Raw genomic sequence first — 57,671 nt, 5'->3', positions numbered from 1 at the left:
AACATTCTTCTTTATAAGATTGAATCACGCCTACTGGTATATTCAAATATGCAGCTAATTGTTTAAATGCTTGGTCTAATTCAGTTGCTTTATTTTTATTGGAAAATTGATGTTTAGTCATAACGCTACGCTCCTCAAATTTTCACTACACTTAGTTAGATTAGAATACTGACACGCTGCCCATAGCTAAGCGAATAACACCTATGATTGCAAGTATGATAATCACAGCGAATAGAATATACTCTACTTTCGTTAAGCGTTTCTTATTATTACGTTGCACAAAACTATAGACGAATAAACCTGGAATATACAACAACATTGTTAATAATAAGTAGTCGATCCCTGCTGCATACACAAGCCAAATCGCATAAATTGAAGCAATAATACCAATCGTCCATTGTTTTACTGTCGCGTGTCCTTTATGGTCAATTGTATATTTCAATTGATAGAAGGCACTAAACATGTAGGGTATTAAAATCGCACTTGATGCTAAAGAGAACGCAAATTGATAAGCGCTGTCAGTAAAGAGCATACTGATTAAGAATATTTGCACTAAAATGTTTGTAATCAATAGTGCGTTTACCGGTGCTTTGTTTTTATTTTCCTTAGCAAACCACTTAGGAAATAGACCATCTTTCGCGACGATAAATGGTAACTCACCAGCAAGTAATGTCCAACCTAACCATGCACCAAGCACAGAGATAATTAAGCCAATATTCACTAGCACTGAGCCCCAGTGGCCTACAATATGTTCAAGCACTTGAGCCATTGAAGGGTTCGCTAATTTAGAAATCTGATCTTGTTGGATCACACCTTGCGCTAAGACAGTCATTAAGAAATAAATGACTAATACAGAGACAAGACCGATAACTGTTGCTGTACCAACGTCTTTCTTCGTCTTAGCACGACTAGAAAAGACGACGGCCCCTTCAATACCAGTGAAGACCCATACAGTTACAAGCATCGTACTTTTTACTTGAGACATTGTGTCGCCCCAACTAAAGACACCTACGCCACCACTTGTCATGCCATAAAATCCTGCTTTAAAAGTCTCAAAATTGAAGACCACTAGCATACAAACGATAACTAAAAAGATAGGAATTAACTTAGCGACAGTCACAATACTGTTAATAAACGCCGCTGTCTCTACACCCCTAAGGATGAGGAAGTGCACGCCCCATAGTAAAATCGATGCGACGATAATACTTGGTAGCGTGTTCCCTCCTTTAAAAATCGGGAAGAAGTTACCTACTGCAGACATCAATAATGTCGCATATGCTACGTTACCAAGAAAGGCTGCAAACCAGTAACCCCATGCACTTGAGAAACCGATAAAGTCACCAAATCCTGCTTGTGCATAGCTGTAAATCCCACCATCTAAATCAGGACGTTCATTTGTTAAATTCTGAAAGACAAAGGCTAAGGAAATCATGCCTATTGCCGTAATAATCCATCCGATGATAATCGCTAGTCCACCGGCTTGGCCTCCCATATCAGAAATAATATTGAAGGCCCCACCACCAATCATCGAACCGATAACTAAACCAATCAGTGACGTTTTACCTAATTTATTTTCACCTGATTCACTCATACAGATTCTCCTCACATTTAGGAAATTTAGTCGTCTCCCTAAATATCTTCTCTAAATAATGGTTGGCTCATGCATCTTGGGCCCCCACGTCCACGTACTAACTCACTACCTGTGATTTCGATAACTTTAATTCCTTTATCACGTAATAATTGGTTAGATACATAGTTACGATCGTACGTTACAACTACACCTGGGCGAATGCATAATGTGTTTGAGCCATCGTTCCATTGTTCACGTGCACCATCAATGACGTCTCCATTACCTGTAGGAATAAATTCAATGCTGTCGACACCCAACACTTCTGCTAATGTTTCACGTAATTTACTTGAATGCGTAATTTTAATATCATCTTTCGCTTCATCATATTCAATTGTATAAATGTTCATATTATTTTCTTCTTTAAAGATAGCTGAATGCACTGTAAATTTGTCATAATCAATCATTGTGAATACTGTATCTAAGTGCATAAATGAACGACTATTTGGAATTTCAATCGCAATAACTTTCTTGAATGTTGTAGACTCATCTTTGAAAATGTTACGAGCTAAACGTTCGATAGCTTGTGCTGAAGTACGTTCAGAAATACCAATCGCTAATGCCTCTTTAGATAAGATTAACTCATCGCCACCTTCAATATTGAATGGTGAATTACGATCTAACCATACAGGCACATCTGCATCTTTAAAACGTGGATGATGTTTTAAAATATATGTGATGAAAAGTGATTCTCTACGACGTGCTCTCCAATACATACGGTTAATTGTCATTCCTCTACCTACAGATGCTTGAGGGTCACGAGTGAAGTATAAGTTTGGCATAGGGTCTAAGTAGAATGGATATTTATCATCTAAATATTCCACTAAATGCGTTGTTTCTAATTCAATTTCTTCTTTACGTACCCCAGCCATTATTTTGTCGATTAATTCTTGATCTGAGAACGTTTCAAAATACTTTTTAATTTCTTCTTCATGGCCTAAAATCGTTTTTTGAGATTCTGCTAAAATATCGTCAATAAATTGTTCACGTACCGCTTTATCTGCAATAGCTTCAGCAGCAAGCTTTTCTAAATAAACGACTTCCACGCCTTCATCTCTAAGCGCTTGCGCGAATTTATCATGCTCTTCTTGCGCTACTTTTAAATAAGGAATATCATCGAATAACAAACCGCTTAAGTGATCTGGCACTAAATTTTCTAATTCTTTACCAGGTCGTTTTAACAATACTGTTTTTAATTTACCGATTTCACTGTTTACTTGAATTGGTCCTTGAGTCATATTCATTTCCTCCTTTATTTATCTACAGCTAAAGTATAAAGCGCTTACAAATATTTTTATGTGATTTATTTCACATACCAAATGTCTATTACCTCATACTTTTTGGTTATCCAATACACTTTTTTGATTGAATATACAGTTTTACACGTTATTTATGATTAACTGTGCATATTTCATTCATTTACCTATGACTATTTACCCTGCAAAAGTTTTTTATTCAATATTTTGCATTTATAATCATTCCCATTTTTAAAGATATTTTTTGAAAATGAAAATATTAGAAATACTCATTTATCAGCATTTCATAAATAATTATAAAGAAGATTAATTAACAATACTACTATATATATTATGCATTAATTCGCATATTTATGATTAAATAATTTATAATGCACATAGTGTGCCATATCAGGCGACCCAGTCAGAACCATGAGTGTATCATTACCGCCTACCGTACCTAGCACTTCTTTTAATTCCATTTGATCAATAAAATAATTGATACATTGTGCAAATCCTGGTGACGTCTTAATTAATAAATAACTGTCTTGGATAATAATCTTTTGAATTTCAGCCTCATAGTAATGCTGCAATTTAGCTTTCGCATCTGTTTCACGTGTGTTATCTAACTTTTTATAAAACGATTGTTGCCCTGCTACAGGCATCTTAAAGATTTTTAATTCCTTTAAATCACGTGCAATTGTCGTAACACTATATCGCACACCAAAATGTTGCTCGATATAAACTGCAATATCTTCTTTTTTCTTAAAACGATTTTGCTTCACAACAGTTGTGATGAGATCTAGACGTTTACTTTTTTTCATGGTTATAAACTCCTCTAATCCCTGAGATTGAAGACAAACTCTTTCAATCCCTATACTTTTTCGACAAGCCCTCACCTTTAGCATGGCTTATACTTGTCTATCACTTCTAAGTTATCATCATTTTGCATACAATTGTTTATCCATTTCATGAACAATTATTCCAAATCTAGATTTATATAACAATTAACAAATTTTACACAAATTAAACGAAAGTAATATTGTAATCAAATAGTAATACTTTTCCAAAAGACCTACTATTTAAATTATATAAAGGAGATTTGACTATGCATAAATTTACTAAAATTACTTTGTCATCTGTTATTGCACTTGGAACTGTATTAGGAGTTGGATATTCAACTGAAGCAATTCATTCAAACGAAGCACATGCCACACAAAAACAATTATCAAATACTCAAATCGAAAATATCGTTAGACAATACTTTAAACAAAGTCACATTGAAACAGACAACAGTTTTGGTATTAAAGTAGCTAAAAACACTTCTCTTTTTACTGATTTACCTAAAGGTTATGTTCCTGTCGTATACGGAGAAAGAGGGGCTAATAGTTCAGCAGCAGTTTATGTTAATAAGACAACTGGTAAAATCATCGATCGCAATACTCACAATGTTGGTAACTATGATAAAAAACGACAACTTTCTAATGGTGAAATAATGAGTGTTGCGAAACAATACTTCAATAGCCATAAAATAGAAATTGAAAATAGCATGGGTCTTAAAGTGGATAAAAATGTATCACGATACAGCGATTTACCTAAAGGTTACGTCCCTGTCGTATATGCAGAACAAGGTGGCAATGGTGCATCAGTCATCTATGTCAATAAAACAACTGGTAAAGTGATCGATCACAATACGCATAATGTAGGTCATTACGGTAATAAAAAATAACATTAAATATGTGATTTACACACAATATTTATAGCATCAAAAAAACAAATCTAATGGAGACTAAATACTTAGTTTTATAAATTTATTAAAATTATGTGAAATTAAATTTCACAATTCAAACAATAATCTTTTTATATAAATTGTGTTATACTACCCATAGGAGTAATATCCTCATTAACTCCTTCACAAAAAGTTATATTATGTAATAGCTATCGGTCATAAGTTTACTTCCCCTTTGTTAAACTTATGACCTTATTTTTGTCTTTTCACATAATAATTCATTATATTTTATGAAATATATAAAATTTATTTATATTATAAGAACCCTCTTCAATTATACGAACTTATGTTCTATAATGATGATGAGGTGATGAAAATGATGCCAGAAGAATACAAACATGAAACAGATTATCGAAAAATTCCTAGAGAATACTTAGACCCTAATATCCCCCAAGGGCGCGGTATGGTTAAGTGGGCCCCCTTTGCGACAATGCCTGAACAATATGAGCGTTTACGTGAATTTATCGAAGAACAGAATAAAATTACTATGCCCTCACTGTCAGAAGATCAATTTGATACATTAAACCGACAATTAACGCAGAAATACACACAACATCAACTCGCAATGATTAGTTATTGGAGGAATGGTTATATTCATTCAATCGCTGCCTATATACGTCGTATTGATATGTTAAATCAATGTATTACCATTAGTAATGAAAATGGCTCCCAAACCATGAAACTTGAATTTGCCATTATTTGTAACGTTGAATAATCACTAAAGAAAAAACGGGGGCGGGACAGAAATCAAAATAATTTCGTCGTATCCCCAACTTGCTTTGTTTGTAGACTTTCTTTTCGAAAGTCTCTATGTTGGGGCCTCGCCCGCCAGGCAAGGATAACTAGAATTGAAAAAAGCTTGATATAAGCGCATTTTCAATTCAGTTAGCTACTGCCAAAATGTGAAATGAGCTTGTGACACTTAACAATGTCCCATGCTCATTTTCTTTATTGTTAGCTATTCATTTTTTACTTTTCAAAATAATAATTATTTACTAGTTGTGAAACCAGCATAACTAATATCTGCCTCTACCACACGCCCATGATTTACAACAAATGTAGTAGCTAAGCCCTTTTGTACAGGTCTGTATTCAAACATACCACTTGTTTTATCATTCGTGTTTCCACTGACTTTCTTCAAATCTTTACCGTATGCTTTATTAAGTTGGTTTAATGTTAAGTCCCCTTTAACTGTAAATTGAACTTTATTTGCTTTCTTACCGTCTTTAGTTACACCCGTAAATTTTTGATTATACTTTTCAACCACTTTCGTATCTTTAGTTGGCGCAAGTGTAATTCCACTAAATTTCACATTGTCATGTTTAACAGCGTTTACAAAGTTTTTGTCAGTTAAAAATTTAGCATCTTTATCGATGTAACCATTATAAGAATAATGTGGTTTAACTGCAGCATGTGCCGTTTGTTGAACTGGTAACACCGTTGCACTAACGCCTAAAAGTGTTCCAAATGCTAGAGTTGTTGAAGCAATAGTTTTTACTATTTTATTCATGATAGTCCTTCTTTCTGTATTGGATTAATAATACCTCTTTATTATTACACAATGCTCATCCACACACACTGTACTTTAGATGTATTTATCATGAAATTTAGTAAACAAAATGTAATATTATAAAAATGGCTATATACTATCTATTTTATGAAATTTCATTATAATAAAATAAATGAAAGAAAAACGGAGGACCATATTTTGAAAAAAGTATTGGCAGGTATAGTGATCGTATTACTGATTGTTGCATTAGGTTTCTCAATATTTTTTGCAGCAACACATAAAAATTCAAATACCAAGCAAGACAACCCGACTGAAAAGCATGAGAAAAAAGAGAAGCATCAGAAAAAAGAAAGTACAACTGAAGAAAATACACAAGACCAAGATGATACAACAGATAATGGCGAAAATGCCCAATATGAACCAGCAACTCAAGATACACAACAAAATTATACAAATCAAAGTAACTCTGATAATACTGAAGCAAATAAAACACAAGAAACAACACAAACACAAGAACAAGCAAGCAACTCAAGAAAAAATAGCACAGAAAGCGCAACAACCGAGAAAAATACAAACCAACCTTCAACATCTCAACAACAAAGTACACAACAAAACAGTACACAGCAAAATAGCCAACAAAACACACAACAAAATAATTCAGCACAGACTAATTCAACACAAAACAGTAATAGCTCAACACAGAATAGCAACTCAAATAACAAAACCAATTAAAAATAACCGCCTAATACGTAGTCTTCACAACTACCCATTAGGCGGTTTAAATTTGTTATTAATTTAATTAAGAATACAACTAAGTGCAATAACGTTTAAGTAATTCTTAAGATGAATAACGAATGATGTTGCGCGACTCTTGGCGGAAAAGAAAGAGCTTAAGACTACAGGCTTAAGCCTTTCCCGCAAGAAAGCGTCGCAACAAAATGAGTAACATTCATCTAAGAACTGCTTTACAAGACCAAGGCTCGACCCAGCTCCCCTAGGCAAGCATCACGACAGAATGAGTAAATATCTATCTTAGAATTACTACAAGTTACTCAGTCACGTTACTTTCATCCACACGTTTAGAAACCTTACGCATGATAGGATCTAGGATAGGTTTTCCTAAGACACCCGCTATAAAGAAAGCAAGACCGAATAATGCTAATATAAGCAATTTCGTAATTAAAATTTCTGGTACGATACCACCTACTGTTTCACGTAATGAATCAATTACATGCGTAAATGGTAAGTAAGGCGAGATCGTTTGAAAGAATTTAGGCATTGTCACTACTGGGAATGTACCACCGCCCCCTGCAATTTGTAATACCAACATAATAATCGCAATTGCTTTACCTGGGTTACCAAGTAACGATACACATGTATAAACTATCGTATTAAAGACGATCGATCCAAACAGTGCTACCAGTATGAACAAGGTTGGTGATTCCACTTGTGCTTTCAAGATTAATAAATCACCTACTACTACAATGAAGGTTTGAAGTAAGCCCATTGATATAAAGAATGCGCCTTTACCTAAATAAATTTGGCGTTTAGTTAATTCGTCTCTCAAGCTTTCATGTTTATTATCAACGGATAATAAGCTCACTGATAACAATGCTCCTACCCATATTGATAATGATGTATAGAATGGCGTCATGCCTGAACCGTAGTCTTTAACTGGGAAGACGTCCACTTGTTTCTTATCAATTGGATTCGCAATCACATCTGCTTGTTTTTTCAAGTCATTTTTCAAAGCATCAATGACTTTATCTACTGCATCATCTTTATCTAATTTTTTGAAGATTTTATTTGCTTTATTTAAATCCTTTTCAATATCTGGCAATCTATTTTGCGTAAAGTTCGCTAAATTCGCCAATGCTTCTTTAGCACGTGGTTGATTTTTATCTAATAAATTAACTGCGTTGTCATATTTATTAAATAATGTAGGCAAGTTTGTATTTACTGTCGCTGTAGCGTTCGCTAATCGTTGTTCTAATTTAGGTAAATCGTTACGTACAAAGTCTGCCGCTTTCGCCACATCTTGTTTAACAGTTGGGAAGTAAGATTGAGCTGTTTGCATTGCTTTGATATAGCTTTGTTCTAATGTTGGCAACTCACTTTGAATTGTAGCTACTCGACCTTGGCCTTGTGTCACAATCTGTTGACCAGCTGTAATTACTTGATTAATCGTATTTAATTTAGATTGAACACCTGATAATGTATTTTGGCCTTTATTTAATTGTTTTGTAATGTCGTTAGATACCAATAATAAACGATTATTTAGATTATGTTTTAAAAAGCTGCGATATTGACCTAATCCTGTATTTAAACTTGGTAAGCCACGTAAGACATTAACCGCTTCCGCTTTACCTGAACTACCATTTTCTAATGCATCGATAAGTTGATTAATAGAGCGTACAGAACTATTGATACGATTGTTTGCAGACTCAATTTGTTGAATTTGATATGTTAGGTCCACATGTTCTTTATCCTCTAACTCTTTTAAAATATCTACGAGTCGTTGGTTGTTTTTTGTCTCATTTTCAAAACGCACTTTAATATTGCGTAACACGTCATTAAATTCAGTTGGTCGATTTGAACCAATAATCCCATAAGTAATATGTTTTAAGGATTTAACATTTGATTGTGTCGCTTTAGTCTGCGTATCCGCATTATCAGATATCGTTAACAATGCTTCAGCAAGTGCGCTGTTCATGGCTTTAACATCATCCTTAGAGACGATTTGATCATTATTTAAAGTACCCTTGCTACTATTATTACTCAATGGTTGCACTTTATAAGGAGGCATGCCTGATGTGCTTTGTTGACGCAAGGCATTATTCGCTTGACCATTGACATCTTGCGCACGGCTAGTCGCTTCTTGATAATCACCCACACGTTGTTGTGCCATAGTTAGATAATCTTGGGCGTCATTTAAACGAGTATTCGCTAAATCAAGACCTTGGCTCGCAATATCTACACCTCTATTGAGACGTGGGAATTGTGCTGGAATATCATTTGACGCTACATCAAGCACGCGTTCGATATTCGGCATGTATGCATTGAGTGCTAAAATGAGTTTCGCTTTCTCATTTAGTGATGGAATCGCTGCATTGACGTCATTTAATTTCTGTTGAGCATCTAAAACATCATCTTTATAATTGCCTAACGAACGGAAGCGATTCGCGTAGTTATCTAATTGATCTTGATGGTCATTAAGATACACGATACCATTTGCAATTTTATTCAGTTTTGGCAATGAGTTATGGGCAGCATAAACTGCATTTTTAATTTTATTAATAGTTGGAATTTCATCTTCAAGTTGAATGCCGACTTTATTCGCCTCTTGAAGAATAGCTTTGGTTACTGTGGAATTAAATTGTTTATTCGCTTCATCGACAATCACAGTTGAACCTGTATCTGTCATTTTTGGTGCGACAGCATTGATTTTTTGATTCACTTTATATTCTATATCTGCTTTTTGTGGTTTCTTTCTTAATGTGCCGGTGATTTGATGAGAGAATTCTTTTGGTATGTATATGCCGGCATAGTATTTACCCATTTTAATTTCATGGTCTGCCTTTTCCCGGCTAACAAATTGCCAGTCAAATTTCTTATTCTTTTTTAATGTATCGACAAGCGTATTACCGACATTAATTTTTTTGTCACGGACTTCATCACCTTGGTCTTCATTTACAACAGCCACTTTGACATGGTTGGTATTACTATATGGGTCCCACATCGCCCAAAGGTTGAACCAAGCGTAGAATGATGGCAAGATGGCTAAACCTAGGAGAATCACCCAGACAGCAGGCGTTTTCGCCACACGCTTTAAGTCCGTTTTATATAATTTTAGTGCGTTTTTCATTGTCACACTCCTACGAATGAAATATTAAGATTTGATATCAAATTTGAGTTAAGCGTTGTTTTTTTATTTATAGAGTTAGTATAATACTTTTATTGAGTAAAGTAATAATTAGTTGATAAGTATCAACCATATTTTTTTCTAACTAGCATTATAACAAATAAGAACCTATAGAGGAAGTACTGTAAAATATCAAGACTGAAAGAACACCCTTATCAATAGACAAGTCGAAATACACAACGACGGGACTTTACTTCTTGCTTTAAGACAATGTATGAGACGGCAAAGAGTGAACGGGTTTGTCTACAGTCTATTCGCATACTAATAGGAGGAAACAAAAGCTATGTCGAAGCAAAAATTAATCGTCTATTTATTAACTACTACCCTCGTCTTTCCAACCTTTACGTCTAGTCTTGCCCACGCTGAAGATACGACTGACGAAAGTAAAGCAGAAGCATCACGTACTCATAATGATGAAGATGTAGCCTCAACTGAAGAAACTAACACTCAAGAGAGTACAAGCGCAGAACATGAAGACGATGTTAACTCAACCGACTCACAAGAGGGTTCACAAAGTACGGAAGAAGACAAATCACAAGAAACGCCAACCTCGCATAAAGAAACTGCTCATAAAGAATCTGTGAATGAGAAAACATCTAAAAAAAATGAAACAACACGTTCAAATCGTCAACAAACGGATAAAGCATCATCTCATAATAATTCGTTTTATCATACGCCATTAGCGCCATTATTTGATATTCCGAACTTAACTGACAATCATTCTTCACATTTCCTAGACCCTAATGTATTTGATGATGGTTTCAGTTTAACGAATTTAATCGCTTCATTATTTAACTTTGATAGTGATATTTCTGATTATGAACATGTTGAGCATTCTAAAGATTCTGCTAACAATGCTTCTTCAGACAACAGTGCTAATACTAGCAATTCGAATCAAAAAGCATCCACATCTCAATCTAGCACAACTCACAGTGAGAATAGTACACAAGCTGAGGATGCTACATCTGAACAGTCAGGATCAACAGAAATGCCACAACAAGAAAAAGGGGCAGCTAATACACAATCAAATGCTAGTTCAAGCGAAAGTAAAGATGATGCAAGTATTAGTAAAGCATTAGATGCGATTGATGACTTAGTTACAGATACTACAGACAATCAAAGTGATAAAGATTCAACTCAAAGTAGCGATGAACCTAATACTAATGAAGAAAATAATGCTTCTAGTGAAGATAAATCATCTACTGAAGAGAATACTAGTGAGCAACCATCTTCACATGATACATCTCAATCTGATAGCGAGTCTAAAGGGGGCAGCTTTTCAGAATCAGTATTAGACTCAGTACTTGATAAATATAGCGAAGATGCCACTAAAACACATAAGGATTATGAGTCATCTAAAGAGAGCGGAAAAACATCTGTGAATAATGATAAAGATAAATCATCCGCATCTACTAACACGCAATTACCTACTAAAGAAGAACTTGCACATAAAACAGCACCAGTCCAATCATTTGAAGATGATATTAGAAAAAATAATACGCGTTCAACTGGTCTATTCCAACTGTTGCCACAACTGAATGGCGATAGTATGAATGATGGCGATATGACAGTAGTCGAAAGTAAAGATACACGTGAGTTCATTCGATCTATTGCTAAAGATGCGCATAAAATTGGGCAAGACCAAGACATTTACGCTTCAGTCATGATTGCTCAAGCGATCTTAGAGTCAAGTTCAGGTCAAAGTGCCCTAGCGCAAGCACCAAATTATAATTTATTCGGTATTAAAGGCGCTTATCAAGGACAAACTGTAAACTTTAATACGCTCGAAGCTGGTAGCGATAATTCTATGTTTAACATTATGGCTGGCTTCAGAAAATACCCTAACACTAAAGCGTCATTAGAAGATTACGCTAATTTAATTAAAAATGGTATTGAGGGCAATCCTACGATTTATAAAGAGACTTGGAAATCTGAAGCACCTAGCTACCGTTCAGCTACGAGTCATTTAAGCAGAACGTATGCGACGGATCCAAATTATGCGACAAAATTAAATAGCCTTATTCAACATTACAATTTAACAGCATTTGATAAGAAAACTATGCCAGATTTAGATAAATATGCTAAATCAACATCAAGTGGTCAAAATGCTTCAGGTAGTGAGTTCAAACCATTTGCGATAACTGATGGTGCTACGCCATACCCTCAAGGTCAATGTACTTGGTATGTCTATGAGCGTGTGCAACAGTTTGGTCAGCACGTAGGTAGTGACTGGGGCGATGCACATCACTGGGATAATCGTGCTGAACGTGATGGTTATCATGTCATAGGTAGTCCGAAAGCACATACGGTGGCCGTGTTTGAAGCTGGTCAAGCAGGTGCTAATTCAGTGTATGGTCATGTTGCTTTTGTTGAAAAGGTTAACGATGATGGTTCGATCGTTGTGTCTGAATCTAACGTTAAAGGATTGGGTATTGTATCATATCGTGTGATTGATGCGGATACTGCACAAGAATTGCATTATATTGAGCCGAAATAATTAGATTTTAGGGTGGTTCTAAAATGAATTCTCATTTTACTTAAGTTGAGTCATCCAGAAATTCTTAGATGAATGTTACTCATTTTGTTGCGACGCTTTCTTGCGGGAAAGGCTTAAGCCTGTAGTCTTATAAAGTCGTTCTTAGATAGATATCCACTCACTTAAGTTGAGACGCTTGCCTAGGGGGCTGGGTCGAGCCACGATCTCGACACTCATCCTGCTCCCTCAGGCGTCGCTCAACTACGTTTCGTTATCTATCTTAGAACGACTTACGCAAGTGCACTCGCGCTTGTGTTCAATATAAGAATAAAAAACACCAAGAGTCGCGCAACATCATTCGTTAGTCATCTTAGAACTACTCATCTAAGTACTTTAATATTTAGGTTCATTTATATTCAGTATAGAGATCAAACTATTAACTTACGTTATATATTTTAAAAGTATTTAAGTATGTGTGATTTTATATTTTCATACTAAAAAAGGTGGGGCACTCGAAGTGCGCCACCTTTTCATTTTCAAAAATTAAGAATAAATTAGTACTTGGGTGATGAGCATGCCACCACCAAAGATGAAGACAAAGGCTACGATTGGCCACACGAATTTCAACCAGTGTGAATATTTCATGTCTAACATTTGTAATGTTGCCATGATTAAGCCGGTTGGTGCTAAGAATAACATCGCATATTGTCCGAATTGGTAGGCTGTTACGATGACGAATCTTGGGATGCCGACTGTGTCTGCAAGTGGTGCGAAGATAGGCATCGCTAACACTGCTAGTCCTGATGATGATGGAATAATAAAGCCTAAGAAGAAGAATATAATTAATAAAATGACGATAAAGATTGGTCCGCTAACACCTTGCACAAGTGAAGATGAGAAGTTTAAGATTGTATCTGAAATCAAACCATCATTCATAATCATATTGATACCACGCGCTAAACCAATGATAAGTGATACCCCTACTAAGCTAGAAGCACCATTTACAAACGCATCAACTACTGCTTTTTCACCTATACCATTTTTACCTAACGCTACAATCAGCATGATAACAATTGTAAACGCTAAGAACATTGAAGCCATAAGTGGGAACCACCAACCTTGCGTCATAACGCCCCATACCATAATTGGGAATGGCAAGATAAATAAGATTAAGATGATTTTTTTACGTAAAGTAAAGACGCTTTCTTCACCGTCATTTTTAATAACTGACCATTGTTTTTCAAATTTCTCTTTATCTTCATACGTATAAGAACTTTTCGGATCTTTCTTAATGCGTTTCGCGTACCATGCTAAATAACCTACTGTGAAGATTGTCGCAATGATTAAGCCACCAATTCTCCAATATAGCCCATCGACAAACGTTGTGCCTGCCGCATTTGAAGCGATAACTACTGAGAACGGGTTCACTGTTGAAAATGTACTACCTACAGAACTTGCGAGGAAGATTGCACCTACGCATATGATTGAGTCGTAACCCATCGCTATAAAGATTGGCACGAGCACTGGGTAAAATGCGACCGCTTCTTCTTCAATTCCGCAGAGTGTACCACCTAAAACCATTAATACTGAAACCATAAAGACCAGCAAGAATTCATGCCCTTTCGTCTTTTTCGTTAGGGCCAAGAGTCCAGATTCAAATGAGCCACTGGTTTGTACAACCCCTATTAAGCCCCCTAATACTAGAATAAATACCATAACATCTACCGCTTCAATCGTTCCGTTAACCATACTTGATGTAATTTGGTCTGGACCTGCTGGATGTTGGTCTAAACGTTCATACGTTCCCGGAATTGAAATCGGTTTATTAATCGCACCAGATTTAAATTGATTAACATCAATTTTGACACCTAATTTATCTAATTGTTCTTGTGTACCATCAACAGTTTTTGTTTTATTATGCGCATCCACAATTTTGAATTCTTGCGCACCTGAATCATAAGATAATTTAGAATATGCCCCTGCAGGTATAATCCATGTCGCTATTACAGCAATGACTGTTAATATGAATAGAATGGTAAATGCACCTGGCATACTTAATTTGAATCGTTTGTTTCTTTTTTTAGTTTTTGTGTCTGAAACTTCATTAGTGTGTGTCATGCGTTTCAACCCCTTTGTATATATATTTATAGTTAAGACATGTGTCACACTTTCAACTTTGAAAAATATTATTTCAAATTTTAAACTTTGTGAAATTTTTATCAATGTCTTTTATCAACTTAAGTTTATGTCTAATGTAATTTACATTCAATATGAATACAAATTAAAGTATAAATATTCAAAATTACGTCATACTTCTTTCACATAACTTTACGAATAATCTTCTGAAAAAGTCTTGATATTTTTCTGTAATTATGTAAGCGCTTACTATACTGTTGTTGCCCTTTTCCAAAAAATAAAAAGAGTAGATAATTAAGCTATGGAATACTTTAAGTTATCTACTCATTGTTTTATTTAATTATCAGGATGATGTCGTTTACGACGTCCTAACCATACAAATAGGCCACCTGCTATAGCAAGTACTACGGTTATAGGCAACCATGATTTCTTAAGTGTTTCACCGGTCGCTGGCAATGAGAAGTTGCCCTCCTCGTCAAATAGACCACTTAATAATCCTCCACCATTATTTAAATCACCAAGTGATAAGCCTTGTACAGGATTTGGAATATCATCTATACCATCAAGCAAGCTGCCACCTGAATTTAAGTTGCCTAATAAACCACCTAATAGACTTGAATCTGAATTGAATAAATCTAAACCATTACCACTATGCGTATTGCCATTAATACGATCAAGTAATGTAGGACGATTTTTAATTGGAGCTAAAATATAATCTAATTTATTTTTAGATTGGTTCAATTGGTTTTGTAGTTGCAATAAATCGTTTGCCTTACCATTGAGCGCACTTTTAATTAAATCAAGTGTATCTGCTTTAGATGTTTGTATTTTTGAAATAACATCAGCTAATGCATGCGCTTTAGCTTGATTTAACTTCGTAGCTAAAATCGTTTCAATGGCCTGTTTTTGATTAGTTGTTTTATCTAAGACATCTCTTAAAATGTCATCAGCTGTATTAGATGCTTGAGCTTTAAGTTCTTGTTTCAAACGTTCAACAAGTTCAGAATTTGATAAATCCTCATTCATTAAACGTTTAGCAATTGATGATGCTTCATGATTGCCTAAACGTGTTGATAATAATGTCTTAATTAATTGTTCTTTATTCGGTGCTTGATCAAACATTGATTTTAAAATGTCATCACTTGATGCTGAAGTTAAACCATCAAGCTGTTGCATAATTTGATCTGTAATTTGTTTGTCTGATTTTCCAATTGTATTAATATGTTTTAAAATATCTTGTGTCTCATTCTTGCTGAACACACTGCCAATAATTTGTTTGACTGCTTCTTGTTTATCAGAAGTATTATTTAATTGTTCAAGAATAAGATTACGATTATCTTTGACTTTATTGCGTACTGAAGCAATATCTTTTTCAATATTTTGACGTTGTTGAACCGATAAATCTTGATTTTGATTTACCTGGCTACGCAATTGTCTTAATTGCTCAAGTTTACGATCAGTATAACGTTTAGTTGTGTCTTCATGTTGACGTTCTATTTTTGAAATTGTTTGATCAATTTTTTCTTTATCAGATAATTTATCTTTTAAAGCATCAAAATGTTTATTTATTGTAGAATCTGTAGCCACACTTTGGTCCCGATGGTATTGGTTATTATTTTTCCCCATATCTTCAATACCACTCAACAAACCTTGCTTAGCTTCTTTATTATCTTTTGTTTCTTCCGTTGCAGGTTCTTCAGTTGTTGTCTCCTCAGTTGAAGGTCGTGTTTGATGTGTCATTTGTTCTTCAGTATTATTTGCTTGTGTTGATTGTGACCCTTTATCTTTGTACATATTCACGTCATTTTTAACTTTGTTTAAGTCGTCTAGAATTGACGTATGGTGTTTGTCGGCACCATGATTTTCCTCAGTAGACGGCGTTTCCGCTTTATCTTGTTCTACAGAATTTGTATCTTCTTTAGGTTGTTGCTGCGTTGATGTCTCTTTACTAGTTTCAGTTGTAGTATTTTGTTGACTACTATCAACCTTTTTAGAAAGCGCATCTAAATCATTCATGATTTTATCCAATTCTATTGACGTACTATCTTTAGAGCTATCATTTTTAGGTGCATGATACTCGTCAGTAGAAGATGTTTCAGTAGAACGAGCTACTGATTTCTCTTCTGCCGTAACGATAGATTCTTCGCGTGCATCTTTTAAAATCTCATCAATTTCAGTTTGATCTTTCGCATCCTCTAAATCATCTTTATAACTTTTTATTTCAGCTCGGTCTAAATGTTTTAAATGATTGATTTCTGATTTCGCTTTTGAAATAGCAGATGCTAATTTAGATTGAACCGTCGTTGTCTCGTTTGAAGTTTCAGTTACCTCATCCTGTGTTTGCGCAAACGCATCTTTTGTAAAGCCATAACCAACTAATGAGCCACTTAATAATAACGCTGAACATGACACTTTTAAGTACGAACTTAATTTAGAAATTTGTGTATTATTCACTCATGTCACCCTTTATCATTAATATTCCCCTACATTATATAACAATTACTTATAAACTTATACTTCTTATTTTTGAAAATTAAGGGAACTCACCTATATTTTTGATATATAAAAATCTATAATTTGATACGTCTACTACTCACTTTTTTATTATCTGTCACTTTTACAGAATATTGATATGAATGAGTCAAATCAATTAATGATAAATATTTATCATGACCTGCACCAGTATCGATATCTAATATATTTTTCTTTTTATATAGTTCATCATTTTTCAAACCAAAACGATAGTTCGGTACATGACCATGGATTAAAAATTTGTGTTTAGGTACACTGCGATTCAACTCGTGATTATAATAACCCGTTGTATACTCTTTAATCTGTTTACTTAACGGCTTATTGGTATCAATGCCTGCATGTGCAAATATATAATCATCAATCAATTCGATGGTAGATAAACTATTTAAAAATTTGTGCCAACGTTTTATTTTCTTGTCTTTACTAGCTAACCAACGCATCTCGTGGTTCCCAGCCAAAGCAAGTGCACCTTTACGTTTCAAACGTTTCACTAATTTAAGCGTTCCAAATGAATCAGGTCCATTATTGACATAATCTCCCATCAATACAAGTTGATCCTTTTTATAATTATATTTTACTGCTCTTAAAAGAGTTACAAGCGCCTTCCGATGTCCATGAATATCAGAAACCACAAGTATCCTTTCAACCATTTCAATCTCTCCTTACACTCCAACCTTTTATACATTACATTTATTATAAAAACCACAGTTTAACTAACTTTAAACAAAATATTAACGTCCTCTCAAAATTTACACTTTACAATAATAAATAGTATAGAAAAAATTTATATATTTTGGGGACTAAATTTATGAACACGAAACAAATGCTCATTTTTAAACACTTTGTCGAGGCACAAAATGAAAATGCAGTAGCTGAAAAACTTGGGATAACTCAGCCCACTGTCACATTTCATTTAAAAAATTTGAACAAAGAATTTGGTTTACCTTTATATTTTAAAAAAGGTAAACATTTTAATTTAACAGAAGCTGGAGAACTGTTATATCGCAATGCCAATAAAATGTTAAATTTGATCCAAGAAACAACCGATATGATGGAAGACTTTAAACAATCTAAACGTGGAACATTGCGTATTGGCGCAAGTCATGCCCCAATTTACAGTATTTTACCTTCTGCTTTTAAAAATTATATGCACAATCATCCTGATATCGATATCGCATTAACAGTAGATACTGCACCATGTATTATCGAAAAAGTTAAAAATAGAAAAGTGGATATCGCTATTATTTCTGAAAAAGGATTTAATGAAGAAGAACTACAAGCCAAACGCTTACAAGAAAATCCTCTCGTCTTAGCTATGGATAAACGCCATCCACTTGCACAAAAAGAACAAATTTCCTTAGAAGATATACAAAAATATCGTTTCATTATCCATAGTAGCGGATCAACACGAGAAAGTATTGATGAATGGCGCAAAAATAATTTCGTTAATCTAGATATACATATGGAATCCAATAGCATTAGTAGTATTTTAACAACAATTAAAGATTCTAATTATCTCAGTCTTGTTAGTGATAGTGCGCTCTACCATCATCCAAATATTATTGGTAAATCTTTGCCTGATGGACCGTCACCTAGTTACATCTCATTGTTATATCGCAATGATAGACATCTCACATCAATAATACAAGACTTCGTAACGCTCATTTACAATACGAATGAAACATAAATATCAGTAGACTATTGATAATCTTGAATTAAATACTTTTATTAGGAGTAGAAATGAAATCTATTAAACAAATTAGATTTCATTTCTACTTTTTTAACCTTAATCAAAAATAACCAATATATTTATAGAATTTCTTTTTAGTAATTTTATGTAATGTTAATATTTTATAAATTATATTAATAAAATATCCTTAAAATTATAACAATTTTACAATATATTAATATTTCCCTATAAAAATAGTTCATTAGATAATATAATAAGTATGAAAGCGTTATTATAATAATTACGTATATTTTTAACATATGGATTAAGGAGGCTGGGTTGATGCTCATTCTTTCAATCATTTTATTACTTATCGGCATAGCATTAATCGCCACCAGTAGATTTGTTGCCTACAAACGTGATATCGATTTACGAGAAAAAATATACATTCCAGGTGTATTAATTTTTCTAATCGGCGCATTGTGCCTCATTGGCTTTTGGGTATACTAATTAGTCTTATACATAATTTACATTTTCAGGTACATAACATATGTTACCTGTTTTTTTATTTTCTATTTTATTATCCCACTTACTTATTTTCCAACATTTTTTACAAAATGTCGCTTTTTTCAACGGCATCAGATTTTTAATGGTACTCAGCACTCTTATATCTTGTTACATTAACCATTGTAATATGAATCTAAGTATCTTTTATAGATGAAGAAATTAATCAACAAAAGCTCACAATTGATTATTACATTATTCCAGACTTAGATCATCAAACATTAGATAAATAGGAGGAAATACATTGGCAAAGCTATTATACAGACTTGGAACATTTATAGCTAAAAACAAATGGCTTAGTGTCATTGGGTGGCTTGTCATTCTAGGCGTAATCATTACACCACTTGCACTTAACTCGCCTAAATTCGATGACGACATCACAATGAATGGCTTAAAGTCACTTGATACAAACGACAAAATCAGTAAAGAATTTCATCAAGATAGTGAAAAAGCCTCGATGAAAATCGTCTTCCATTCTAATAGAGAAGATGGATTGAAAGATAAAGATACAAAGAAAGATATTGAAGATGCACTAGATAATATCAAACAAAAAGATGATTATATTCAAAATATTTCAAGTCCCTATGACAGTGGACAAGTAAATAAAGATGGCGACACAGCTATCGCAAATATTAGTTATGTCGTTAAACAAACAAACATGCAAGACTCATCTAAGAAAACTATCGATAAAGAATTACAAGATGTGACAGACAACCACAATATTCAAATAGAAAAAACACAAGGTGGTTCCATGGGTAGCGAACCTGGTGGCACATCAGAAATAGTAGGTATCGTTGTAGCTTTTGTTATTCTACTTATTACCTTTGGTTCACTTATTGCAGCTGGTATGCCAATCGTTAGTGCAATTATAGGACTAGCATCAAGTGTCGGTATCATTGCTTTATTAACATTTGTCTTTGATATTCCAAACTTCACACTAACATTAGCTGTAATGATTGGTTTAGCAGTAGGAATTGACTACTCGTTATTCATTTTATTTAGATATAAAGAACTTAAACAACAAGGTATGAATACAATAGAAGCAATCGGTAAAGCTGTTGGAACTGCAGGTAGTGCTGTTATCTTTGCAGGCATTACCGTAATGATGGCCGTTTGTGGATTATCATTAGTAGGTATCGATTTCTTAGCCGTAATGGGATTTGCCTCAGCAATCAGTGTGTTATTCGCAGTGCTAACTGCATTAACTTTATTACCAGCATTGATTAGCATTTTCCATAAAAGTATTAAAATCAAGAAGAAATCAACTCAGAGTAAAGATCCTAAAAATCATCCATGGGCTAAATTTATCGTTGGTAAGCCTATCTTGGCAGTGATCATTAGTTTAATTATCTTAATACTAGCAGCGATTCCTGTGAGTGGTATGCGTTTAGGTATTCCAGACGATAGTATGAAACCAAACGATACTTCAGCACATAAAGCGTATGAACTTATCTCAGATAACTTTGGAGAAGGTTATAACGGACAAATCGTCATGCTAGTTAACACTAAAGATGGCGGTAGCAAAAAAGACATTCAACGCGATTTAAGCAACATGCGTGATGACTTAAAAGATCTTGATAACGTAGACACTGTGTCAAAAGCAAGACTTAATGATAATAACCATTATGCACTATTTACGATTATCCCTGAAAAAGGACCAAACGCGAAATCAACTGAAGACTTAGTGTACGATTTACGCGATTATCATAATCAAGCACAAGATAAATATCATTTCGACACTGAAATCTCAGGACAAAGTGTTATCAATATTGATATGTCAGAAAAACTTAATAACGCTATCCCAGTATTCGCAGGCGTTATCGTAGTCCTTGCATTCTTATTATTAATGGTAGTCTTCCGTTCAATCCTTGTACCACTTAAAGCAGTACTTGGCTTCATCCTATCATTAATGGCAACACTCGGTTTCACAACGCTTGTCGTACAAGATGGTTTCTTAGGTGGCCTATTCGGCGTAGAAAACACAGGTCCATTATTAGCATTCTTACCAGTCATCACAATCGGTCTCCTATTCGGATTAGCCATCGATTACGAACTCTTCTTAATGACACGTGTTCACGAAGAATACAGTAAAACTGGCGACAACGACCACTCAATTCGCGTAGGTATTAAAGAAAGTGGCCCAGTTATTGTAGCTGCTGCACTCATCATGTTCAGCGTCTTCATTGCCTTCGTCTTCCAAGACGACACAATGATTAAATCAATGGGTATCTCACTCGCATTCGGTGTCCTATTCGACGCATTTATCGTCCGTATGACACTGATTCCTGCACTAACAAAACTCTTCGGCAACGCATCATGGTACCTACCTAAATGGCTAGGCGCAGTTTTACCTAAGATCGACGTCGAAGGTAAAGCACTAGAAAGCGATGATCACCATCAAACTTCTTCTGCTTCTGAAAAAGGTCAACAAGAAACACGTTACAGAGAATTCGCTAGCCCAGACAAAGATACTCATCACAAGCAAGATGACACACGTAGCTACAGCAACAATGATTATAGCCAACATCATGAACACTACAACAATGAAGATTACAATCGTTCTGTAAGTTTAAATCATAATGATAATCGAGAAGACCATCATTACAAGACTCAATATGAAAATACACAATCACATTCAAACTTTGATACAACGACAAATCTCTATAAAGATTTAACAGATAACAATGTAGATCAAGATGTACTATTTAAAGCATTAATGTTATACGCTCGTGAAAATAACAAAGGTGTATACGATAGATACAACGATCAGCCAAATCATAATCGTCATGATGACGAACGCAGAAATTAAAAATTAAAAGGAGGAAACGTAACATGTTCAAACATCGTAGTTCGAAATTTCTAGGACTACTAGCTACAATTGCCTTAGCCATCGTGCTAAGTGCATGTGGCAATAGTGGTAGTGGATCATCAGACGATGGCAAAACAGCGCTGGGTAAAAAAGAAATTGAAATTCCTTACATCGCAAGCGATAACTCTACGCCACGTTCTTTAGTCATTGCTGAAGTATTAAAAAAAGCAGGTTATGATGTAACAACATCACCTGTTCCAGCAAGTGGCCCATTATATGCTGACGTTTCAGCAAATCATAATTCATTCCATGCGTCAGGTATCTTCCCAGATACAGACAAAAGCTATTATGATAAATATAAAGATAAAATCACATTATATGATGATAAAAACTTTATCGATGACGTTAAAGTAGGTCTAGCTGTACCTAAATATATACAAGATGTTGATTCAATCAGTGATTTAAAAGATAGCAAAGAATTCGGCAAATCAGTAGATTGGACGATTCAAGGTACAGACGCTAGAAATGGCGTAATGAAGCAAACAAAAGATGAACTTGATAAAAACGATTTAGAAAATTACAGCTTAAAAGAAAGTTCTGATCAAGAACAATTCAAGAAAATTCAAGGTGCCTTTAAACAACAACAACCGATTATCTTCACTGCAATGGAGCCGAATTGGTTCTCTAAAGAATTAGATATCAAAATGTTAAAAGATCCAGACAAAATTTACGGTAGTGATCACGAACATATCAACTTAGTATTTAACAACAACTTCAAAGAACAACATCCTGCTGCTTACAAGATTGCAACACGAATGGCAGATGACTGGAGTAAAAAAGATGAAGAAAAACTTGCTAAAAAAATCTTCGTCGACAATAAAAATCCAGAAGAAGTTGCGAAAGATTACGTAGATGATAATGACAATAAAGTGGATGATTGGTTAAAAGATATTGAAACTGAGTAATCCAGAGGGATTTTAAATATTAGGGAGAAAGAAATTTTATAAGGGGAATGCTTGTTTTATATAGCATGGCGAGGCTATCTACATCTCTATGATGTGGATAGTCTCTTTTATTTTCTCTACATAAATATAAACGGAGGCCATATAGAAATTACTTCTTTTAAATTAAAATTTGTCATGTGATTAAGTCATTGATTTCAATTATAATGCCCTACTTGTAAAGGGTTATCTTTGGAAATATAAAAGTTATTGTGATAAATTACTCTTATTACGTCAGGCTTTCTGGCTATATTAATAACATAGGAGAATCAGATTATGCCGACAGCTAATCAAAAACGAATGATTAAACACATCCATGAAACAGTATTTATACTATTAAATGATTATCATTTTGATGAAATTACCGTTCAAAAAATATGTGAAACTGCAGAAATCAACCGTAGTACGTTCTATCGTTACTTTCAAGATAAATACGATATACTCTACTCCTTGCCAGATTTCATCACTCAAAAAATTGTTAATGATGATGCAGGTATTTCCTCACCTGAATCATTTCAAGATTTTATCTATTATATTGGGCAACATAAAAAACTTTTCAAACACTTATTAGTTTCTTCTCGCCAAGTAGATGTCTTTCGAAATCTGACTAATGTCAGTCGAGAAATGATTCTTAATAACGCTAAAAATCAACATGATCCTCTAGCAATTAAAATCCAACAAAGTAAACATCCTGAAATTGTGGCTGATTTCTTTAGTAGTGGCGTCATCGAGGTTTTACGTCGTTGGGTGGAAAATGATTACGATTATAGTGTGGAAGAAGTATTCGAAACATTAAATCATTTATTAGAAATATCTTTAATTAATTGTAAAAATTAAAAGCATTCTCACACGATTTTGAGTGAGAATGCTCTTTTTATTACTTCCGTTTTGTAGATTTTATACTTTTATAAAGCATAAAACCAGCATTAATTACTATTAAGATGGCTATAATGAATAACACCCAAGTTGGCCAGTTCATGATATTATACATAACTAATAATATCATCAATATAAGATTCAATACGTTCAATGCCATCATTTGTTGATCCATTAAAAATCACCTCATTACTCCATTACCCTCATAAATTTAAAATAATGATTTCTTCACTTCTTGAGCTACTCTAGCTGGTGATTGTGGATTTTGTCCGGTTACAATACGATTATCCACTTGAACATATGGTGTAAAAGGCAATCTTCTAAATGAGTATTTAGCGCCACGTTTTTTAATTTCATTTTGTAAGTGAAAAGGCACTAAAGTGTCACGGTTGGCTAATACTTCTTCTATATTTGAGAAACCTGTAATGTGTTTATCTTCAATTAAGTAATTTCCATTTTCTGCTTTAGCGTTAAGAAGCGCAGCAATACCGTGACATACTGCTGAAACAATGCCTCCTTTACGGTATATCGTTTCGATGGCGTGCTGTATGGTACTATTTTCCGGGAAATCATACATAACGCCATGTCCGCCTGTGAAATAAATGGCGTCGTAATCTTCGGGCTTAGCTTCAGTTATAGGTTGGGCGTATTTCAATTTATTCATAAATTCGGCATCTTTATAGTAAGATTTCGTCTTTTTGTCTAACATTAAAGGAGATAGACTCATGGGGTCGATGGGTGTATTGCCTCCAGTGACGTTGAAAATATCTAGTGTTACGTCTTCATCTTTAATTTCATTATAAAAATGAACAAGTTCCCCTAACCATAGTCCTGTTGGCTTCTCATGTTCTCCGAAATAATCAGTACTTGTGTTTACAATCATTATTTTTTTCACGTTATTCACCGCCTTTTTTTAGTTATCCATTTTAATAATTATTTTGCCTTTAGCGTGTCCATTTGTGGAATATTCTAAAGCTTGTTGAGTGTCTTTGAAATCAAACACTTTATCGATAATTGGTTTGATTTTACCGTCTTCGATTAACTGTGCAATTTCTTTCAATTGGTCGCCACTTGGGTGCATAAATAGAAATTCATAATTTACGTTAAATTGCTTTGCACGTCGTCTTAATTTATAAGAAGCTGCGCGTAATAAAGCTTCTTTTCCAATATTTAAATGTAAATCACGAGCATTTTTATCTGTAGGAATACCTGAGACAGAGGCGATAGTGCCACCTGGTTTAAGAATTCCGAATGATTTTTGGAGATTATCGCCACCTAATGTATCAAATACACCGTCGAAATCATTTAATATTTTAGAGAAGTCTTGTTCACGATAATTTATAAATTGGTCGACTCCTAATAATTCAACTAATTCTTTTCCTCGGTCGCTACCTGTCGTTGCAACGTATAAGCCCATTGCTTTAGCAAGTTGAATAGCAAATGTACCTACGCCTCCTGAACCTGCTTGAATTAAGACCTTATCGCCTTCTTTAAGTTGCATCACTTCGTTCAATGCTTGATAAGAAGTTAAGCCAACTAATGGAATGCTCGCCGCTTCTTCAAACGTTAGTCCTTTAGGCATAGGCGCAGTTTCAGAAGCATCTATTGAGATATATTCTGCAAATGTGCCAATTTTAGTTTTACGTGGTCGTCCAAAGACTTTATCTCCAACTTGATAGTCTTTGACATTTGCGCCTACTTCAGTAATCACACCTGCAAAGTCATTTCCTAAAATTAATGGAAAATCGTATGATAGTAAAATCTTCAAACCGCCATCTCTAATTTTGAAATCGATTGGATTTACGCTTGCTGCTTTAATTTGTACTCTTACTTCGTTTGGATTCATAGAAGGTATTGGCATTCGTTCTTCAGATACAGGATGATTACCATATTGATGAATGACCATCGCACGCATATCCGTTTTCATAATTATTAATCTCCCCTCTCAGCTCATTTATTGTGTTCAATTATAGGGACACATCTATGTAAATACCAATTATATGTTTTCACCCTATTCTTTTTGAAAATGAGGTATTCTACCGCTTTCTATAAATTTATCTCTAATTCGAAACTTTTCTATTGACCTTTTCAAAAATAAGGAATACAATTCTAGTATAAAAATTATACCTAGGAGGTGAACGTAGTGAAAATTGAATTAGGATTAACATCATTTGGAGATAATGAAAAAATGATTATGACGGATGGTACACGTGAAGCCGTTTCAAATGCGCAACGTATTCGAGATATCGTTGAAGAAATAGAATTGGCAGATCAATTAGGGTTAGATGTGTATGGATTAGGTGAACATCACCGTAAAGATTACGCCGTGTCAGATCCAGTGACGGTGCTTGCAGCAGCTGCTGCTCGTACGACAAACATTAAATTGTCATCTGCAGTAACAGTGTTATCTTCAGATGATCCAGTGCGCGTGTATCAGCGTTTTTCAACCTTAGATGCCGTTTCAAATGGGCGCGCTGAAATTATGATTGGTCGAGGGTCATTTATCGAATCTTTCCCGTTATTCAGTTATAATTTAAATGAGTACGAAGAATTGTTTAATGAAAAGTTACAATTATTGCTAAAAATCAATAAACATGAAATAGTTAGTTGGGAAGGTAAATTACGTCCAAGTTTCGAAGCAACACCGATTTATCCACGCGTTGAACATGGCGAATTGCCTATTTCAATTGCCACAGGTGGTACGCCTGAATCCTCTTTAAGAGCAGGCGCATTTGGATTACCAATTACGTATGCGATTATTGGTGGCAATCCTAGACGATTTACACGCAATATTGAGATTTATAAATCTGTGGCTGCTTCTTACGGACATAATCCAGATAATTTACCAGTGGCAGTTCACTCATGGGGTTATGTCGCTGAAACAGATGAAGAAGCTAAACGCGATTTCTTCCCTCCTCTCAAAGCATATCACGACACTCTTGGTCGCGAACGTGGATGGCCGGAATTTGATCAGAATATGTTTGAACGAGAAATAGGACCAAATGGTGCTATTTACCTTGGTAGCCCTGAAACAGTTGCCGAAAAAATTATTGATACTGTGGAAACATTGGGACTTAGCCGCTTCATGATCCATACACCAGTAGGCTCTATGCCTCATGAGTATGTGATGAAGTCAATTCGCCTATTCGGTGAACGTGTGAAACCAATTGTTGATAAATATTTTGAAAACAAATAACAAATAAAAGGAGATTTTTATATTATGATTTTACGTTATGCTGCAAACTTAAAACTTGCGAAAGAATTATACACTGCTTCAAAACCTAAATTAAAAGGTGACCAAGAAATGAAAGAAACATTTACAAATGTATTCGGTTTACCTGAAAACTCTGTTAAATTAGCAGGTACTGTAGAAGCCACTGCTGCTGCATTATTTGCTGCAAGTTTTTTAAGTAAAAACTTATCTCGTTTAGGTTCAATCGCTACTTTTGGTGTATTAGGCGTAGCTGCTTACAAACACTTTGAAGCTGGTCACGGTAAAGAAGGCGCGCAACATGCATTAGACTTATTAGGTTTAGCTGCATTAAGCTTCGCTGATACTTTCGATTGTGACAATAAATAATATACTTGTCGACTAATTTAAAGTATGAAGACTGAAAGAAAACCCTTATCAATCGAGAAAACGAAATGCGTAACGACGGGAGTTTACTATCAGGTAAATGACCTAGGCACGCATAAGGTGACGAAGAGTGAAAGGGTTTGTCTACTGTCTTAGAGAGTAGGACATGTGGTAAAAATTACCATATTGCCCTACTCTCTTTATTTATACCTTATTCCCCGCTTTTTAAGAATTCCGGGATGGTTTGTGGTTTATCATGGACGAGTTGTTCGAAGTCATCTGATTCTTGATCGAGTAGGCCTCTTGCTGCAGCCTCGTACATGGATGCTAGCAATGCGCCAAACCCTTTCGGCTCGTCGTACATTTCTGAGAATTTCCCCAAAGAAACTGGATCGTATTTAATTTCTGTGTCGGCTGCGTCGGAAAGGATGTGTGCGAGTTCGGTCATTGAGTAGCTGTAGCCTGATAATAGGTAGCGTTGGCCGAATTTCTCAGGTTGTTGCAGGAGGGCGATGATGCCTCGTGCGATGTCGTTTCTTGAAATATAGTTGATGCGGCCTTCTCCTGCGGGGTAAATCAATTTATGCATTTCTGCTAATTCTGGCAGGTAAGGTTTGAGTGGGTCCATGTACATGGCCATTCGCACATACGTATAGTTGAGTTCGCTTGTCGCAAGCAATCGCTCTGCATAGCCAAAATATGGGCTCATATGGAACGGGTTGTTATGTTGGTCGGCATAGTAGCCTATGAACATGATGTGTTGGACTTTAGCTTTTTGTGCAGCGCTGACTAAGTTCTCGACTTCGGGAAGTCGTTTGAATGACGGGTGGATGATGCTTGGTATGAATACCACCGTATCGATGTTTTCGAAGGCTTTTACCATACTTTCTTCATTGAAATAATCTAATTCGTGAATTTTGATATGGTCATGCCAATGGTTTGGGACTTTGTCAGGATTACGGATTCCGATATGGAAATTTGGGATTTGTTCTTTAATGGCGTGTTCAGTGATGTGTGAACCGAGATGACCTGTTGCGCCTGTTAATAAAATATTCATCGCTATCGCTTCTTTCTATATATATTTATTCAGTAACTCAGGGTGGATGTGGCAATAAGTAATGTCTTCAGGATGTTTGTCTAAGCGATCTTGATGCTCATCCGCACTCTTAACGTAGTTATTAAGTGGTAAGACTTCGACGGCGATTCGCTCTTTATCTGGTCGTTGATTAATGAACACTCGTGCTTCTTCTAAGTGCTGAGGGTGTTCGCTATAAACGCCCGTGCGATATTTCGGGCCTTCATCTACACCTTGTTTATTGACGCTATAAGGGTCAATAATTTCAAAAAGATAATGCATTAAATCTGTAATTGAAATTTGGGTAGGGTCGAATGTCGTTTTTACACATTCTGCATAGCCATCATAATCACTATCAAGTTCGGTTGTCGTTCCATTTGCACGTCCCGCTTCCGTTGTCACAACGCCAGGCAATGTTTTAATGAACGCCTGTACGCCCCATAAACATCCCCCAGCAAGATATACTGTTTCCATAACTATCACCTCTTTTACTCATTTTAATTAAGTAGTGTTATTTCTAACATTACTATATCTTAATTCATTTGACTTAAAATAATGTTTATTTATTCAGAACTTATTCAGAATTGAATTATAAACTCCTAATTACAAAGTGAAATAAGGAGGCTAATAGAATGAATGGTACTATAATGACAGTATTATTGCTTTTAGCAATGGGAAGTTTGGCTATTGCATTTTTAACGGGAATTTATGAAACTCTGTCATGGTTAAGAGACAAAGAATATTCTCCTAGTTTTAAATTACCAATATTATTTTTTATTCTATATATTATTTTCTATATACCAACTTTTATTTTAATTAATTAGATTACAAGGTGATTTATATGAAAGGTTATCATATTTTAATCGTAGAAGATGACGATACTATTGCAAAAAACTTACAGCTCATTTTTAAACAAAATGGCGCAAATGTTACCGTTGATAAAAAAGGTGAACATGTATTTGAGGTTTTAAATAATATCCATCTCATAGTTATGGATATAATGCTCCCAACGACTGATGGGCTTTCAATTACTGATGAAATCCGTCAATTTTCTGACGTACCAATTATTTATTTATCCGCTAGAGTAGACATCGATTCTAAAATAGCAGGTCTAGGTAATGGCGATGATTACTTAACAAAACCTTTTGATCCAAGAGAACTTATTTCTAGAATTAATAATTTGTTAGAAAAACATTATCCAAATAATGAGACAAAGCTACATAATTATTTAATTAATATAAAAAGTAAAGAAATATCAGATTCTAACGGTAATAAACTACCTTTAACAAAAACTGAAACACGTCTGTTCTTTTATTTATTTGAAAATATTAATTTTATTTTAACCAAACAACAATTATTAAATTTTGTATGGCCTATTGAATCTGCTTCTGAAAATACACTTAACGCGTATATTAAAAAATTACGTACTAAATTAGAAGATGATGGTACTATTATAGAAACGATTTACGGCATTGGCTATCGATTAAATGGAGGTTAAAGTATGGGTTTACTAAGAAAATATTATCTGTTTATGGGGATTAGTTTGTTAGCGATACCTATTGTTTTCCTGATAATCAATATCTCCATCTTTTTATGTGTGTTATGTATAGAAATTATCTTGGGGCACAATATTAATATAAATTTCAAAACGAGTGGACTTACTATTATTTTTTATGCTCTCTTTTTTATAACTTTACTACTATTAGTTATAGTAGCTTCTCGTTATATATATAACATTGTGGCAAAACTCAATTTACTAGACGAAAAATTACAGACTATAGCCTATAATAAATCTTTACCTGAAAAATTAGATTTACCTTCTTCTAAAAATGATGAAATCGATCGATTAGGCCATTCTATTAATATTTTAATCGATAGACTGCGTGCAAGAGAAATTGAAATTGAGGAAAGTAAAACTCAAGAACAAAATTATATTAATCAATTATCTCATGATATTAATACACCTTTAACAGCGCTTAATTTAGAACTATATCAACTTGCATTACGCTATAAAATCGAGAACAAAGACATTGCTTTATCTTATGAGAAAATTAGTTACATTTCTAATTTGATTAAAGCATTACCAGCTAAAGATGACATAGCACATTTTTATACATTTAACCATCAAGTCAATATTTACAAGGTTATTCAAAAAACATTGGATAAATGGAGTTATTTATTAACAACTCAAAATATAAATGTGCACCTAAACTTTAATTCAGAGGAAATATACTGGCTAGGCGATCAATTATGGTATGAACGCTTATTTGACAATATTATATCTAATATTTATAAACATTCTAAAGCGACAAAAATCAATATTGCCCTAGCTTCAGACTTTGTAGAAATTAAAGATAATGGTGTGGGCTTTGCTAATCATGTTTCCGACTCAAAAGGATTAACAATTATAAAAGATATATGCAAAAATTTTTCATTAAATTTAAACATAGCAACCAATGAAAATGGCACATTAATTAGAATTTTGAATGGGAAGGAAGAATAAAAATGTTAAAAGTAGAGAATCTTTCAGTTTCCTTAAACAACACTCTAATTTTACAAAATATTTCTTATCATTTTGAAAATAATAAAGTATATGGTCTACTAGGCCCTAATGGCGCAGGCAAATCTACTTTTTTTAAAGCAATTTTAAATGTAATTAATTATTCTGGAAGTATTTCATTACCTTCTTATCACATTGGTCATTTAATTGAAGCGCCTGCTTTTTACGCTAATTTATCATGTTTTCAGAATCTCAAATTACATTCGAAATATTTGAATATTGCCTGCGATATAGATGAATACCTCTCAATAGTTCAACTTCAAGAGGCTAAATATAAGAAATATAAAAATTTATCAATGGGAATGAAACAAAGACTCGGAATTGCTAAAACACTTATCGGAAATTCAAATTTAATTTTACTCGATGAACCAACTAATGGACTGGATCCAAGTGGTATTAAAGATATTCGAAACATTATTTTAGATAGAGTGAAAAGTAATCATAGAACTTCAATTATTTCTAGTCATATTTTGCAAGAAGTAGTTACCTTTACTGATGTATTTATATTCATAAAAAATGGTAAGCTAGTTACTCATTTAAAGAATACTGGCAAATATTACAGTATTTTAGAGTTCAATCAAAAGATGAATATTGAAAATAATTATAAAAGCCGAGAATATTCTATCGTTAAATTCAACTCTTCATATTACGTTGTAGGAGACTATGAATGGTTAAAAAATTACGATAGTTCGATTACTAAAATGACCATTGAAGATATCTATTTATGGCTTATGGAACATGAAATAGAGGAGGCTTATTTAAAATGATTACTTTTATAAAAAACGAATTTGTTAAAATAAAAAGCGAGCGTTTTATACTAGTTGTTATCTTGTTAAGTTTAATTCCTTTTACTATGAACATAGCAAATTTCTTTCTAAATAATAGAAACTTATCCTTGGAAAATGGTTTTTACTTCAGATTTTATAATCAATATTTTATGCTAGGACCCATTGTTGTAGGTATTATAGCTACTTCTGTATTTTACATTGAATATAAAAATCATACTTTACTTAATTGGTTAACCTATTCTCGAAATAAATTCAGATTATTTTTATCAAAATTTTTGATTATAATATGTTATTGTTTTGTGATTTATCTTATCAATTTAGGCTTGATCCTAGCATTGTATTTAATAAACAATATAGATTTTATTGATTTAGTAAATATCTTCATTAGTTTTACACTTTTAAATTTATTACTCACAATCTTTTTAATACCTTTATCTATCTTCACATTAATTATGTTTAATCACTATATTATTTCAATCGTTATAACTATTGGTATAACGTTATTATCTATGATTTTAATCCCTGCGCCTTTTGCCTCTCTTATACCTACCACTTTAAGTTATAGGTTTAGCATAGGAATTATTAGTTCATCGATGTCATTAGATTCATTACCTAACACTTTAATTGGTATTACTATTTTAATTCTTTTATCAATTTCGATGACCTATTTATCTTTGCGTCAATTAAAAGTTAATTAAAATGTTTAAATGTCTCAATCAAAATAGCTTCTAAACCCGGAGATGCAAATACTTTATATAAGATTCCTCCGAGGTTTAGAAGCTTTTATTTCATATAACTGTAACTATTTTATTGCTTTATTTAATACTTTTTTAAATGTGCGTTTCTCTACTTCATTATTTTGTTGTTTTTGGTGCTCTAATCTTTCTTTAAAATGATTTTTGTTTGTTTCAATGTCTTTAAGTACCTTTACTAACTGAGTAAAGTCAGTTTGTGGCACTACATTATTTGTAGCGATATATTCTCGTCTATGGGCTGTTTCATCATATGCCAAGATTAACTGATTACTTAACATTGCACGCTCTATAGCATTTGAAATTTCGCCACCACGATTAATATCTAAATAAATATCACATGAATTGAATAACTCACTTGTCATCGCTTTAGTGATAGTTGGGTATAACGTCACATTTTTGTATTGGTTAAGTTGCATCAATTTCTCCGACATTTCTGTAATAGCACCTATATGAAATTCAAATTCTGGTAAGGTTTGAATTAATATTTCAATATTTGGAATATCATCAGAATTAGTTAAATTGAGTATATGTTTTGAGTATTTATTATTTTTCTGATAATCATACAGATATCCAGATTGTGCGATGGATGGATGATATTGTGGTTCATTATTTCCTACAATGCTTTGATATTCATTTTTATCTGGAATAATTACCATATTTTGTTGAGATGCATTATCTAACATTTGTTTCATATTTCCCGGGACGTTACCACCACTTTGTTCTTGCCAGAAAAGTACCGTTTTTTCAACAATATTAGAACGGTATGTAACAAAAAATGGTGTTGCTAATGAGTTAATGATGATTTTAGATAAATCTAACTTTAATTGTTTTAAAAAGAAAATAATAAAGTCATGTTTTGAAGCAAAGAAATGCGACTGCCCTTTCCAATCTAATACGATATCTTTTGTGACAAAATTCTCATATAATACTTCTTTACCATCGCGATTAATATATGTTTTGACAATTGGTTTCTTTTCTAAATCATATACAGTAGTCGCAAATTTAAAACCATCTTTCGTATAGTAATCGACAGAACGTAAATGATTATTTGGGTCAAACCATTCGACAAAACTAACAATACGCGTTTTAAAATGTTTACGGTAAAAAATGCGTCCTCTCACAATGCCATTATCAATCACTTCGGCATAATCATTACTTCCTTTAATCTCCCAAAATGGTGGCACTTGTACATCATTAAAAAACGCCGGTTTATCGTTATCTAAGCGTTGATAATCCGCAAAAAAGCGATACGGGGAAAGTACGTCATCAGGTAAAAAGCCATCGTCATCCATTACAATCGTCGTATGATTATAACCTGCAAGCTGAAGCGACTGCTTAAGTTTTTGTGAAGCTGCGTCAAAGCGTTCGAATAAATTAATCATGTAGCACCTCATCAATTAAGTTTTGCCATTTTCGCGTAATGTTCTCTGTCTTAAACGGAGTCGCAATTTCATAAGATTTGTCGTGTGCTTGTTTAGGACCATCATTGAAATACTGAATTATTTTTTTGGCGATGTTATCTGTAATTTTATCAATATTTTGTTTGTCTTGATTTATTGGGATAAGGTATCCATTTTTATCATCTCTGATAAATGTAGGATTACCGTAATTTACATCGAAACCAATCATGCCAAGACCTGAACCTACCGCTTCCATTAATGTTAGACCGAAACCTTCACTCGTTGATGCGGAAACAAACAATTCATACTTAGGGTAGATATCGTCTAATTTCGCATGTCCTTTTAATTGGATATAGTCTTGCGCGTTATGGTCAGCAATCAATTTTTCAATTTTTCCTCTTTCACTGCCATATCCATAAATATCAAATGTTAATTCGGGAACTTCTTTTTTCGCTTTAATGACCGCTTTAACTAACCAATCTACATGTTTTTCACTTGCTAATCTTGATGCCGTTAACATCGAATAAGGTTGTCGTTCTTGTTTTGGATAAGTTAATTGATGTAAGCTCCCTACCGGAATTGTGCATACACGCGGTTGGTGTGCAGTATATTGTTTAAATTGATTTGATAACGTTTGATTTTGTAAATCTGTAGCTGTGATATAAAAATCAATATGTGGTGCTTGTTTGAAGACATATTCGTAATAATTGTTCCATAAAATATGTGTGTCATCTGTGGTATTTTCACTAAAATGTTCTGCGTGTACTACTATGCCGACCTTACTTGGGCCTTTATTTTCCAAAATAGCCTGACCAACTTTCGTTGATCTATCAATAATCACTATATCTTGAGCAGTTAAATTTAATTTCTGCATGAAATAAGCTACAAATTGTTGTTTACTGTACAAACGCGCATCATCGAAAACATACACGCTTGAATCTCCATCAATATATTCTTTATAGGCAATAGACCCATCTTCATTATAGAACTGACGCATATATAACTTCGCGCGTTTTTCACTTGGCGCATAATATTCTGAAAAAGTTCGCACATAACTATAATAATCTTTACGAATTAACATATTGTTTACCACAAATTCAGCACGATCTACAATATTTTGTCCTTCCTCTTTCAAATAACAACTTACATATGAACGTTCATTACCTATATGTAAACGAACGACATTACCAGTCTGATTTCGAGTTGTGACAGGATTGCCTAAATCTTTGATTAAGTCGTCAATGGTATACGTTGTTGGCGCAATGGGAATATCGCTAAAATATTGATACAGCCAAATAATTTCATCATCTTTAAAGCCCATATTTGATGTCAAAGTTTGAATATTTTCAGATGAAATAAAGTCCAGAAAGATAAATTTCGCAGGCTGGTTCGTTTGCCTTAATAGCTTGGCGCGATAGGCTTGCGCATATTCTACGCCACTACTTGCCCAGCCAATGCCGAAATTAATATTATAAATTGTCATTGAAAGACACCTCATTTTAAGGAAAATGTATTACTAAATCTTGTTTTTTATCAAACGTTAAAATTATAAAAACTTATGAATTAATCAATTATTATAGAATACTTATCAATCATTTTAATTTATTGTTATTGAGTTGTTTGTTTAGTAATCATAACTTGAATATACAAAGCCAACCATAGTTCGTCTGGATAGTCATAATTATTTTCAAATGTTTTTAAATGATGTGTTTCTCCACGTTGGTTTGTTTTATTACTTTTTCCTAAATCAAAGAAACTACGTCGTGCTTCTAGTAATTTATTTCCATTTGGATCTTTAATAATGGTCTCATGGCTAAAAAATGGATTGTTAAAATCAAAATTTCGTTTTTTAGAATCTTTAAACTTATAAGGTAACTGTTGTATTGCTTTTTTTGAAAAAAGACTTTTCATGAATAATATACCTATTTTTTGGTCATTCCAATACACTTCAAAATGTGGACGAATATGCCACCATTTAATTCGTTTAACTGCAATATGATGATTATCAGAATTTAACTTTACCCCAAATAGTGGAAAGAACCCCGTTAGGCTAAGTGTTTTTTGAATTAAATTATTAAAAAAGCCATAATATGTAATATCTTTTTTCCCATAAACTGGTCTTTCTTGATTATTAAAAATGATGAGTGGGGTTTGATAAAAATATTCTCTATCTTTATATGACGAAGATGGCGTTTCTTTATATTGTTCAAAAAGTTGTTTTGTTTGTTTTTTTGATTTTTTTCGTAAATAAATAAACAGTATGATTAATATTGTAGCTCCTGCCCATAACACTATAAATAATATTAAATTTGACCAAGGTATCACTAGCCCATGAAAAATTGAATTAATACTTAAAAAAATAAAAAAACAGGTCAGTAATAGCCATACTGCAACTACTACTAATATATTCATAACTTTTCTCCTTTCAGCTATACTTCTTTTACTAAGTTATACCATTGAACGCCTGCATGTTGCGATTCAGATAATCCTTCATTTATATATCCGTATTTTTCATAAAATGGAACGAGTGTATCACGACAAGTAAGTGTTACGCCAAATCTTGCATGTTTTCTTGCGATATTTTCGAATTGATTAAGCAATTGTCCGCCTAAACCTTGATTTTGATACTTTTCAGAAACGACTAATCCTAAAACACTTAAATATCCCCCGATATTAGGATTAGGTCTAATCGTTTCAAATAAGTCGTCAGTGATATATTTTTGTGGAATGACAGGCCCATTAATATAGCCTGCAATTTCGCCTTCATGTTCAGCAACTATAAAAGTATCTGAAATTATTTCAATACGCTGTTCGATTGCTTCCGGTGTAGCCGCTTCTTGAGATGTAAACCCTTTGTTCTCTAATTCAATTAACGTTGATAAATCCTCTTTAGTTACATTACGAAATTCCATCACATTGCTCCTTTAAACTTCACAAATTATAAATAAAGATTAACATAAATTGAATATTTTTGAGATATGACAAAAGTGTCATTTAGTTGATAGCTCATATTAAGGTTGTATTTAATTTAATATGTTAATTTATAAACATACATAAGTATGATATTTATAAATTTTAAATTATCAACTTTATGTATGAAGAATGATAATTACTAAGGAGTGAGTTTTTTGATTAAAAGACGTTTTAAATATGCTTTGGGAACAACACTTGTAACTTCATCACTTGTACTTTTGTCACACGGCCATGCGTTTGCAGCAACGAATGATGTGGATAATCAATTCAATCATGACGCAACTGGCAACCCTGTCACTGCTCAAGATAATAACAACAACGTAGATAATGGTTTCAATCATGATGTTGATGCCAATAACAATGTAGATGCTGGGTTTAACCATGATGTAGCTAATAGTACTTCTGACAATGCTCAAGATAATGCTACTGATGCCGGTTACAATCATGATATAAACGGTAACCCTGTCACTGCTCAAGATAATAACAACAACGTAGACAATGGTTTCAATCATGATGTTGATGCCAATAACAACGTAGATGCTGGGTTTAACCATGATGTAGCTAACAATACTTCGTCTAAAGCAACACCACAAGATCCTTCCAAATCCAAAGCTGAGGAGAATGATATCGGCTTCAATGGTTATCCTGAACAACAAGGCTTAGTTAAAGAATCAAAACAACAATCATCAACGTCTCAACACCCACAAAAACAACAAGAACCTTCAACAAACACAAAAGCACAATCAATTGCAACAACATCAACTGTTCACAATGTTTCAAACTCAATAACTACGATGCAACCTAATCAATCAACAACTCTTAGTAAACAAACCTCACATTCGCAACAAGTAAATGGCGCTTCAGCGCAATCAACTTTACCTAAGACTGGTGAATCTGACAATCATACCCCCCTATTTGTTGGAGTATTAGCGCTTATCTTAGGTGTAAGTTCTCTTAGTCTTAAACGCGTCGTTACTAAAAAACAATAACTTTATTTTCTAAGTTTCTGTTACTATTACTGCAACAACATTTCTTTTATGCAAATGAAAAAGCTATTACCTCAGTTTTTCTAAGTTCTGAGTGTAATAGCTTTTATTATTTGATATTAAACTAATAATAACTTAATTCCTCTAACGATATTTATAATGAATAAATACACACCCATAATACCTAAAATAATTCCGGCTACCCATCCAATAACACCTATGACGTTATTAGCTGGTAATGATGGTTCATTAATAGCAGCAAGACTCCCTACTAATAGTACTGGCACTAATGCGAAACACACCCATGTCATAATATGATTAAATAATGCTTTACGAGCATGTGTTGAAACAGGTGGTGAAGCTACAATCCACATAATAATAGGTAATATAACCGGCGCAAAAATACACTTAAATAACTTAATGAAGACGCTATATTTTCATTTTTATTGCCATAATAGTCATCTTGTTTATGATAATAACTTTTTCTTAAATCTTCCATACTTACTCACCTCAATTATATAAAAACACATATTTTGAGGTTCTTTAAGAAGAAAGTCCCAAAATTACAACTCTGTAAGTTTCCCGGGAAATTCTGATTCTCTCTTCAATTTTTTCAACGTTTTCCAAAGAGTCGCCGTTTCTACGATGAAGTGAAGGTTACGTTTGAAGAAACACTGCGCGCCACCTTTCAATAATAAAAATAAAAAGCTCATATAAGACGGTTATAATACGCCATCTCACATGAGCTAAAATGATATATAATTATTTATTTAATTTCTTCTAATGCCTTTCTAACGTCAGTATCTCCAGCTTGAATAACGACTGCTTGTTTATCTAGTTTATCAACATCTAATGCATTGATTAATGTTGTCGCTACATCATCGCGTGGGATAGTGTAACTATTTGGATCCTCATCAAGTGAGAACGAAGCATTAATTTTACCTGTACCTTCATCATCTTGTAATGGACCTGGACGAACAATTGTATAATTTAAATCTGATTGTTCTATATAGTAGTCTGACATATGTTTTGCCACTGCGTATGGACGCATATCATCAGATTCTTTATCTGGCTCAGGACTATCTGTCGCACTTAGGTGTACTAATTTTTTAACACCGTGCTTACTTGCAGCATCGACTACTTTTTTAGAGCCCCATAAATCAACTAATAGTGTTTTATCTGCGCCTGTGCTACCACCTGAACCTGCAACGAAGATGACTGCATCTACACCGTCAAATGCTTGTGAGATGTCGTCTTCTAAGTCACCAATCACTACTTTATCAGCGCCTACATTTTCTAGTTCAGAGACTTGTTCTTCTTTACGCACTAAAGCGACTGAACTATGCTCTGTATCTTTCAGTTGTGAAATGACTTTACGACCTATTGCACCATTTGCGCCTACAACTAATACTTTCATGATAAGACTCCTTTCATCTTAATCTTCGAATATTTCATGCATACACATACATTAAGTACTGTTACTCATTTTTCTTTACAATAAATATTATTTCTTCTCTATTTGCTTTTAAACATTGAAAATTGAAAAAGAAGAGCAGACAAAAAACCTCATTCATAAATAAGATTTCTGTTCCGTTCTTCTTTTCCAAAATTAATAACAACATTACACTATACGTTTACGAATGGCACCAGAAATCAAATCTACGATGGCTACCATGATAACTAAGCCAATCAAGATAATTCCTACACGATCCCATGAACGTGTTTGAAGCGCAAAGATTAACGGTGTACCGATACCGCCTGCACCAATTAAACCTAAGATTGAAGCTGAACGTAAGTTTAATTCAAAACGGTATAATACTAGTGATAAGAACGATGGCAATATTTGTGGAATAACTGCGAATACAAGTGTTTTCGTCTTATTCGCACCGCTTGCTTTTAAAGATTCCACAGACGCGAAATCTAAACGTTCAATGTCTTCAACAAATAGCTTCCCTAACATCCCTACAGAGTGAATGCCAAGCGCTAACACCCCAGAAAATGAACCAGGACCTACAGCTTTAATAAAAATAAGTGCCATTACAATTTCTGGGAATACGCGAATTACACTTAAAATAAATTTAGTAATACCAGTGACTGGTCGTGCTTTAACTAAATTACGTGCACCTAAAAATGCGAACGGGATACAGATAATTGCCGCAATAAATGTACCAATCACAGCAATCGCAAATGTTTCAAGTAAGCCTCGTAATAAGTCCTCACCTGCTGGTATGTAAACATAGCCCCAATCTGGATGGAATAAGCCTTTAAATATCGATTTTAAAATTTCAATTGATTTAGATTTCAACTCTAGAGCTGGCATACCTGCGAAGCCCCAAGCAATTATCGCGAAAACAACGATAGCTATTATCCAATTTTTAATCATTTTTTGTTTTTGATTTTTTGATTTAACGGGATACTTTTGTTCTAACTTATGTTGATCTTGTGTCATGCGAGTTGTTCCCTCACTTTCGAACTTACATAGTCAATAATAACGACGATAACTAATGTAAATAAGATAATCATCGCAGTTTTAGGATATTGGAATAAGCCTAATGTTGAATCATAGAACAATCCAATACCACCCGCGCCTACAAGTCCAAGTACTGCTGAAGCACGAATGTTAATTTCAAATGCGAATAACACATATGAGAAGAACGTAGATAATATTTGTGGAACAACACCAAACATAATCCACTTTGTTTTATTTGCGCCAACTGCCGTCATTGCTTCCATTGGGCCTGGGTCAATTGTTTCAAGTGCTTCATATAATAGTTTTGCAATGACACAAATTGTTAGGATAAATAGTGCTAAAACCCCAGGAATTTGGCCAATGCCGAAGACTGCTACAAAGATAGCCGCTAATAATAAGTCAGGAATCGTACGTACAATATTTAAGATAAAGCGCGCCGGAATCGTAATCCATTTCGTTCTAACAATATTGCTAGCACAGATTAAAGCGATTGGAATAGATACAATCGCCCCTAAAAATGTCCCTACAATAGCCATGCGAATCGTATCTAACATAGGTTTAGTAATGGTACTTAAATATTCCCAATCTGGAGGTACCATTTGTCCAAAAAAGGAAGTAATTTGTGGTAACCCAACCATTAAGTCTCCAAAACTAAATCCTGTATATAAGAAACTCCAAATGACTAAAGCTAACACTAGAAAAATAGTAAAACTTGTCTTAAGTGAAAACTTCTTATTTAAATATTGATCATATTTGCTCGTTGTTGGTGTCGTCATATTACTCCACCCCTAGCTTCTCGTCATCTTTAAGCTTACGTCCATAGATTTCATTAAAGACATCTTCCGTAGCCTCACTCGCAGGGCCATCGTAGACAAGTTCACCGGCACGTAAGCCAATAATACGCGTACCGTATTCAAGCGCTAAATCTACAAAGTGCAAGTTAATCAAAATAGTAATACCTAATTCTTCATTAATTTTTTTCAAGTCATCCATAACTTGTTTCGTTGTTAAAGGATCCAATGAAGCTACTGGCTCATCGGCTAAGATAATTGCAGGTTCTTGTGCCAGTGCTCTTGCAATGGAAATACGTTGTTGCTGCCCACCTGACAATTCATCTGAGCGTTGATCATATTTATCAAGAATATTTACACGTTCTAACGCATCCATCGCTTTAATCTTATCTTCTTTAGGGAATAATCCTAAGACCATTTTCCAAGTAGGATGATAGCCCACTCGGCCACTCAATACATTACGTAATACTGAAGAACGTTTCACAAGATTAAAGTGTTGGAAGATCATTCCAATATTACGACGCATCATTAATAATTCTTTACCTTTAGCTTTAGTAATCGATTTGCCTTCAATGGTAATTTCTCCAGAAGTAATATCATGAAGTCGATTCACCGATCTTAATAGTGTTGATTTACCTGCACCAGACAAACCAACGATAACTGCGAAATCTCCCTTTTCGATATTCAAATTGATATCTTTTAATCCTACGTGACCATTAGGATACACTTTACTAACATCTTTAAATTCAATTTGACTCATTTACTTAACACCCTTCATTTTACAAAGAAAAGCTATGCCCGATATGAACAGGGCTTAGCTTTTCCTCGTCACTTATTTAATTACAGTGCTGATAGAAACTGAGAATGTCTGCATTTGTCTTTACTCAAGGAATTGCTGACTAAATCTCTATTCCATTTTTTATTTCATATCTTGAACTTGCTTTTCATATTTTCTTACGATATCGAAGTCTGAATCTTTAGCATCTGTGTAACCTTCATGAGAGTACACTTCACTGATAATTTTGTGTCCTTTTTTAGTTTTAGCAATATCTTTGAATGCTTTTTTAAGTTTATCTTGGAAATCTTTGTCCATGTCTGGGCGAACAGAGATTGTATCGTTAGGAATTGGTTCTGTTAACTTAAGAATTTTAGTGTCTTTAAATACGTTTGGTTGGTCTTTTTTCACAATGTTACGTGCATCTTGGAATACTGCAGCTGCGTCTACATCGCCATTTAATAATGAAATAACCGCTTGGTCATGACCTTTCATGTTTACAATTTTCATATCTTTTGTTGCGTCAATACCAGCTTCTTCTTTAAGTGTTGCGATAGGGAATGTGTAACCTGCTGTTGAAGTAACATCTTGTAATGCAATTTTTTTACCTTTTAAGTCTTTTAAGCTTTTAATACCTGAATCTTTTTTAACTAGGATTTCTGATTTGTAGTCTTTCACAAGTTTATCTGAATTTGAACCGTCATCTTTAACGCCAAAACGTTGTGCTTGTAATAATAAGTCAGCCGCTTTTTGATCATGTGCTAACGTATAAGCAGTTGGTGGTAAGAAACCAACATCCACTTTTTTAGATTTCATCGCTTCAACGATTGTATTGTAGTTAGTTGATACAGAAACTTTTACTGGAATGTCTAATTTTTTAGATAATAATTTTTCAAGTGGTTTCGCTTTTGCTTCAAGTGTGTCCGCATTTTGTGATGGTACGAATTGAACCGTTAATTCTTTAGGTTTGTAGCCGTCTTTACCAGAATCTGACCCGCTGTCAGAGCTTTTGTCCTTGTTATCTAATGAGCTATTGTTTCCACATGCCGCCGCAAAAATAATAACCGTTAGAGCTAGAACTAAAAGGTACTTCATTTGCTTCATAATTGTAATGCCCCCGTTCGATATGTATAAAATAGTGTAAATTGTCATTCTATATGACATTTATAAGATTATCACATCATTAAGTTAAATAATATTTATTATTTGTGAAAATTACATAAAATTTATTTATAATGTGAATGAATTGTAAACTTTTCTTAAATATTCACTTAACATTATCTTATATATAAATTTTTTTATTATACTTTTTCTATGTGGGAGCAGGACAGAAATTAAAATAATTTCGTCGTCCTGCCCCGGCAAGGATGACTAGGTTTGAAAAAAGCTTGATTTAAGCGCATTTTCAAATCAGTCAGCTACTGCCAAAATGATAAAGTAGGCTGAAACATTTTACTTTGTCCAGCCCGTTCCATAATTTTCAAAAATAAAAAACGTCTTAATAAATCATACACATAGTTCAATAATAGGAGAAAAAGATATGAAACTGATTAAAGTGTTAAGTTCAACTTTATTAGCCTCAACGATTTCAATAACAGGCCTAAATGTAAGTCACGCTGCACAAAATAATGACACAAACAATTCACAAACTGTATTATTCGATGCGTCTCACGCGCAAACTGCTGGTGCTGCGGATTGGGTCATGGATGGTGGCTTCTCTGATTACGCTGATTCCATGAGACAACAAGGCTACAGTGTAAAAGAAATTGACGGCGAAGCTAATATTAATGAGGAGACTTTAAGTAATAGCAAAATATTAGTGCTGCCTGAAGCTAATATTCCTTTCAAGAAAAAGGAACAACAAGCCATGATTAAATATGTAAAAAAAGGTGGCAACATTATCTTTATTGCCGACCATTACAATGCCGATAGAAATTTAAATCGCCTCGACTCTTCAGAGGTAATGAACGGTTATCGTCGTGGGGCTTATGCAGATATGACGAAAGATATGACTGCTGATGAGAAGAATTCACAAGCAATGCAAGGTATAAAGAGTTCGGATTGGCTATCTGACAACTTCGGTATCCGCTTCCGTTATAACGCGCTTGGTGATTTGAACACACAAAATATTGTCCCTAGTTCGGAAAGTTTCGGCATCACTAAGGGCATCCGATCTGTATCTATGCATGCTGGTTCAACATTAGCGATCACTGATCCAACGAAAGCCAAAGGGATTATTTATACACCAGAACATTTATCATCTAAACAGAAGTGGTCTCACGCTGTGGATCAAGGCATTTACAATGGCGGAGGCGTAGCTGAAGGTCCTTATGTTGCGATTGCGAAAGTTGGTAAAGGTAAAGCAGCCTTTATTGGTGATTCATCGCTTGTAGAAGATAGCACACCAAAGTATAAACGTGAGGATAACGGCCAGACTAAGAAGACTTACGATGGCTTTAAAGAAGAAGACAACGGCCAACTTTTAACAAATATTACAGATTGGTTTGGAAAAGTAGACCATGCAACGAGCTTGAAAAAGAGTGGCATTAAATTAGATCAACCGACACCTACCCTAGCATTCGAAACACCACAAAATTCAACGGAACCACAAAAAGAACCGTGGTCTCAACCAGAACAAGGTTACAAATGGTATGATCGCACAACATTCGCACCAGGTAGCTATGGCACAACAAAAACAACGAACAGTCAAAACAATAATGGTAGTCAGAAAGAAAACGGCACAAATACACCTACTCACACGACTGCTGGCAACGTGCAATTTCACTTACCAGACAATATTCAATTGAACAAACCATTCCAAATTACCGTTAATTTAAGTAATATGGAACAAAGTAAAACGCTTAATCAATTAAAATTATCGATTTATCAAGATGGTGGCACACAATTAGCCAGTTTCACACAAGACGGTAAAAATTATGATAACCTCGGTTATAGTCAGCCCCAAAGCGTGACAACCGATAATGAAGGTAACGCCACACTCACATTTACAGCCAAAGTGAACACAAACATCTCAGGCGCAAACATTCGCCTTAAACAAGGTGATAAAACACTAGCCACAGGGACAATTCAATAAACTTAAAACAATCAAAAGAGATATAAGAAGACCGCTCATACTTCCAAACACGCCCTTCTTTATCTCTTTTTTATGAAAGGACGATAGCTATGACACAACTCTCTTTTTACATCGTAAGCGACGTACACGGTTACATCTTTCCAACAGACTTCTCATCACGCAACCAGCAATTACCTATGGGCCTATTAAAAGCCAATCAATTAATCGAAAGCGAACGTTCCCATGACGACATTAGCTATAAAATAGACAACGGCGATTTCCTACAAGGCGCACCATTATGCAATTACTTAGTTTCCGAACGCCAAACTAGCGCACCATTAACTGATATTTACAACCGACTCAACTTTGATTTTGGCACAATCGGCAACCATGAATTCAATTACGGACTTCCATATCTTAAAGACACACTCAGCCAACTCCACCACCCAGTCCTATGCGCCAACATCTTAGATACACAGAACCAGCCATTCACAGGTAACGGTATTCATTATTTTGAAAAGGCAGGCCTAACAGTCGGCGTCATTGGCCTAACCACACAATACATACCAAACTGGGAACAACCCAACCATATCAAAGGCTTACAATTCCATAGCGCCGTGGACACACTAGCACAATTATTACCTGACGTACGCAACAATGCAGATATCGTCGTTGTGTCATATCATGGAGGGTTCGAAAGAGACGTAGACACTAATGAACCGACAGAAGCTTTATCAGGCGAGAACGAAGCCTCAGAGATTCTAAATCAATTCCATGACCAAATTGATGTCCTTATTACAGGTCACCAACATCGTGATATCGCAACAGTAAAATACGACACAGCGGTAATCCAACCAGGCACGCGCGCGACACAAATCGGTAAAGTCACATTAACTTTAAATGAACAACAACAAATTATTAATAAACAAGCAGCTTTACTACCCGTTACTTCAGAAACAGATTTTAAACTTTTACCAGAAGACGCTTCACTTTTAAATGACTTAGAAGATTGGCTCGATACAAATATCACTACGCTACCTGAACCTATGTTAGTAGCGGATAAATTTGAAGCACGTGTACAACCACATCCGCTTCTTAATTTAATCAATGTCATTCTATTAGAGAAAAGTGGCGCCGATATCGCAAGTACGGCTCTCTTCGATTCAGCAGCTGGCTTTAACACACAAGTAACGATGCGAGATATTATTAATAACTATCCCTTCCCTAACACATTCCAAGTTTTAGAATTAACAGGCACAGGGATTAAAGAAGCACTCGAACGATCAGCAAGCTACTTTGCGTTAGATGAAAATAATGAAATAACTGTAAACGAGTCATTCTTATATCCAAAGCCACAACATTTTAACTACGACATTTACGGCGGTATCAGCTACACCATTCACGTCGGTCAACCTATCGGCCAACGTGTGACAGATATTAAAGTGGGAGAAACGCCTTTAAACGAAACACAAAAATATACAATTTGCGTGAATAATTATCGCGCTGTAGGTGGAGGTAATTACGACATGTTCGCCGAAGCGCCCGTAGCGAAAGACATTCAAGAAGAAGGCGCCCAAGTCTTAATCGATTATATGACTACTCACGATCTCGACACTCTTCCACAAGTAGTGAATTTCACAGTAACTGTTTAAACACATGATAGATAAATCAAAGATCCCATTAAAAAATACCTCTAACATCAGTACTTTCAATTACTCATGTTAGAGGTATTGTTTTAACTAAAACTTTATTCTTCAAATTGGATATTTTTCTTTTCATAAAAATGATTTAACGTATTTAGTAAAATACCTAATATAATAATGCCACCAGACACAAACGTAATAATTAAATAAGGGAAACCAATTGATAATAAAATTGAACCAATCAGTGCACCTAAAAAGTTAGCAACATTGAAGATTGAAGCAGCTAACGTACTAGCAAGTAACGGTGCTTCTTTCGCACTTAAAATAATCTTACTATTAAGTAGTGGCGTCGTACCAAATGTACCGAAACCGAATAAGAAACAGATAATAATTGCTAAAATTGCGCTATGCACCACTGTAACGAATGAAATAATCGTTAAGAATAATAATAAAAATGTGTAGAATAAAAACTTCGTTAATTTAGGTTCAGGTACGCTACCTGTAACAAGATTTCCCATAACGCCACCTAAACCGAACATAAATAGGCATAGCGTAAGACCTACGATGCCATATGGTGAATATTTGTGAATCATCGGTTCCATAAATGTATACGTTGTAAATACACCAGAATATCCAAATATGATAATAGACATAATAATTAAAATGTGTGGATTTTTAAATACTTTTAATTCACCTTTAACATTTGTTTCCGTGCTTAATGTAACATTCGGTACAAATTTCATCATACCTAACATTGTAATGATAGCTAATCCAATCATTACACCAAAAACAACGCGCCAATTCGCGAAACCGCCTAAGAATGAACCAAATGGTACGCCAATCATTACCGCAATCGTTAAACCTGCTTGAACTAACGCAATCGCTTGTGGTTGTTTACCACGTGGCGCCACGGCAGCTGCGACACTCATACATACACCAAAGAACGGCGCATGCATTGAAGCAGAAAGCAATCGGGATAACAGTAATATTGGGAAGTTTGGCGCTAACATACCGATGATGTTGCTTCCGATAAAGATTGCAACTAATATTGGTAATAAACGTTGCGCATGAACTTTCATTGTAAATACACGCATAAATGGTCCTATAACGGCTACACTCACTGCATAGACACTAATCAATAGACCCGCGCTCGAAATCGAAACTTTCATATCTCCTGCAATTTGTGTCAATAAACCTGTCACCACATATTCAGCCATGCCTACAGTAAAAGTGCCTAGCATGAATACGAAAAACATCATTCTGTTATCCTTCATCATTGCTTCCTCCTTTATATTCATTTTTAAACAATACGATAGCTATACTACAAAAAAATGTATGCCATGTGAAGAGGTTTGTTCATATTTTTTATTCTCTAAAAGTCTTATCTCATAAGCTTTCATAAACTTTCATTGTATTAAAATTAAGATAATTTTAAATGTATTACCTACGCTTAAGAGGTTTGAATAAACTTCTGTTAGTCGTATAATTATTCAATTTCATTTATATATGCATTCAAAAAATTTCAAGCCATGTGCTAAATGCCTTCTCATTTTCAGAAAAAATTTTGCTGTGTTAGAGTTAACTTAAAGGAGTGACAGTATGCCTAATTCAAAGAAGAATAAAAAAACGTTCTGGGAACTCATTGTGACTTCTATCCCAGAACTGTTAAGTGGAGTTATTCGTTTTTTTAAAAATTTATTTACTTAATAATTAGAAGAATGTGGCGAGTAATTTATGAAAAATAGTGCGATAATAACGCACAAGCCTCCTACCATAATATGAAGCGTAAAAGGTTCCCCTAAACCTATAATTGAAAAAATGGTAGAAAATAAAGGTACTAAAAATAGAAAACTACTCGCAATCGTAGCACCACGCATTTTTAAACTGTTAAACCAAAGTCCAAATGAACCTATGGAAGCTGGGAAGACAAGCCACCAAAACCATAACCAGCCCCATCCATTTAAGTGCGTGATCGAATAATGTTCTCGTAATATAACACTTATAATAAGCAAAATCACACCACCCAATAACAATTGCCAACCTGTTAATATCCAAACCCCTTTATCAAATGCAACAAGTTTCGTTACGATTGTATTACATGACCAACATAAGGAGCCAAGTAATGCCACAAGTGCGCCCCACCCCAGTAATGTACGATCTAATCCTAAACAAATAGCCACACCCGTAACGCCTAATACCAATGCAAAACATTTCACCTTTGTTAAACGTTCGTTTAATAAGAAATGTGCAAGCACGGCTAACCATAGAGGATTCGTGAAAAGTAATACCGCTGACATTGAAGAAGAAACCCCAAGCGCCATTGCAATATTTAATAACCCCATCGTTCCAGCCGTTTGTAATAAACCAATCATCGATACAAATACAAACCCTTTAAAAACACTTCCGTTACTTTTAGGTAGTACTTCTTGAATGCCCTTTTTCAATAAAATAAAAATTAAAATAAGAAGTCCTGCAATAATAAAGCGCCATCCTCCAAGTAACATTGGAGGCACGTGCTCAATCGAAATCAAATACTTTCCTGTTGGAAAAGAAGAGCCCATACATATTGTGGTTAAAACGATACACACATAAAAATATAAATGAGAACGTTGCTGTAATTTCATAGATGTCATCTCCAGATTATTCATTAAAGATAATTAAGATATTCTTTGTCTTTAATTAATATTATAAATACCCTTCTTCATTTTTCAATATTAATATATAATTTTTTTATATTATATTTTATAATTAAATAAATCAGAAGAAACAGGTGGACGTTTATGAAACTGTCTAAAGGATGGGAACAGGCGATTTATGTTCTATTAATTCTTAATCAACTACCACAACGTAATGTAATAACCTCTACAGCATTAAGTGAACGGTTAAACGTATCTGACTCCTATTTAAAGAAAATTATTAAGTCTCTAGCGAAAGAAGGTCTTGTTCATTCAGCACCTGGCAAAAATGGAGGGTTTTCTCTCAATAAGCCTTTAAGTGAAATCACATTTTATGATGTCTTTTTAGCGATTGAGGGACGAGATAAGATTTTCTCAAGTCAACATTTATTAAAATCTTTCTTAGGAGAAAATGAAAGTCAAAAGGCCGAATTATGTGTGGTGAGTCATTCGCTCAATCAAATTGAACAATCATTGATATCCACTCTTTCCTCCGTATCTTTAGATGGTGTTCATCACACAATTGATCAAAAATATAATCTCGAAGAGCTATCTCAGTGGATTTCAACTCATAGTAAAATTCACTAAACAAGTCTTCCGGACGTCTAACTTCAGACAACCCGAAGACTTCTTTCATTATCTTTTTTGACTAAAATATAGGTCTTTTTGACTAGTATATTTGTCAAAATGACAAAGATGATGTATCGTATGAGTCAAGGAGTTGATTAAATTGCGAAATCGCCTAAAAGAATTGCGTGCTCGCGATGGCTTTAATCAAACACAGCTCGCAAAAAAAGCCGGCATTTCGCGGCAAACAGTTTCTTTGATCGAACGTAATGATTTCATGCCATCCATCTTAACCGCCGTTAAAATCGCACGTATCTTTAATGAACCAGTTGAAAATGTCTTTATATTCGAGGAGGGAGATTTATGAAAGTAGGTAGATATCTACTTTATCTTGTTATTAGTGGAATCATCGGGGGCATTATAGGTGGATCGATGAATAGTATTAGCACATTTTTATCTACTATTAATTTTTCTAATAACCGCACTGCGTTAATAATTTGTATTATTTTTTCTATCATTGTATTAATTCTGACAGCTTATCAATGGAAGACACAACATGATGCAATCAAATTTAAAAAGTCCTTTCTAAACTCTATTGAAGATGATGAAGCTGATATTTATGAGAAAAAAGCAAATTTAAAATATAATTTAACAACTATTATTGCATACACGCTTATGACAGTTAGTTTTATAGCCGCATTGTTATTTGTTATAGGAAAAAACGCTAACTTCAGTATGTTATTCGCAATCATTCCTTTTATGCTTACCGGTCCTTCATCTCTTATGCTTGGATTTTTCAATCGTCGTTTCGATAGTCGCTATCCCAAAATGGGCGAAAAAAATTACACCGAAAAAACATTAGATTTGATGGATGAAGGTGAAAGACACATTACGCTCATTAGTATGTATAAAAATTATCAAATGAATATAGTGCTACTAATGATAGCTATTATACTTTTAAGTCTTTATTCAATTGACACTGGTTCCAGTCAGTCATTTAGTATATTTATTTTAATCATTATTTTTGTATATAACAGTTTAGGTTATATGTTAAAAGTACGTAAATTTTATAAATCTTAATTATTTATTACTAAATTTATACTATGATGGAAGTAACCAATTAAATGCAAAATAAAATTTAATTTTATCTACAGAAAGAGAGGATTATTATGGAACATCTATTGCAAGTGCAACACCTGAACAAATCTTATAAGAAATCCAACTTCAACTTGAATGACATTTCTTTCACCTTAAAACCTGGTGAAGTCATTGGTCTAATTGGAAAGAACGGTTCCGGTAAATCAACACTAATTAATACATTAGTGGGCAACCGTTTCAAAGACTCTGGTGAAATTTCATTCTTTGACAAAGTGATATCTGACAAAGAGCATGAATATAAAGAACACATAGGCGTCGTATTTGACGATTTGCGTGTACCAGATAAACTCGAAATCAAAGATATGGATAAAGTTTTTGCGAATATTTTCAAAACATGGAATAGTGACAAATTCTTTAATACGATCAAAGAATTTGATCTTCCTACTAACTCTCAAATTAAGACTTTCTCTAGAGGCATGCGTATGAAAGCAGCATTATCAATTGCCCTAGCCCATGATTCTAAATTATTAATATTAGATGAAGCTACTGCCGGCATGGATGTCTCAGGACGTGAAGAAGTCATTGAAATGTTAGAAGATTACATTTCAGAAGGTAACGGCGTTTTAATTTCATCTCACATCTCAGAAGACATTGAACAGTTAGCTACCCAACTTATCTTTATGAAAGACGGTGAAATTGTCCTACATGAAGATAAGCACACACTATTAAATGATTATGGAATAGTTGAAATCCCTGAAAATGAAGACTCAGACATTCCAAATGACATTATAGTTTCTTCAAGAATACGAAACGGACAACGTCAAATTTTAATTAAAGATTGGTCTCGCGTGACCAACGCTCACCCACTCAACAACATTGATGACGCAACAAAATTAATTATGCGAGGTGAAAAATAATGAAAGGCCTAATTTTAAGTAGTTTCTATGCATCTAAAAAATCACTTATCACATTTGCAATTGTAGGCATAGTTATGAGTATTTTGTTCAGTTTTGTCAGTCCTATGATGAGCTGTTTTATGCCAATGGTTATGTTAATATCCCCAGTTTCAGATAACCTTAAACGCGAAAAAGAATCTAAATGGATGTATTATGTATCCGCTTTGCCTTCTTCACGAAGTACATACGTTAAAGCATATTTTGTTTTTTACCTTTTACTCATTGTAATTGGTTTAGTGATAGGAATGGTTATCTGTTTAGTCATAACTCAAAATCCTATGTTAATGCTTCTATCAGCATTTATTGGAATTGGTTTGGCTTGTACTTATGCAATAATGTTTCCACTTACATTTAAATTTGGACCTGAAAATTCAAATGTAATTATGATTTCAACAGTATTTTTTGCCTTAATCTTATTTTTTGCAGTATGGTTCCTTGTAGTAACACCTAAACTTATACAATCTGGTTCAATTGATAAATTTTCAAATAACCCAACAGTATTATTAATAACTGGTGCATATGCATTACTTGGAGTAATTATATTTATTGGTTCATATTTTTCATCTTTATCAATATTTAAAAAACAAGAATTATAATTAATCACATATTAATAATACACAGTATAGAGTTCTAAGATAGATAACGAAACGTAGTTGAGCGACGCCTAAGGGAACAGTACAAGTTGAAGACCTTAGAAATCCCCACAGATTTATCTGTGAGGAATTTCTGGCTGAAACTGTACCCTAGGCAAGCGTCTCAACTTAAGTGAGTGAAATTCTATCTTAGAACTCTTTTACGTTTTTAAGAATAATATTCTCCTTGAAACAATACAAAGTATTAACTTAAAAACCATCGTTCCAAGCATTGTTTCATTAAATCTCAATTTAGGGTATTGAAAGAGTAAAAGCATTAAATAAAGGAGTTCTTGTTCAAATGGATACACAAGCTATTGAACGTTATTTAGACATAGATTCAACGCTATACAACGAACCCACACTCGAAGCACTCGATTATTATATAAAACAATATATGATGACCGTACCTTTTGAAAATATAAATGTACAAAATGGCGTACCTATCTCTGTAGAAATTGATGATCTGTTCGATAAAATTGTTAATCAACATCGAGGTGGTTTCTGCTATGAAATGAACCATTTCTTTGGTACCTACCTTGAAGAAAAAGGCTTCACCGTACATCGCATGCCAGCAACCGTACATCAGCCTGGTGGTCACACAAGTCCTCATGGTTCTCATATGTCACTCGTAGTCCCTATCGATAATGTCAATTATGTAGCTGACGTAGGCTTTGGCGATTTACCTTTACAATCATTGCGCATCGCCTCATTAGACCCTACCCACCCGGTTACAGATTTAACAGGCCAATTTCGCGCTATTTCTGAAAGTGAAGACACATATATCGTCCAAAAACTTGAAAATGAACAATGGATGACACGTTACGAAGCTAAAATGCATCCACAAACCATTCATGATTTCGACGAGATGATTGACTATAATTCTAAGAATCCTGATTCTATCTTTGTAAAACAACTCATGATTACAAAACCACAATTATTCGGACGTGCTACAATGTCGTTTAACCATCTAACATTAAGCAAACAAGACAATAAAGAAAAATTTGATGTCACATCAGATAATTATCGTGACATGCTTGAAAAATATTTCAACCTAGACGTAAAAATCAAACCATTCGAACAATAAATTAATTTTCCCAAATCAAATAAGACATAAAAGTGAAATTAAGAGGTGTAAGTGATGAGTAATATTGAAATTATCGGCGCAAAACAGAATAATTTAAAAAATATAAATGTAACGATTCCAAAGCATCAATTAACCGTTTTTACAGGTCGGTCAGGCTCGGGTAAGTCTTCCCTCGTCTTTAATACCGTTGCTGCAGAATCCGAAAGATTGCTCAATGAAACTTATTCAAGTTATGTCCAACATCAACTCACACAATATGAGAAACCGGATGTTGATCAAATTAAAAATCTACCTGTCGCAATGGTTATTAATCAAAAGCGACTTGGAGGTAATTCGCGTTCAACTGTAGGTACAATTTCTGATATTTATGCTTCCGTACGTCTTTTATGGTCTCGTATTGGTGAGCCGTTTGTTGGATATTCTGACATCTTTTCATTCAACAATCCAAAAGGGATGTGCGAAACATGTTCTGGTTTAGGCTATGTTGAAGATATCGATTTAAACGAATTGTTAGACTTTGACAAATCACTTAATGAAGATGCGATTAAGTTCCCTTCATTCAGACCTGACAGTTGGCGTGGTAAACGTTATTTATATACAGGCTTATTCGATAATGATAAAAAGTTGAAAGATTACACTAAAGAAGAACTGGACACGTTCCTTTATACAGAACCAACGAAATTGAAGAATCCACCATCCAACTGGCCAAGAACTGCGAAATTCGAAGGTTTAATCCATAGATTTCGTCGTTCATTTTTACTTAACGACAATTTTGAAAAGAAACGTTTCAAACAAGATATTGATCGCGTGGTTTCTAAACATGATTGCCCAAGTTGTCATGGTCAACGTCTTAATGACAAAGTATTAAGTTGTAAAATTAATGGCTTAAATATAGCAGAATTTACGAATTTACAAATCGACGAGGCGTTAGCCTTTTTAGAAAAAATCAAATCAAACAAGGCACGCGTGATTATCGAACCACTCAAACAACAGCTTGAAGCATTAAGTTATATCGGCTTAAATTATTTAACGCTAGCAAGGGAAACAACTTCCCTTTCTGGTGGCGAGTCACAACGTATTAAATTGATTCGTCATTTAAACAGTCCATTAAGTGATCTTGTTTACATTATTGATGAACCAAGTGTTGGCTTGCATCCTGAGGATATTAAACGCATCAATGACATCATTCAATCGCTAAAAGACAAAGGGAATACGGTACTCGTCGTTGAGCATGACCCTGACGTCATTAAAACAGCTGACCACATCATTGATTTAGGTCCACGCGCTGGTAAACATGGTGGCGAAATCACCTTCACAGGAAGCTACGAAGAATTACTTAAATCTAATACAAGCACTGGCCATGCGTTAAAACAAACGCACACGTTAAAATCCGAATTACGCCAATCAAAAGAGATGATTAATATTTCAAATATTAGTCGCAATAATCTAGAGAATATTTCAACTGAACTACCAAAACATGCGATGACTGTCGTTACTGGTGTGGCTGGTTCAGGTAAGAGTACTTTAATTACGGCTGCGTTTGAACGTAATCAAGATGCGATTTTTATTGATCAGAAACCTGTTCATGCCTCAAATCGTTCTAATTTACTCACTTATTTGGATATCTTTGATGATGTGCGTAGTTTCTTTAGTAAACATACTGGGCTTAAAAAGAGCATGTTTAGTTACAATTCCGAAGGTGCATGTCCAGAATGTCATGGTAAAGGTGTATTGAAAACGGAATTAGCATTTATGCCGGACTTTTCACAAGTGTGCGAAATGTGCGGTGGCACAAGATACCGTCCTGAAGTGTTAGAGGCGAAAGTAGACGGTTATTCGATTGCTGATATTTTAGCATTAACCGTTGAAGAAGCGATTGAAAAGTTTAATGACAGCCCTAATATCACACGTCCACTTCAAGCTCTGACTGATACGGGCTTGAACTATATGACATTAGGTCAATCTCTCGATACGTTATCAGGCGGAGAAATTCAACGCGTGAAGTTAAGTCGTTATCTCACGCAAGATGTAACCAACAAACTGTTCATCTTTGACGAACCAACGACTGGCTTGCATGAAGATGACTTACCTATATTAATTGATTGCTTTAACAACCTTATTGATGAAGGCAATACAGTTATCTTAATCGAACATAACTTAACGATGATGACACAAGCAGATTGGCTCATTGATATTGGACCTTTCGCTGGAGATAAAGGTGGACAATTGCTTTATGCAGGCCAACCAAATGGTATTTTTGAAATTGAAAATTCAGTAACCGCAAAACATTTAAACGATTATATTAAGAATTAATTTCTAATATTGAATACTAATAACCCCCGCATGCTAATGTCACGCGGGGGTTAAATCTTACACGATGATTTTTTACCTACACTTATAGTAACTTATGCTGTTGTAACAATTCTTCAATATAGGTGTTTTTAATCTTTTTCAAGAAAGCATTTAGAGCGAATTGTTGAATTCTATTTTGTTCGGCTAGTTCTGTTAAATCTTTGCGATCATTTAATTCATACAGTGCCTCCATGAGCACACGTAAATCGAATTCTGATGCCACAACTTCTGGGACACCTCTATCAATATCCAAGAGTTGATATACCGCTTCCATTGCGGTTCTTACGGAATATTCTGTTGTAAAGACGGTATCTCTTTCTGTTTCAGCAAAATTCCCAATAAAGGCTAAGTTACGAGAATCCTTAGGCACAACAAGTGGTCTATCGCCCACGGCTCTAGGCATAAAATATGAACAGATATATGGCATATAGACAGGTATACTATTGCAGTGATTGTTGGCGAGGTTTTCTATTAGATTATCAGGGATGCCTATATGATATAACCATTCTTGGCAAATATCGCTACCACTACACTCAACAATAGGTTTATGGATATATTCACCTTCTACATTAGAATATAAGGCATAAATCCATACACTCATTTCATCTTTTGGCTGCGTTTTAAATTGTTGTTGACGATTAATGGTAAAACTCATTTGCCAATTAGAATCATTCACAGTAATAATGCCACCTGTAACGGTCTTGCCAGATAAAGGATCTCGTTTACATATACGTTCAATTGTGTCGATGATCGTTTTGTTATTGGTAGTGACAGTTGCTGAGACGAACCAACTTTTATCAGGTAAATCTTGATAGAACTTTTCAGGGCAACCAAACTCAGGGCTTTGTTTGGCAAGATTGCGCCATAAGTTCCAACTACCGCCGGGTTTATGATTAGGGGGTGCCGGCGTGTCGTTATCTCCATAAGTTGAACTTTCAGTGATACTTCCATTAGTCACGAATACCAAATCATTTGGAGTTAATGTAATCGTTTCAAGTTGACCGTGACGTTTCAGTTGAATTTCTCGAGCAACTTTCTCTGTTGTTGTGACATCCACTTTAATATCTAGTACTTGTACACCATATTGAAATTGGACACCATGGGACGTTAAATAGGCGATAATAGGACGTACGAGTGATTCATATTGATTATATTTAGTGAATTTCAAAGCACTGAAATCTGCTAACCCACCAATATGATGTACAAATCTCATTAAATAACGACGCATTTCCATTGCAGAATGCCAAGGTTCAAAGGCAAACATCGTCTTCCAATAAATCCAGAAATTAGAG

At 34.3% G+C, this 57,671-nt stretch carries 50 protein-coding genes and 1 pseudogene (2 of these 51 running past the window's edge); 25 read left to right on the top strand and 26 right to left on the bottom strand.

From position 1 onward, the window contains the following. From MT340_RS01380 to MT340_RS01365, 4 genes are all read right to left on the bottom strand, one after another. A protein-coding gene (locus MT340_RS01380; RefSeq protein WP_243603501.1) for a Crp/Fnr family transcriptional regulator crosses the window boundary here: on the bottom strand, nucleotides 1-121 show its beginning. The gene continues 566 nt to the left of window position 1, outside the view; the window shows 121 of its 687 coding nt (coding positions 1-121); the start codon lies at nucleotides 119-121; the stop codon falls past the left edge of the window. A gap of 39 nt (nucleotides 122-160) precedes the next feature. Then, nucleotides 161-1,591, bottom strand: a complete 1,431-nt coding sequence (arcD, locus tag MT340_RS01375; protein WP_243588446.1) for an arginine-ornithine antiporter — start codon at nucleotides 1,589-1,591, stop codon at nucleotides 161-163. A 38-nt stretch (nucleotides 1,592-1,629) separates the two neighbouring features. Beyond that, complete coding sequence (gene arcA / locus MT340_RS01370) at nucleotides 1,630-2,865, bottom strand: arginine deiminase (protein WP_243588445.1); 1,236 nt, start codon at nucleotides 2,863-2,865, stop codon at nucleotides 1,630-1,632. A gap of 356 nt (nucleotides 2,866-3,221) precedes the next feature. After that, on the bottom strand, nucleotides 3,222-3,686 hold the full coding sequence (locus MT340_RS01365) for an arginine repressor (RefSeq protein WP_243588444.1): 465 nt from the start codon (nucleotides 3,684-3,686) through the stop codon (nucleotides 3,222-3,224). A gap of 284 nt (nucleotides 3,687-3,970) precedes the next feature. Here MT340_RS01365 and MT340_RS01360 point away from each other — a divergent pair, with 284 nt between their 5' ends. Both MT340_RS01360 and MT340_RS01355 read left to right on the top strand, forming a co-directional pair. After that, nucleotides 3,971-4,591, top strand: a complete 621-nt coding sequence (locus tag MT340_RS01360; RefSeq protein ID WP_243588443.1) for a hypothetical protein — start codon at nucleotides 3,971-3,973, stop codon at nucleotides 4,589-4,591. A 376-nt stretch (nucleotides 4,592-4,967) separates the two neighbouring features. Beyond that, entirely contained in the window at nucleotides 4,968-5,366 is a 399-nt protein-coding gene (locus MT340_RS01355; protein ID WP_243590214.1) for a YolD-like family protein, read from the top strand. Nucleotides 5,367-5,639: 273 nt separating this feature from the next. Here the strand turns inward: MT340_RS01355 and isaB are convergent, their stop codons facing one another. Next, nucleotides 5,640-6,161 carry an immunodominant staphylococcal antigen IsaB family protein gene (gene isaB, locus MT340_RS01350; protein WP_243588442.1) on the bottom strand — a complete coding sequence of 174 codons (522 nt, stop codon included), beginning with the start codon at nucleotides 6,159-6,161 and terminating at the stop codon, nucleotides 5,640-5,642. Between the two features lie 198 nt (nucleotides 6,162-6,359). Here isaB and MT340_RS01345 point away from each other — a divergent pair, with 198 nt between their 5' ends. Further along, nucleotides 6,360-6,893, top strand: coding sequence for a hypothetical protein (locus MT340_RS01345; protein ID WP_243588441.1), 534 nt, complete (start codon nucleotides 6,360-6,362; stop codon nucleotides 6,891-6,893). A 316-nt stretch (nucleotides 6,894-7,209) separates the two neighbouring features. Here the strand turns inward: MT340_RS01345 and MT340_RS01340 are convergent, their stop codons facing one another. Next, entirely contained in the window at nucleotides 7,210-10,026 is a 2,817-nt protein-coding gene (locus tag MT340_RS01340) for a YhgE/Pip domain-containing protein (RefSeq protein WP_243588440.1), read from the bottom strand. A gap of 340 nt (nucleotides 10,027-10,366) precedes the next feature. On the opposite strand from MT340_RS01340, the gene MT340_RS01335 reads away from it, so the two are divergent. After that, nucleotides 10,367-12,580 carry an amidase domain-containing protein gene (locus MT340_RS01335; RefSeq protein ID WP_243603500.1) on the top strand — a complete coding sequence of 738 codons (2,214 nt, stop codon included), beginning with the start codon at nucleotides 10,367-10,369 and terminating at the stop codon, nucleotides 12,578-12,580. 522 nt (nucleotides 12,581-13,102) lie between these two features. Here MT340_RS01335 and MT340_RS01330 read toward each other — a convergent pair. From MT340_RS01330 to MT340_RS01320, 3 genes are all read right to left on the bottom strand, one after another. Further along, nucleotides 13,103-14,677 (bottom strand): YfcC family protein, encoded by a 1,575-nt coding sequence (locus MT340_RS01330; RefSeq protein ID WP_243588438.1) that lies wholly within the window; start codon nucleotides 14,675-14,677, stop codon nucleotides 13,103-13,105. 354 nt (nucleotides 14,678-15,031) lie between these two features. Next, a complete protein-coding gene (locus tag MT340_RS01325; protein WP_243588437.1) occupies nucleotides 15,032-17,149 on the bottom strand; it encodes an LPXTG cell wall anchor domain-containing protein in 2,118 nt (705 codons plus the stop codon). A gap of 116 nt (nucleotides 17,150-17,265) precedes the next feature. Continuing rightward, nucleotides 17,266-17,877, bottom strand: a complete 612-nt coding sequence (locus tag MT340_RS01320) for a metallophosphoesterase (protein WP_243588436.1) — start codon at nucleotides 17,875-17,877, stop codon at nucleotides 17,266-17,268. Between the two features lie 158 nt (nucleotides 17,878-18,035). Between MT340_RS01320 and MT340_RS01315 the strand changes: the two genes are divergently transcribed. The 4 genes from MT340_RS01315 (at nucleotide 18,036) to MT340_RS01300 (ending at nucleotide 24,107) form a co-directional block, all read left to right on the top strand. Further along, on the top strand, nucleotides 18,036-18,914 hold the full coding sequence (locus tag MT340_RS01315) for a LysR family transcriptional regulator (protein WP_243588435.1): 879 nt from the start codon (nucleotides 18,036-18,038) through the stop codon (nucleotides 18,912-18,914). Nucleotides 18,915-19,704: 790 nt separating this feature from the next. Then, nucleotides 19,705-22,269 (top strand): MMPL family transporter, encoded by a 2,565-nt coding sequence (locus MT340_RS01310; protein ID WP_243603499.1) that lies wholly within the window; start codon nucleotides 19,705-19,707, stop codon nucleotides 22,267-22,269. Nucleotides 22,270-22,292: 23 nt separating this feature from the next. After that, nucleotides 22,293-23,234 carry a glycine betaine ABC transporter substrate-binding protein gene (locus MT340_RS01305; RefSeq protein ID WP_243588433.1) on the top strand — a complete coding sequence of 314 codons (942 nt, stop codon included), beginning with the start codon at nucleotides 22,293-22,295 and terminating at the stop codon, nucleotides 23,232-23,234. 312 nt (nucleotides 23,235-23,546) lie between these two features. Beyond that, complete coding sequence (locus tag MT340_RS01300; protein WP_243588432.1) at nucleotides 23,547-24,107, top strand: TetR/AcrR family transcriptional regulator; 561 nt, start codon at nucleotides 23,547-23,549, stop codon at nucleotides 24,105-24,107. A 250-nt stretch (nucleotides 24,108-24,357) separates the two neighbouring features. Here MT340_RS01300 and MT340_RS01295 read toward each other — a convergent pair whose 3' ends face one another. Both MT340_RS01295 and MT340_RS01290 read right to left on the bottom strand, forming a co-directional pair. Next, nucleotides 24,358-25,041 carry a type 1 glutamine amidotransferase domain-containing protein gene (locus tag MT340_RS01295; protein WP_243588431.1) on the bottom strand — a complete coding sequence of 228 codons (684 nt, stop codon included), beginning with the start codon at nucleotides 25,039-25,041 and terminating at the stop codon, nucleotides 24,358-24,360. A gap of 18 nt (nucleotides 25,042-25,059) precedes the next feature. After that, the gene (locus MT340_RS01290) at nucleotides 25,060-26,061 is read right to left on the bottom strand and encodes an NADP-dependent oxidoreductase (protein ID WP_243603934.1); all 1,002 of its coding nucleotides are present in this window, start codon (nucleotides 26,059-26,061) and stop codon (nucleotides 25,060-25,062) included. A gap of 228 nt (nucleotides 26,062-26,289) precedes the next feature. Between MT340_RS01290 and MT340_RS01285 the strand changes: the two genes are divergently transcribed. Together MT340_RS01285 and MT340_RS01280 are read left to right on the top strand one after the other, a co-directional pair. Then, nucleotides 26,290-27,342 (top strand): LLM class flavin-dependent oxidoreductase, encoded by a 1,053-nt coding sequence (locus MT340_RS01285; RefSeq protein WP_243603498.1) that lies wholly within the window; start codon nucleotides 26,290-26,292, stop codon nucleotides 27,340-27,342. Between the two features lie 24 nt (nucleotides 27,343-27,366). Further along, nucleotides 27,367-27,726: a hypothetical protein gene (locus tag MT340_RS01280; protein WP_243588429.1), complete on the top strand. Its 360-nt coding sequence runs from the start codon at nucleotides 27,367-27,369 to the stop codon at nucleotides 27,724-27,726. A 208-nt stretch (nucleotides 27,727-27,934) separates the two neighbouring features. Here MT340_RS01280 and MT340_RS01275 read toward each other — a convergent pair whose 3' ends face one another. Beyond that, on the bottom strand, nucleotides 27,935-28,780 hold the full coding sequence (locus MT340_RS01275; protein WP_243588428.1) for an SDR family oxidoreductase: 846 nt from the start codon (nucleotides 28,778-28,780) through the stop codon (nucleotides 27,935-27,937). Nucleotides 28,781-28,795: 15 nt separating this feature from the next. Next, entirely contained in the window at nucleotides 28,796-29,272 is a 477-nt protein-coding gene (locus MT340_RS01270) for a peptide-methionine (S)-S-oxide reductase (RefSeq protein WP_243588427.1), read from the bottom strand. Between the two features lie 158 nt (nucleotides 29,273-29,430). Between MT340_RS01270 and MT340_RS01265 the strand changes: the two genes are divergently transcribed. Genes MT340_RS01265 through MT340_RS01245 form a run of 5 tightly spaced genes read left to right on the top strand, consistent with a single transcriptional unit; the run spans nucleotide 29,431 to nucleotide 32,844 of the window. Continuing rightward, a complete protein-coding gene (locus MT340_RS01265; RefSeq protein ID WP_243588426.1) occupies nucleotides 29,431-29,622 on the top strand; it encodes a hypothetical protein in 192 nt (63 codons plus the stop codon). A gap of 17 nt (nucleotides 29,623-29,639) precedes the next feature. Further along, nucleotides 29,640-30,296 (top strand): response regulator transcription factor, encoded by a 657-nt coding sequence (locus MT340_RS01260; RefSeq protein ID WP_243588425.1) that lies wholly within the window; start codon nucleotides 29,640-29,642, stop codon nucleotides 30,294-30,296. Between the two features lie 3 nt (nucleotides 30,297-30,299). After that, on the top strand, nucleotides 30,300-31,301 hold the full coding sequence (locus tag MT340_RS01255; RefSeq protein WP_243588424.1) for a sensor histidine kinase: 1,002 nt from the start codon (nucleotides 30,300-30,302) through the stop codon (nucleotides 31,299-31,301). A gap of 2 nt (nucleotides 31,302-31,303) precedes the next feature. Further along, nucleotides 31,304-32,125, top strand: a complete 822-nt coding sequence (locus MT340_RS01250; protein WP_243603497.1) for an ABC transporter ATP-binding protein — start codon at nucleotides 31,304-31,306, stop codon at nucleotides 32,123-32,125. After that, complete coding sequence (locus MT340_RS01245) at nucleotides 32,122-32,844, top strand: ABC transporter permease (RefSeq protein ID WP_243588422.1); 723 nt, start codon at nucleotides 32,122-32,124, stop codon at nucleotides 32,842-32,844. Before MT340_RS01250 ends, MT340_RS01245 begins: the two co-directional genes overlap by 4 nt. Nucleotides 32,845-32,948: 104 nt before the next feature. Here MT340_RS01245 and gtfB read toward each other — a convergent pair whose 3' ends face one another. The 4 genes from gtfB to MT340_RS01225 form a co-directional block, all read right to left on the bottom strand. Next, nucleotides 32,949-34,283, bottom strand: coding sequence for an accessory Sec system glycosylation chaperone GtfB (gene gtfB, locus MT340_RS01240; RefSeq protein WP_243603496.1), 1,335 nt, complete (start codon nucleotides 34,281-34,283; stop codon nucleotides 32,949-32,951). Then, nucleotides 34,276-35,784 (bottom strand): accessory Sec system glycosyltransferase GtfA, encoded by a 1,509-nt coding sequence (gtfA, locus tag MT340_RS01235; RefSeq protein ID WP_243588420.1) that lies wholly within the window; start codon nucleotides 35,782-35,784, stop codon nucleotides 34,276-34,278. The genes gtfB and gtfA overlap by 8 nt, the downstream gene beginning before the upstream one ends. 125 nt (nucleotides 35,785-35,909) lie before the next feature. Then, on the bottom strand, nucleotides 35,910-36,713 hold the full coding sequence (locus tag MT340_RS01230) for a hypothetical protein (protein WP_243588419.1): 804 nt from the start codon (nucleotides 36,711-36,713) through the stop codon (nucleotides 35,910-35,912). Between the two features lie 17 nt (nucleotides 36,714-36,730). Then, nucleotides 36,731-37,213: a GNAT family N-acetyltransferase gene (locus MT340_RS01225; protein ID WP_243588418.1), complete on the bottom strand. Its 483-nt coding sequence runs from the start codon at nucleotides 37,211-37,213 to the stop codon at nucleotides 36,731-36,733. A 216-nt stretch (nucleotides 37,214-37,429) separates the two neighbouring features. On the opposite strand from MT340_RS01225, the gene MT340_RS01220 reads away from it, so the two are divergent. Further along, on the top strand, nucleotides 37,430-38,263 hold the full coding sequence (locus MT340_RS01220) for an LPXTG cell wall anchor domain-containing protein (RefSeq protein WP_243588417.1): 834 nt from the start codon (nucleotides 37,430-37,432) through the stop codon (nucleotides 38,261-38,263). A gap of 116 nt (nucleotides 38,264-38,379) precedes the next feature. Here MT340_RS01220 and MT340_RS01215 read toward each other — a convergent pair. The 6 genes and pseudogenes from MT340_RS01215 to MT340_RS01190 all read right to left on the bottom strand — a co-directional run bounded on the left by MT340_RS01215 (nucleotide 38,380) and on the right by MT340_RS01190 (nucleotide 43,400). Beyond that, nucleotides 38,380-38,759: pseudogene (locus MT340_RS01215) on the bottom strand (magnetosome magnetite crystal formation protein family). Nucleotides 38,760-39,026: 267 nt separating this feature from the next. After that, nucleotides 39,027-39,677, bottom strand: coding sequence for an SDR family oxidoreductase (locus MT340_RS01210; protein WP_243588415.1), 651 nt, complete (start codon nucleotides 39,675-39,677; stop codon nucleotides 39,027-39,029). 204 nt (nucleotides 39,678-39,881) lie between these two features. Beyond that, nucleotides 39,882-40,709, bottom strand: a complete 828-nt coding sequence (phnE, locus tag MT340_RS01205) for a phosphonate ABC transporter, permease protein PhnE (protein ID WP_243588414.1) — start codon at nucleotides 40,707-40,709, stop codon at nucleotides 39,882-39,884. Continuing rightward, nucleotides 40,706-41,506 carry a phosphonate ABC transporter, permease protein PhnE gene (gene phnE / locus MT340_RS01200; RefSeq protein ID WP_243588413.1) on the bottom strand — a complete coding sequence of 267 codons (801 nt, stop codon included), beginning with the start codon at nucleotides 41,504-41,506 and terminating at the stop codon, nucleotides 40,706-40,708. Before phnE (MT340_RS01200) ends, phnE (MT340_RS01205) begins: the two co-directional genes overlap by 4 nt. 1 nt (nucleotide 41,507) lies before the next feature. Continuing rightward, nucleotides 41,508-42,281 (bottom strand): phosphonate ABC transporter ATP-binding protein, encoded by a 774-nt coding sequence (gene phnC, locus MT340_RS01195; protein ID WP_243588412.1) that lies wholly within the window; start codon nucleotides 42,279-42,281, stop codon nucleotides 41,508-41,510. A 159-nt stretch (nucleotides 42,282-42,440) separates the two neighbouring features. Then, entirely contained in the window at nucleotides 42,441-43,400 is a 960-nt protein-coding gene (locus tag MT340_RS01190) for a phosphate/phosphite/phosphonate ABC transporter substrate-binding protein (protein WP_243588411.1), read from the bottom strand. A 436-nt stretch (nucleotides 43,401-43,836) separates the two neighbouring features. Between MT340_RS01190 and MT340_RS01185 the strand changes: the two genes are divergently transcribed. Together MT340_RS01185 and MT340_RS01180 are read left to right on the top strand one after the other, a co-directional pair. Beyond that, complete coding sequence (locus MT340_RS01185) at nucleotides 43,837-45,390, top strand: DNA-binding protein (protein WP_243588410.1); 1,554 nt, start codon at nucleotides 43,837-43,839, stop codon at nucleotides 45,388-45,390. An 89-nt stretch (nucleotides 45,391-45,479) separates the two neighbouring features. Continuing rightward, nucleotides 45,480-47,021: a bifunctional metallophosphatase/5'-nucleotidase gene (locus MT340_RS01180; RefSeq protein ID WP_243588409.1), complete on the top strand. Its 1,542-nt coding sequence runs from the start codon at nucleotides 45,480-45,482 to the stop codon at nucleotides 47,019-47,021. Nucleotides 47,022-47,116: 95 nt separating this feature from the next. Here the strand turns inward: MT340_RS01180 and MT340_RS01175 are convergent, their stop codons facing one another. Both MT340_RS01175 and MT340_RS01170 read right to left on the bottom strand, forming a co-directional pair. Next, entirely contained in the window at nucleotides 47,117-48,286 is a 1,170-nt protein-coding gene (locus MT340_RS01175; protein WP_243588408.1) for an MFS transporter, read from the bottom strand. 429 nt (nucleotides 48,287-48,715) lie between these two features. Then, nucleotides 48,716-49,636 carry a DMT family transporter gene (locus tag MT340_RS01170; RefSeq protein ID WP_243603495.1) on the bottom strand — a complete coding sequence of 307 codons (921 nt, stop codon included), beginning with the start codon at nucleotides 49,634-49,636 and terminating at the stop codon, nucleotides 48,716-48,718. Between the two features lie 156 nt (nucleotides 49,637-49,792). Here MT340_RS01170 and MT340_RS01165 point away from each other — a divergent pair, with 156 nt between their 5' ends. From MT340_RS01165 to MT340_RS01135, 7 genes are all read left to right on the top strand, one after another. Further along, on the top strand, nucleotides 49,793-50,275 hold the full coding sequence (locus tag MT340_RS01165) for an RrF2 family transcriptional regulator (RefSeq protein ID WP_243588406.1): 483 nt from the start codon (nucleotides 49,793-49,795) through the stop codon (nucleotides 50,273-50,275). Nucleotides 50,276-50,417: 142 nt separating this feature from the next. Continuing rightward, the gene (locus MT340_RS01160) at nucleotides 50,418-50,621 is read left to right on the top strand and encodes a helix-turn-helix transcriptional regulator (RefSeq protein ID WP_053030021.1); all 204 of its coding nucleotides are present in this window, start codon (nucleotides 50,418-50,420) and stop codon (nucleotides 50,619-50,621) included. Next, the gene (locus tag MT340_RS01155; protein ID WP_243588405.1) at nucleotides 50,618-51,334 is read left to right on the top strand and encodes a DUF3169 family protein; all 717 of its coding nucleotides are present in this window, start codon (nucleotides 50,618-50,620) and stop codon (nucleotides 51,332-51,334) included. Before MT340_RS01160 ends, MT340_RS01155 begins: the two co-directional genes overlap by 4 nt. A gap of 89 nt (nucleotides 51,335-51,423) precedes the next feature. Next, on the top strand, nucleotides 51,424-52,269 hold the full coding sequence (locus MT340_RS01150; RefSeq protein ID WP_243588404.1) for an ABC transporter ATP-binding protein: 846 nt from the start codon (nucleotides 51,424-51,426) through the stop codon (nucleotides 52,267-52,269). Further along, a complete protein-coding gene (locus tag MT340_RS01145) occupies nucleotides 52,269-52,904 on the top strand; it encodes an ABC-2 transporter permease (protein WP_243588403.1) in 636 nt (211 codons plus the stop codon). Before MT340_RS01150 ends, MT340_RS01145 begins: the two co-directional genes overlap by 1 nt. Before the next feature lie 337 nt (nucleotides 52,905-53,241). Then, nucleotides 53,242-54,027, top strand: coding sequence for an arylamine N-acetyltransferase family protein (locus MT340_RS01140; RefSeq protein WP_243588402.1), 786 nt, complete (start codon nucleotides 53,242-53,244; stop codon nucleotides 54,025-54,027). Nucleotides 54,028-54,081: 54 nt separating this feature from the next. After that, nucleotides 54,082-56,340, top strand: a complete 2,259-nt coding sequence (locus MT340_RS01135; protein WP_243603494.1) for an ATP-binding cassette domain-containing protein — start codon at nucleotides 54,082-54,084, stop codon at nucleotides 56,338-56,340. Nucleotides 56,341-56,422: 82 nt separating this feature from the next. Here the strand turns inward: MT340_RS01135 and MT340_RS01130 are convergent, their stop codons facing one another. Beyond that, a protein-coding gene (locus MT340_RS01130; RefSeq protein WP_243588401.1) for an oleate hydratase crosses the window boundary here: on the bottom strand, nucleotides 56,423-57,671 show its 3' portion. It continues 527 nt past the right edge of the window; 1,249 of the gene's 1,776 nt are visible here — the last part of the coding sequence; its start codon lies off the right edge, out of view — the gene reads right to left on this strand; it ends in the stop codon at nucleotides 56,423-56,425.

The sequence above is a fragment of the Staphylococcus sp. NRL 16/872 genome, assembly GCF_022815905.2.
GTDB lineage: Bacteria > Bacillota > Bacilli > Staphylococcales > Staphylococcaceae > Staphylococcus.
The sequence above is the reverse complement of the archived record's forward strand: the minus strand, read 5'-3'. Positions and strand labels throughout refer to the sequence as shown.

Excerpts from the sequence above, each read along its gene's own strand:
- MT340_RS01140 (WP_243588402.1), top strand. The coding sequence starts at position 53,242 with ATGGATACACAAGCTATTGAACGTTATTTAGACATAGATTCAACGCTA.
- gtfA (WP_243588420.1), bottom strand. The coding sequence starts at position 35,784 with ATGACAATTTATAATATTAATTTCGGCATTGGCTGGGCAAGTAGTGGC.
- MT340_RS01315 (WP_243588435.1), top strand. The coding sequence starts at position 18,036 with ATGAACACGAAACAAATGCTCATTTTTAAACACTTTGTCGAGGCACAA.
- phnE (WP_243588413.1), bottom strand. The coding sequence starts at position 41,506 with ATGACGACACCAACAACGAGCAAATATGATCAATATTTAAATAAGAAG.
- MT340_RS01260 (WP_243588425.1), top strand. The coding sequence starts at position 29,640 with ATGAAAGGTTATCATATTTTAATCGTAGAAGATGACGATACTATTGCA.
- MT340_RS01210 (WP_243588415.1), bottom strand. The coding sequence starts at position 39,677 with ATGAAAGTATTAGTTGTAGGCGCAAATGGTGCAATAGGTCGTAAAGTC.
- MT340_RS01185 (WP_243588410.1), top strand. The coding sequence starts at position 43,837 with ATGAAACTGATTAAAGTGTTAAGTTCAACTTTATTAGCCTCAACGATT.
- MT340_RS01270 (WP_243588427.1), bottom strand. The coding sequence starts at position 29,272 with ATGGAAACAGTATATCTTGCTGGGGGATGTTTATGGGGCGTACAGGCG.
- gtfB (WP_243603496.1), bottom strand. The coding sequence starts at position 34,283 with ATGATTAATTTATTCGAACGCTTTGACGCAGCTTCACAAAAACTTAAG.
- arcD (WP_243588446.1), bottom strand. The coding sequence starts at position 1,591 with ATGAGTGAATCAGGTGAAAATAAATTAGGTAAAACGTCACTGATTGGT.
- MT340_RS01225 (WP_243588418.1), bottom strand. The coding sequence starts at position 37,213 with ATGGAATTTCGTAATGTAACTAAAGAGGATTTATCAACGTTAATTGAA.
- MT340_RS01355 (WP_243590214.1), top strand. The coding sequence starts at position 4,968 with ATGATGCCAGAAGAATACAAACATGAAACAGATTATCGAAAAATTCCT.
- MT340_RS01180 (WP_243588409.1), top strand. The coding sequence starts at position 45,480 with ATGACACAACTCTCTTTTTACATCGTAAGCGACGTACACGGTTACATC.
- MT340_RS01265 (WP_243588426.1), top strand. The coding sequence starts at position 29,431 with ATGAATGGTACTATAATGACAGTATTATTGCTTTTAGCAATGGGAAGT.
- MT340_RS01155 (WP_243588405.1), top strand. The coding sequence starts at position 50,618 with ATGAAAGTAGGTAGATATCTACTTTATCTTGTTATTAGTGGAATCATC.
- MT340_RS01340 (WP_243588440.1), bottom strand. The coding sequence starts at position 10,026 with ATGAAAAACGCACTAAAATTATATAAAACGGACTTAAAGCGTGTGGCG.
- MT340_RS01290 (WP_243603934.1), bottom strand. The coding sequence starts at position 26,061 with ATGCGTGCGATGGTCATTCATCAATATGGTAATCATCCTGTATCTGAA.
- MT340_RS01145 (WP_243588403.1), top strand. The coding sequence starts at position 52,269 with ATGAAAGGCCTAATTTTAAGTAGTTTCTATGCATCTAAAAAATCACTT.
- MT340_RS01280 (WP_243588429.1), top strand. The coding sequence starts at position 27,367 with ATGATTTTACGTTATGCTGCAAACTTAAAACTTGCGAAAGAATTATAC.
- isaB (WP_243588442.1), bottom strand. The coding sequence starts at position 6,161 with ATGAATAAAATAGTAAAAACTATTGCTTCAACAACTCTAGCATTTGGA.
- MT340_RS01275 (WP_243588428.1), bottom strand. The coding sequence starts at position 28,780 with ATGAATATTTTATTAACAGGCGCAACAGGTCATCTCGGTTCACACATC.
- MT340_RS01175 (WP_243588408.1), bottom strand. The coding sequence starts at position 48,286 with ATGAAGGATAACAGAATGATGTTTTTCGTATTCATGCTAGGCACTTTT.
- MT340_RS01250 (WP_243603497.1), top strand. The coding sequence starts at position 31,304 with ATGTTAAAAGTAGAGAATCTTTCAGTTTCCTTAAACAACACTCTAATT.
- MT340_RS01360 (WP_243588443.1), top strand. The coding sequence starts at position 3,971 with ATGCATAAATTTACTAAAATTACTTTGTCATCTGTTATTGCACTTGGA.
- MT340_RS01365 (WP_243588444.1), bottom strand. The coding sequence starts at position 3,686 with ATGAAAAAAAGTAAACGTCTAGATCTCATCACAACTGTTGTGAAGCAA.
- MT340_RS01190 (WP_243588411.1), bottom strand. The coding sequence starts at position 43,400 with ATGAAGCAAATGAAGTACCTTTTAGTTCTAGCTCTAACGGTTATTATT.
- arcA (WP_243588445.1), bottom strand. The coding sequence starts at position 2,865 with ATGACTCAAGGACCAATTCAAGTAAACAGTGAAATCGGTAAATTAAAA.
- MT340_RS01305 (WP_243588433.1), top strand. The coding sequence starts at position 22,293 with ATGTTCAAACATCGTAGTTCGAAATTTCTAGGACTACTAGCTACAATT.
- MT340_RS01320 (WP_243588436.1), bottom strand. The coding sequence starts at position 17,877 with ATGGTTGAAAGGATACTTGTGGTTTCTGATATTCATGGACATCGGAAG.
- MT340_RS01330 (WP_243588438.1), bottom strand. The coding sequence starts at position 14,677 with ATGACACACACTAATGAAGTTTCAGACACAAAAACTAAAAAAAGAAAC.
- MT340_RS01245 (WP_243588422.1), top strand. The coding sequence starts at position 32,122 with ATGATTACTTTTATAAAAAACGAATTTGTTAAAATAAAAAGCGAGCGT.
- MT340_RS01255 (WP_243588424.1), top strand. The coding sequence starts at position 30,300 with ATGGGTTTACTAAGAAAATATTATCTGTTTATGGGGATTAGTTTGTTA.
- phnE (WP_243588414.1), bottom strand. The coding sequence starts at position 40,709 with ATGACACAAGATCAACATAAGTTAGAACAAAAGTATCCCGTTAAATCA.
- MT340_RS01165 (WP_243588406.1), top strand. The coding sequence starts at position 49,793 with ATGAAACTGTCTAAAGGATGGGAACAGGCGATTTATGTTCTATTAATT.
- phnC (WP_243588412.1), bottom strand. The coding sequence starts at position 42,281 with ATGAGTCAAATTGAATTTAAAGATGTTAGTAAAGTGTATCCTAATGGT.
- MT340_RS01150 (WP_243588404.1), top strand. The coding sequence starts at position 51,424 with ATGGAACATCTATTGCAAGTGCAACACCTGAACAAATCTTATAAGAAA.
- MT340_RS01230 (WP_243588419.1), bottom strand. The coding sequence starts at position 36,713 with ATGAATATATTAGTAGTAGTTGCAGTATGGCTATTACTGACCTGTTTT.
- MT340_RS01135 (WP_243603494.1), top strand. The coding sequence starts at position 54,082 with ATGAGTAATATTGAAATTATCGGCGCAAAACAGAATAATTTAAAAAAT.
- MT340_RS01300 (WP_243588432.1), top strand. The coding sequence starts at position 23,547 with ATGCCGACAGCTAATCAAAAACGAATGATTAAACACATCCATGAAACA.
- MT340_RS01335 (WP_243603500.1), top strand. The coding sequence starts at position 10,367 with ATGTCGAAGCAAAAATTAATCGTCTATTTATTAACTACTACCCTCGTC.
- MT340_RS01170 (WP_243603495.1), bottom strand. The coding sequence starts at position 49,636 with ATGAAATTACAGCAACGTTCTCATTTATATTTTTATGTGTGTATCGTT.